Genomic DNA, 57,134 nt, shown 5'->3' with positions numbered 1-57,134 from the left:
TCCTTGTTTTGAAAACTTTCAGTCGTGATAGCGTGATAGCGAATGCTGGTTAGTTCTTTTCCTTGCTTACTGATGACGAGATTCTCGGGTTCAAAGTTAAGAAGTAATTCCTCAGGGAAACTTGAACTAGAAGTATCTCCAATTTGAACAGAAGCTTGATGAGGAGTTGAACCCGTATAGCTTAGTTTACCATCTACAATCTGAGCATTCTTAGCTAGATCCTGAACGACTTCGTCCGTCAATGGAGCATAGACATCATCGATGAACGTCTCTAAAGGATAGGTTTCCTGAGAACTGTTCTGGATAGCAATAGGCACCATGGATAAGCTAATCAAGAAAATACTGGTAAAAATCAGTTGAAACCAGTTTAGACCAAAACGATGAGAGAGGGGCTTACGAAATCCCCAAATACTATTAAAATAAGAAAACGGATATGGTAACATAAATCTCTTTCTATAGGCATTTTCTATACGAGTATTATATAGAGAAATGTTTTTTATTTCAAGCGGGGATAGTAGAATCCTTGGTAAAAGTGAATGTTTGTTATGATTCATCCATTAACTAACAAGGAAATCTCAGCAAGCTCATGTTTCTCACCAGACAATCGATGTACAAGGTCAAAAATGAAAAAGGGTGGCGAGGGTATATTACCCCTTGTCGCCACCGCTTGTAAGTCCTGAAACGAAGTTCTTTTGCAAGAAGAAGAAAAGTGTACAGATTGGAAGAGCGATGAGGATAGCACCTGCTGAGAAGTAGGCGATCTTCAAGTTCTTCGCATTGCTGACGAAGGTTTGTAGACCAACGGCAACTGTAAAGTATTCTTTTTCACGAAGCAAGAAACTAGAGAGGATATAGTCTCCGAAAGGTCCCATGAAGGCCCAGAGTGCTTGTACAGCAACCATTGGGCGAACAAGAGGGAGAACGATTTGCCAGAAGCGGCGGAAGTGTCCTGCACCATCAAGTTTTGCAGACTCATCAAGAGACATTGGCACGGTGTCAAAGTAACCTTTCATCAACCAAGCGTTCATCGGGATACCTCCACCAACGTAGAGGAAGATGAGGAACCAGCTATGGTTAAGGGCGTTCAACATAAGCGCCATAACGAAGAAGGCGGTCAATGCGGCCATGGTTGGCACCATTTGGATGATCAAGAAGAAGACCAAACTTTGTTTACGAGCCAAGAAGTTGTAACGGCTATAGGCATAACCAGCAAGTACGATAATACTTGTCTGAACAACCATAGTGATCAAAGCGATGATCAAAGTGTTGAGGTACCATGTGCCGTACAAGGTTTCTGTAAAGAGCCCTTTGAAGTTATCAAGACTGAAATTAACATTGCTGTCGAGCTTGAAGGCCACAACGTTACCGGCCTTAAAGGCTGACATAATCGTGATTAAAAGAGGATAGATAATAACGATTGAAAGTCCAATTAAGTAAAGATAAGTAAGGGTTTGAGTCAGTCTACGTTTGATTTTGATTGAGTTATTCATCTTAGACGTCCTCCATATCAAATGCGTGTAGTTTCTTGAATGCAATCATAGAAATAGAGATGACAATGATTGAAATAATCAAGGTAACGGCAGCTGCCATAGAGTATTGAGGAGCTGTACCAGTTGTCAAACGGTAGATCCATGAGATCAAGATATCGGTTGAACCAGCTCCACCACCGACACTACCAGGACCACCACCATTGAAGAGATACATGATAGAGAAGTTGTTGAAGTTGAAGGTGTATTGGCTGATCAAAGTAGGTGCCGCAACGGCCAAAATCATTGGGAAAGTAATGTTGCGGAATTTTTGCCAAGCGTTTGCACCATCGATATAAGCTGCTTCGTACAAGTCGTTTGGAATAGACTGTAGGATACCGAGAGTCAAGACATAGATATAAGGGAATCCAAGCCAACCTTGCATCATAATCAATGCAACCTTAGTCCAAGTTGGGTTTGTCTTCCAAGGGATAAGTGCTCCATCTAGGAAAGGAAGAACCTTAGCAAAGAGAGGGATAACTTGAGTATTGATAGCTCCGACACTATCGTTGAACATGTTTGAGAATGTCAAGATAGTGATGAAGGCTGGAACAGCCCAAGGGAGAAGGAAGATAACACCAAAGATACGTTTTCCTTTGATGAATGGTTGGTTAGCAATAATAGCTGTAAAGATACCGAGTACGATTTGCAAAGTAGATGCAGATAAAGCCCAGATAATCGTCCAAGAAAGGACAGAACCGAAGGCTGAACGGAAGGTACTTAAGCTCCAGATATTTGTAAAGTTAGTCAATCCAACCCAATCCAAGAGTTTGTTTGGTGGTAAATGTTGGAAATCGTAGTTAGTAAAGGCAATCATCAAGGTTACAATAACCGGGAAGATGATTGCAAATGTCATGGCAACGTAAGATGGAATGATAAGCAAGTAAGGGAATCCATTTTCATAGATACCTTTAATCATATCCTTAAGTGTCAATGGGATAGGGATGCCATTATTGATACGTTTTGCAATAGTGTGAGCGTCTTTAATATTGAGAATATAAAAGGCTAGATAAACAATTACAAAGATAGAGTGAAATGCACCACGAATCAACATGAAGAGAGAGTTGTCACGGCCAGGTTTTTCACCGAGTGTGATCAAATTGCTCAATTCAGGTGCTGCAAGTACTATAAAATAGAGGACAAAAGCCACTGTTACAGCAAGGAAAATAAAACCTTTAGCTTTTTGTTTGTTGTAGATTTGTCCCAACCCAGGAATCAATGAAAGCAAGGCTGCTTTTTTTGGTTGTTGTTCCATGAGCGCTCCTTTCATAAGATACGAGCATTGAGCTCGATGCTAATCAGCAAAATTGCTGAAAACATTGTCAATGTATCTAAAAATCAAGGGAGATGTTTAAATTATCTCCCTTGAATCAATCAATTAGTTACCAAATTTTTAGTTACCAAATTTTTGTTGGATTGTTTCTTTGATCAATGTTACAGCATCATTAGCAGCTGTTTTAGCATCTTTCTTACCGCTTACAGCGTCAAAGAGCATTGTTTTAGCTGGGTCCCAAACTGTTGACATTTGAGAGATGTTTGGCATTGGTTGAGCGTTTTGGAACTGTTTGATAACAGCTGTAGTCAACTCATCGTTTTTACCTTCAGCGTAAGCACGAGCTTCAGTGTTAGCTGGGATTTCGTTAGTTGCATCGTAGAATGCTTTTTGTTGGTCAGTTGAAACAAGGAAGTCTACGAATTTTTGAGCTCCTTCAAGGTTCTTAGTGCTTGATGGGATGATCCAAGCTTTACCACCACCAAAGGCTGCGTAGTTTTTACCGTTTGGAAGAGTTGGGATAGTTGCAACACCGTAGTTTACTTTAGCATCTTTGAATGCTTGAGCTTTCCAAGGACCATCGATGATCGCAGCTGTTTTACCTTCTTGGAATTGAGTTTGGATCAAGTTTCCAGCACCTTCAGTGTCTTGCATACCTTTAGGCCATTTATCGTACCAAGTTTTAGCGTATTCGATACCTGCGATAGCACCATCGTTAGCAAGACCGATATCTTTAGGATTTTTACCATTGTCACCAAATACGTAAGCTCCGTTACCAGCAAGAAGTCCGTATGCGTAGTAGAAGTTAGTCCAGTCAGCTAGGAAAGCAGTAGTTTTTCCATCTTCACCAGCGAAGGCATATTTGCTATCTTTAGCAAGGTTTTCTAAGTCAGCAAATGTTTTTGGAGCTTCTTTAATCAAATCTTTGTTATAGTACATAACAAGTGATTCGATAACGGCTGGAGCACCGTAAACTTTTCCACCAACAGTTACAAGAGATTTAGTAGTATCGTCTGTTTTAGCACCGTCGCTCAAAGTTACTTCTGAAAGTTGTCCGTCAGTACCAAGGCTACCTACACGGTCGTATGGAGCCATCATAACGTCAGCAGCTTTACCTGATTGGTTATCAAGTGAAAGGTTGTCAAGTCCGCCTAATTGGTCACCAGTTTTAATAGTAACTTTTACACCAGCTTCTTTTTCGTAAGCTTTTGCAGCTGATTCAGCAAAGGCTTTGTATTGATCTTCAACGTAGAAAGTGATTTCTTTCGCTTCAGATGAACCAGAATCAGCAGGCTTATCAGCAGTTTTGCTTCCGCAAGCTACCAAAAGCAAGCTAGCAAGTGTAGCAGTTCCAAGCACAGCAGCGCTCTTCATGAATTTAGATGACATAGTGTATTCCTCCTAAAGAATAACAAATTTTATAGTCTAGGGAACGCAAACGTTTTCCCTTATGACCATAGTATAGCACAAACAGAAAACGGTTGCAAGTATTTTTTTGAAAAAATTTTAAAAAGCTTGTGACTGGCTAATTCCTAAAATTGTTTGTATAATAGAAGAGAAATAGGAAATCGTGTAAATTTCAATTCAAAAATAATTGAAGGAAAACGATTGCATAAATAGAAGACGAAACAAATGGAGGCGGAAAATTAAAATATAGGGAATTTCCGATTTCGGAAATAAAAAGTAGAGAAAAAGTTTTTTTTACAAACGCTTGCATTTATTTTAGAAATGGGGTATACTTGACTTAGCGCAAACGTTTGCGCAAAAATTGAAATAATTAACAATATAAACACTTGAGGTGCTAATATGAAAAAACGTCAAAGCGGTGTGTTGATGCACATCTCATCACTTCCAGGAGCATACGGAATCGGATCATTTGGTCAAAGCGCCTATGATTTCGTTGACTTCTTGGTTCGTACAAAGCAACGTTACTGGCAAATCCTTCCTTTAGGAACAACCAGCTATGGAGATTCTCCATACCAATCATTCTCAGCCTTTGCTGGAAACACTCATTTTATCGACCTTGATATTTTGGTGGAGCAAGGTTTGTTGGAAGCAAGTGATCTTGAAGGTGTGGACTTTGGTAGCAACCCAACTGAAGTTGACTATGCTAAAATCTACTATGCACGTCGTCCACTTCTAGAGAAAGCTGTCAAACGTTTCCTTGAAGCCGGAGATGTCAAAGACTTCGAAAAATTTGCTCAAGAAAATCAATCATGGCTTGAACTATTTGCAGAGTATATGGCAATCAAGGAGCATTTTGATAATCTTGCTTGGACAGAATGGCCAGATGCAGATGCTCGTGCTCGTAAAGCTTCAACTCTTGAAAGCTACCGTGAGAAATTAGCTGACAAGCTTGTTTACCACCGCGTAACCCAATACCTTTTCTTCCAACAATGGTTGAAATTGAAAGCATATGCTAATGACAACCATATCGAAATTGTCGGAGATATGCCTATCTATGTAGCGGAAGATTCAAGCGATATGTGGGCAAATCCACATCTCTTCAAGACAGATGTCAACGGTAAGGCGACTTGCATCGCAGGATGCCCACCAGATGAATTTTCTGCAACTGGTCAGCTCTGGGGTAACCCAATCTATGACTGGGAAGCTATGGACAAAGATGGCTACAAATGGTGGATTGAACGCTTGCGTGAAAGCTTCAAAATCTACGATATCGTTCGTATCGACCACTTCCGTGGATTTGAGTCTTACTGGGAAATTCCTGCTGGTTCTGAAACAGCAGCACCTGGTAAATGGGTGAAAGGTCCTGACTACAAACTCTTTGCAGCGGTGAAAGAGGAACTTGGTGACTTGAACATCATCGCAGAAGACCTTGGATTCATGACTGACGAAGTTATTGAACTACGTGAACGCACTGGCTTCCCAGGAATGAAAGTCCTTCAATTTGCCTTCAACCCAGAGCACGAAAGTATCGACAGCCCACACTTGGCACCAGCTAACTCTGTTATGTACACAGGAACACACGATAACAACACTGTTCTTGGTTGGTACCGTAATGAAATTGACGATCCAACTCGTGAGTACATGGCACGTTATACAAACCGCAAGGAATATGAAACAGTAGTACATGCTATGCTTCGTACAGCCTTCTCATCAGTAAGCTTTATGACTATCGCTACTATGCAAGATTTGCTAGAGTTGGATGGTTCAGCTCGTATGAACTTCCCATCTACTCTTGGTGGAAACTGGTCATGGCGTATGACAGAGGATCAATTGACTCCTGCTGTCGAAGAAACTTTGCTTGACTTGACTACAATTTATCGCCGAATCAATGAAAATTTGGTAGAATTAAAGAAATAAGACATTATCAGGAGACACAAAAAATGTTACCATTAAAAGAATTTGTACAAAATCGTTACAATAAATCTATCGCAGAATGTAGCAACGAAGAGCTTTACCTTGCTCTTCTTAACTACAGCAAACTTGCAAGCAGCCAAAAACCAGTGAACACTGGTAAGAAAAAAGTTTACTATATCTCAGCTGAGTTCTTGATTGGTAAACTCTTGTCTAACAACTTGATTAACCTTGGTCTTTATGACGAAGTTAAAAAAGAACTTGCTGACGCAGGTAAAGAGTTGATCGAAATCGAAGAAGTAGAATTGGAACCATCGCTTGGTAATGGTGGTTTGGGACGTTTGGCAGCCTGCTTTATCGACTCAATCGCTACACTTGGATTGAACGGTGACGGTGTTGGTTTGAACTACCACTTTGGTCTTTTCCAACAAGTTCTTAAAAACAACCAACAAGAAACAATTCCTAACGCTTGGTTGACTGACCAAAACTGGTTGGTTCGTTCAAGCCGTAGCTACCAAGTACCATTTGCACACTTCACATTGACATCTACTCTTTACGATATCGATGTACCTGGTTACAAAACAGCTACGAAAAACCGCTTGCGTTTGTTTGACTTGGATTCAGTTGATTCATCTATCATTGAAGATGGCATTAACTTTGATAAGACAGACATCGCTCGCAACTTGACTCTTTTCCTTTACCCAGACGATAGCGACAAACAAGGTGAATTGCTCCGTATCTTCCAACAATACTTCATGGTTTCAAATGGTGCTCAATTGATCATCGATGAAGCCATCGAAAAAGGAAGCAACTTGCATGACCTTGCTGATTACGCAGTTGTACAAATCAACGATACTCACCCATCAATGGTGATTCCTGAATTGATCCGTCTTTTGACTGAACGTGGCATCGAACTTGATGAAGCAATCTCTATCGTTCGTAGCATGACTGCCTACACAAACCACACAATCCTTGCTGAAGCCCTTGAAAAATGGCCTCTTGAATTCTTGGAAGAAGTGGTTCCTCACTTGGTACCAATCATCAAAGAATTGGACCGCCGTGTTCGTGCTGAATACAAAGATCCAGCTGTTCAAATCATTGATGAAAACGATCGTGTACACATGGCCCACATGGATATCCACTATGGATACAGCGTAAACGGGGTTGCCGCTCTTCATACAGAAATTTTGAAGAACTCTGAGTTGAAAGCTTTCTACGATCTTTACCCAGAAAAATTCAACAACAAAACAAACGGTATCACCTTCCGTCGTTGGCTCATGCATGCTAACCCAAGCTTGTCTCACTACTTGGATGAGATCCTTGGACGCGAATGGCACCATGAAGCTTCTAAATTGGAAGACCTTCTTTCATACGAAGACAAGGCTGCTGTCAAAGAAAAATTGGAAAGCATCAAAGCTCACAACAAACGTAAGTTGGCTCGCCACTTGAAAGAGCACCAAGGTGTGGAAATCAATACTAACTCTATCTTTGATATCCAAATCAAACGTCTTCACGAGTACAAACGTCAACAAATGAACGCTTTGTATGTTATCCACAAATATCTTGACATCAAGGCTGGTAATATCCCTGCTCGTCCAATCACAGTATTCTTTGGAGGTAAAGCAGCTCCTGCCTACACAATCGCTCAAGACATCATCCACTTGATCCTTTGCTTGTCAGAAGTGATTGCTAACGACCCAGCAGTAGCTCCACACTTGCAAGTCGTAATGGTTGAAAACTACAACGTTACTGCAGCAAGCTTCCTTATCCCAGCATGTGACATCTCAGAACAAATCTCACTTGCTTCTAAAGAAGCTTCAGGTACTGGTAACATGAAATTCATGTTGAACGGAGCTTTGACTCTTGGTACTATGGACGGGGCTAACGTGGAAATCGCTGAGTTGGTTGGAGACGAAAACATCTACATTTTTGGTGAAGATTCAGAAACTGTTATCGACCTTTACGCAAAATCAGCTTACAAATCAAGCGAATTCTACGCTCGTAAAGCGATCAAACCATTGGTTGACTTTATCGTGAGCGACGCTGTTCTTGCAGTTGGTAAGAAAGAACGCTTGGAACGTCTTTACAATGAATTGATCAACAAAGACTGGTTCATGACTCTTCTTGACTTGGAAGACTACATCAAAGTGAAAGAGCAAATGCTTGCTGATTACGAAAACCGTGATGCATGGTTGGATAAAGTGATCGTCAACATTGCTAAAGCAGGATTCTTCTCATCTGACCGTACAATCGCTCAGTACAACGAAGATATCTGGCACTTGAACTAAGATTAAACAAAAACGCATCTATTAAAGATGCGTTTTTTCATATTTAAACTAATTTACAGTGCTTTCCCAACCAGGATCTCTGCTTCGATGGTAATCTCTGTCAGTTGGCTCCAGTCAATCTTGCTTTGGTCAACGTGAAAGAGTAGGGGCGCCATGCTGAGTAAGGCCTGTCTTTGCTCTGCTGTAATGGATTTGGTCAGGGAAGCTATCTGACTAGATTGGATGCTGAAATGTTCCTGGAAATGTTCCTTGATATCTTGGTTGGAATAGTCCTTCTTTGTCAGCTGCTCCTGTACAGTTTTGCGGATTTCTTTAAGGTGATTTTCAGTTGGTATGACCTTAATTAAGATACCGTTTTGAGATAAAACGCGGCGAAATTCACCGTAGTTAGCAGGGGAAAAGATATCAAGCAGGATATCCATGCTGGCGTCTTTTATAGGAAGACGAGCCAGGTCACCGACAAACCAATTGACTGACCAGTTGGGTTCACTCTTAGCAGCGATTTGGACGGAATCTTTAGAAATATCGAAGGCATAGAAGGTCTTGTCAGGGTGACTTTCTTGGAGTTTACGAGAGTAGAAACCTTCGCCACAACCGATGTCCAAGACAGTTTTTGCGGATGGTTTAGTCGCTAGTATGTCTGAGATGCCTTCTAAGATAGCCTGATAAAAGCCAGCTTCTAGGATTTGCTGGCGATTTTGGAAGTTTTCCTTGTCGTAGTTGGCCGATTGTTTGATTTGCGGTGCTAGATTGACATAGCCGAATTTTGCTAGGTCAAAAGAATGGCGGTTGCTACACTTGAGGCTAGTCTCTATCAAGGTTAGATTTTCTTGGCAGATAGGACAGGCAAAGGCACTAGCAGAAGCAAAGCGCTGGAGTTTGGGTTTGAGGTTTGTATTCATAGTTTTAGTCTAGCAAAAAAAGGACTGGATAGCAAATGCCTCCAGTCTGTTTTTTAATATGTAAGGACGAAGTATTTTTTCTTACCACGGCGGATAACAGTGAGTTCGTTCTCTAACTTATCTGCATCTCCTAAGACATAGTCCAGGTCTTGGATACGGTCGCCGTTGACGTAGATAGCACCGTTTTGTACGTCTTCACGGGCTTGGCGTTTTGAGTTAACCACGCCAGAAGATACGAGAAGTTCAACGATATTGTGGTTTTCGTCTGCTTGTACTTGATAGTTTGGTACGCCACGAAGTCCTTGTTTGAGTTCTTTGACAGAAAGGTTTTTGATATTTCCAGCAAAGAGTTGTTCAGTGATGTTAAGGGCTTCTTTGTAGGCTTCTTCTCCGTGGACAAGAGTCACAACTTCACGAGCGAGGACTTTTTGAGCCAAGCGTTCGTGTGGTGCTGCTTCGAATTGTTTACGGATGTCTTCAATCTCGTCCAGTGACAAGAAAGTAAAGATTTTCAAGAAGCGAACAGCGTCAGCGTCCATGACGTTCATCCAGAATTGGTACATTTCGTATGGAGAAGTCTTTTCAGGATTGAGCCAAACTGCGTTTCCTTCAGATTTACCAAATTTCTTACCAGTTGCGTCTGTAATCAGTGGGACAGTAATAACGTGACCAGTCTTGTCAGCCTTACGACGAAGCAACTCAGTACCAGCTGTCATGTTTCCCCATTGGTCAGATCCACCGATTTGAAGAGTAACATTGTGCTCTTGGTTGAGGACAAAGAAGTCATACCCTTGCATGATTTGGTAGGCAAACTCAGTGTAAGAAATCCCTGTTTCGATCCGTTTCTTCACAGACTCCTTGCTCATCATGTAGTTGACAGTGAAGTATTTTCCGATATCACGGAGGAAGTCAATGAAGCTGATGCTGCCAAACCAGTCGTAGTTGTTGACCATGACAGCTTTATTTTCCCCATTTTCAAAGTCAAGAAAGCGAGAAAGTTGTCCTTGGATAGACTTGACCCAGCCATCTACTGTGTCTTTTGTTTGGAGACTACGCTCAGCATCTTTGAAGGACGGATCTCCGATGAGACCTGTAGCACCGCCAACGAGCGCATATGGTTTGTGACCTGCTAACTGCAAACGACGACTTGTCAAGATTGCGACAAGGTGACCTAGGTGAAGGCTGTCAGCAGTTGGATCGTAGCCAGTATAATAAGAAACTTGACCTTCTTCTAGGGCTTTACGCAAAGCTTCTTCATCAGTCGTTTGAAAAATCAAACCACGCTCTTTTAGCTCATCAAAAATGTGCATGTGTCTTTTCTCCTTTTTAAAATATTATTTCTACCTATTTTACCACAAACTTGGCAAATAACCTAGTAAAATCGGGAAGAAAGTTGCTACTCGGACTTTTTTGGAAACGAGTGAAATATGGTATAATAGCACTAGCTTATACTCAATGAAAATCAAAGAGCAAACTAGGAAGCTAGCCGCAGGTTGCTCAAAACACTGTTTTGAGGTTGTGGATAGAACTGACGAAGTCAGTAACACATATACGGCAAGGCGAGACTGACGTGGTTTGAAGAGATTTTTGAAGAGTATTGTTTTCAGAGAAATAGATAAAAATAGTTAAGAAAGGGGCTGAAAGATGTCTCATATTATTGAATTGCCAGAAGTCTTGACCAATCAAATCGCGGCAGGAGAAGTAATCGAACGTCCTGCTAGTGTGGTTAAGGAGCTGATTGAAAATGCAATTGATGCTGGCTCTAGCCAGATTATCGTTGAAATCGAGGAAGCTGGGCTTAAGAAAATCCAAATCACCGATAATGGACACGGGATTGCCCACGATGAAGTCGAGTTGGCTCTCCGTCGTCATGCAACCAGTAAGATTAAGAATCAAGCGGATCTTTTTCGGATTCGGACCCTCGGCTTTCGTGGTGAAGCCCTGCCCTCTATCGCATCTGTTAGTGTTTTGACTTTGTTGACAGCGGTGGACGGTGCCAGTCACGGGACCAAGCTAGTGGCTCGTGGGGGAGAAGTTGAGGAAATTATTCCTGCGACCAGTCCTGTAGGGACTAAGGTTTGTGTGGAAGATCTCTTTTTCAATACACCGGCTCGTCTCAAGTATATGAAGAGCCAGCAGGCAGAGTTGTCTCATATCATTGATATTGTCAATCGTCTGGGGTTAGCCCATCCTGAGATTTCCTTTAGCCTGATTAGCGATGGCAAGGAAATGACACGAACAGCTGGTACGGGTCAACTGCGTCAAGCCATTGCTGGGATTTATGGTTTAGTCAGTGCCAAAAAAATGGTTGAGATTGAGAATGCTGACCTAGATTTTGAAATTTCAGGTTTTGTCTCATTGCCTGAATTGACACGGGCTAATCGTAACTATATCAGCCTTTTTATCAATGGCCGTTATATCAAAAACTTCCTGCTCAATCGTGCCATTTTAGATGGATACGGTAGCAAGCTCATGGTGGGGCGTTTTCCACTGGCTGTCATTCACATCCAGATTGACCCTTACTTAGCCGATGTCAATGTGCACCCAACCAAGCAAGAGGTGCGAATTTCCAAGGAAAGAGAACTGATGGCGCTGGTTTCAGAAGCTATTGCAAAGAGTCTCAAGGAACAGACCTTGATTCCAGATGCCTTGGAAAATCTAGCCAAATCTGCGGTTAGAAATCGTGAAAAGGTAGAGCAAACGACTTTGCCACTGAGAGAAAATACGCTCTACTATGAAAAAAATGAACCGACCAGACCGACACAAGCTGAGGTGGCAGACCATCGGGTGAACCTGACGGAAGAAAGACAGGATTTGAATCTGTTTGCTAAGGAAACCTTAGACCAGATAACCAAACCAGCCAAACTGCATTTTGCAGAGAGAAAGCCAGCTAGCTATGACCAACTGGACCATCCAGAGTTAGACCTAGCTAGTCTGGATAAGGCTTATGACAAGCTAGAGCGAGAAGAATCTTCAAGCTTCCCAGAGTTGGAATTTTTCGGTCAGATGCATGGAACCTATCTCTTTGCCCAAGGTCGAGATGGGCTCTACATCATAGACCAGCATGCGGCTCAGGAACGGGTTAAGTATGAGGAGTACCGTGAGAGTATTGGCAATGTTGACCAGAGTCAGCAGCAACTCCTAGTGCCCTATATCTTTGAATTTCCTGCGGATGATGCCCTTCGTCTCAAGGAAAGAATGTCTCTTTTAGAGGAAGTTGGTGTCTTTCTAGCAGAGTACGGGGAGAATCAATTTATCTTGCGTGAACATCCCATTTGGATGGCAGAGGAGGAAATTGAGTCTGGAATCTATGAGATGTGCGACATGCTCCTCTTGACCAAGGAAGTTTCAATCAAGAAATACCGAGCTGAACTAGCGATTATGATGTCCTGCAAGCGGTCCATCAAGGCCAACCATCGTATTGATGACCACTCGGCTAGACAACTCCTCTATCAGCTCTCTCAATGTGACAACCCCTATAACTGTCCACACGGACGTCCTGTTTTGGTACACTTTACCAAGTCGGACATGGAAAAGATGTTCCGTCGCATTCAGGAAAATCATACTAGCCTACGAGAGCTAGGAAAATACTAATACTCTTCGAAAATCTCTCTAAACTGCGTCAGCCTTACCTTGCCTAACTCAAGTTATGCCTACGGTTAGCTTCCTAGTTTAGATTTGATTTTCATTGAGTATAAATTGAAGGGAAAATTATGTACGAATATCTAAAGGGTATTATTACCAAAATTACTGCTAAATACATCGTTCTAGAAGCTAACGGTATCGGCTACATTCTGCATGTAGCTAACCCTTATGCCTACTCAGGACAAGTCAACCAAGAAGCACAAATCTATGTGCATCAAGTCATCCGTGAAGATGCTCATCTACTTTACGGTTTTCGCTCGGAAGATGAGAAGAAACTCTTTCTCAGCTTGATCTCTGTGTCGGGCATTGGTCCTGTTTCCGCTCTTGCCATCATCGCAGCTGATGACAATGCAGGCCTCGTTCAAGCTATTGAGACCAAGAACATCACCTACTTGACCAAGTTCCCTAAAATCGGTAAGAAAACAGCCCAACAGATGGTATTGGATCTAGAAGGTAAGGTGGTTGTGGCAGGGGACGACCTCCCTGCTAAGGCTGCAGCTCCATCTAGCAGCGACAACCAAGAATTGGAAGAAGCCATGGAAGCCATGTTAGCCCTGGGCTACAAGGCTACTGAGCTTAAGAAAATCAAAAAATTCTTTGAAGGAACGACTGATACAGCAGAGAAATATATTAAATCTGCTCTCAAGATGTTGGTGAAATAGGAGAAGTCTATGCCAAAACGTTGTGGCTGGGTTAAAATGAACAACCCTCTATATGTAGCCTACCACGATGAAGAGTGGGGCCAGCCCCTTCATGATGACCAGGCTCTTTTTGAGTTGCTCTGCATGGAGACCTATCAGACTGGTCTGTCTTGGGAAACGGTGCTCAATAAACGCCAAGCCTTTCGGGAAGCTTTTCATGGTTACCAAGTTCATCGTGTTGCAGAGATGAGTGACTCTGAATTGGAAGATTTAATGGACAATGTAGCGATCATCCGAAATCGAGCTAAGATTTTTGCGACACGTGCCAACGCCCAGGCCTTTCTACAAGTGCAAGCAGACTATGGTTCTTTTGATGCCTATCTTTGGTCTTTTGTCGGTGGGAAGACGATTGTGAATGATGTGCCTGATTACAGTCAGGCGCCTGCCAAAACAGGTCTATCTGAGAAATTATCCAAAGATCTCAAAAAACGAGGCTTCAAGTTCACAGGCCCAGTCGCCATCTTGTCATTTTTACAAGCTGCAGGTCTGGTTGATGACCACGAGAATGATTGTGAATGGAAAAGCGGTAAGTAGTGAGTACAGATAGCGAAAGTATTTGAGAATATAGAAAAAGCTGAGAAATTCATCTCAGCTTTCTTTGTTATAGTCAAAGCGAATGACTTGCTCCGTTGCGTCTACATACGCGTGGACTCCAAAGGGAACAATTGCTCTTGGTGTAGCATGGCCAACGTTTAGATTATAGACAATCGGGATATTGCTATCAATGGTGTCCATTAAAGCCTCCTTATAGTCGTCATAGAAGGTTTCATCCATAGGTTTTCCGACCAAGAGTCCACTGATGACTTCAAATATCCCAGTTTCTTTTAAAGCCTGCAACATTTTTTTGAAATCATCAGGTTCAGGCTTTTCTTCACTTGTTTCTAGCAATAGAATCTTTCCTTTCCAGTCGGATAAGTCAGGAAAAAGTTTGTATTTTTGGCAGAGGTCTGTGCTATCTGCGTGTAGAGAGTTGTCAAAGATATCGTAGAGGGATTCGAGGCAACCGCCGAGGATTTCCCCCTCGAACTGGGCAGTTCCTTGTAACAACTCAAAACCAGTATTTGCATGGCTGACACGAGGTGTTCCCAGAGCCTTGGGACTGAAGTCAGTTCTTTCCTCATACCAAACGTCACTAGGGCGGATTTCCGAGATTTTTCCAGTCTCAATCAATTCTTTAAAGTAGTGGAGGCTATATGGCAACATTTCTTTGTCTAACTCACAAATGTCTGCTAAAAAGGATTGACCATAAAAAGTCTTGATTCCTAGTTTATGCAACATGAGGTGGTTCATAGTTGTATCCGAGAAGCCAAGAAAAATTTTTTGTTTGATAACCTTTTGTAGTTGGTCATTTTCAAAAAGATAAGGCAATAAACGATAGGTATCGTCTCCACCGATGGCGCATAAGATCATGTCGATGCTTTCATCAGAAAATGCCTGCATCAAATCCTCCGCACGAGCTTCAGGATGTTCTTTGATAAAGTCTAAGCCTTTTAGCGAATGGGGTAAAAAGATAGGATTGAGTCCGAGGCCCTTGAGACGTTGGACACCCAAGTCCATTTCGTGTTTGACAAAGTCTTCTCCGATAATCCCACTAGATAAACTTATAATACCAATAGTAGAAGTCATATATTATCCTCCTAGAAAAAATTGATGCTATTGTATCACAAAAGATGAGGGAAAACAACAAGAATTAGAGTCAGAAGAAGGTTTTTAGATCAAGAAAGTAGTAAAAAAGCAACCAATCATGTGGTTGCTTTTATAGTAGTTAATTTCTTATAGAGCAGTAAGGAAGGTCAGTCCGCCAAGGATAACCCCAGCCGAGTTTGGAATGATTAGAATCCAGTCTTTCTTAGGCTCTTTTGTCCATCCATAAATGACCCAGATTAAGCAAGAGACTGCTGCTGATAAAGGTTGAAATGGTTGAGCTTTATTTCCTTGTAAATTGGCAAAAATTTGGGGGATGTAGGCTATAAATACAATAATCCCGATAAAGGCACCAATTGAACCAACAATTTGATTAATTCTCTGTTTAGTCATATATATTTCTCCTTATTACTTTATTATCATAACAGAAAAACAACTTGGATTCAAGGATAAAACCTCGGGATTCCAAGGGAAGACTTTACATTAGAATGTTATTAGAAAATGTGTTTACTTCTTTTGAGAATCGAAAAATGATTTGGAACTACAAAAAAAGTAGTCTGTCTACAAAACACACTACTTTTATTGTTTATCTTAATATCTAGCTGGTCCTGCACTTGCGCTCTTGATGTTGAAACGTTTCTTGAGGTAGAAACGTAGGGCAAGGAGAGCTCCTCCAATCACCAACAAAACAAGAGGTGGTAAGCTGATGTTGATGGCTTGTGGAAGGAAATTACTCAAGAAGAGGATGAAGACCCAGGCAAACATGGTTGCTAACATAACCAAAAGTGATTTCCAGAATGGTGGGCGTTGGCTACGGTCAGTATCTGGTCCGTAGTAGCGGTAAATGAAGTGGTAGAGAAGATAGAAGGCAACTCCACCAAAGGCTCCTACACTGATAAGTGTTACCAATCCGTAGGCCACAGGTTGGTTCGAGAAGAAGCTCATCAAGGCGCTAACTACTGCAAATAATCCTGTGATGAAAAGGGCTGAATCCAACATCATCAATTTTGGATCGTCGTTTTCTTTTGGATGTTCTTTTTCGTATTGCTCTTTTTCGCTGAAACTATGAGCCCAGTGAGTTGGTGCTCCGTAGATAGAACGAGCTGTCACTCCTTTTGGTTGCTCCTCAAGGATATGAGGAATGACTTCTTCAAGGATAGCCTTGATTTCGGCATCGGTTTTCCCGTCCTTGAGAAATTGCTGGGTTGCAATATGGATAAATTCTTGGTTTTTCTTTGTTAATTCTTTTAAATCAATCTGTGACATAATAACTCCTGTTTAGAACCATTTTTTATGGATGAGGTAAAGAGTGAGAGAAACACTCATAGCAAAGGCGATAAAGACGATGAGCCAGAAAGCGTGCGGTTCTCCGTTTAAAGGAATTTCATTATCCTTAAAGTTCATTCCGTAAGCTGAGAAAATCATAGTCGGGATAGACATAACGATGGTCACGAGGGCCAAGGTTTTCATGATATTGTTCTGGTTGTTTGAAATGATAGAGGCAAAGGTCTCTGTCATAGAGTGAAGGACGTTTCCATAGATATCCGCCATCTCGATGGCCTGTTGCGTTTCAATCAAGGTGTCTTCAAGTAGATCTTCATCTTCAAGGTATTTCTTGATATTGCTAGTTGCGCTGGTCAATTTCTTAATCACGCGCTCATTTGTCTTAAGTGAAGCTTTGAAGTAGACGATGGTCTTTTCCAACTCCATGAGTTCAATCAATTCTTCGTTTCGAGTAGATTTGTGAAGTTGGCTTTCAATCTGCTCACTCTTACGTTCAATTGAACGGAGGGCAGTTAGGTAAATCTCCGCATTGCGGTAGAGGATTTGGAAGATGAAGCGCGACCGCATGAAGGTATAGAAATTCCGAAGTCTACGATTGATAAAGACATCAAGAAGTGGTAGAGGCTCCAAGCAGGTAGTGATGATAGCCTCTTCTGTGATGATAATCCCCAAGGGAATAGTCACGTAGTAGGTCTGGTTATTTCTTTCCTCTGTGATTGGGACGTCTACGATGATCAAAGTGTACTCATCTTCGATGGTGATACGAGACATCTCTTCTGCATCGAGCGGTGCACGGAGGTCAGCAATATCAATATCAAAGGCCGAGGCGATTTCCATCGATTCGCTTTGAGTAGGATTGACGAGATTGATCCAAGTGCCCGGCTGGAGCGTATCAATCTCTTTAAATTCAGTTGTAGTTGAGAGAAAGACTTGCTTCATATCTCCTATCCTTTCCTAATCTAATCCGTGTTTCAGTGATTTTTGACACCGTACTATTATACTACAAATTCGGCTTTTTTGGTAATAGAATTTCACTTTTTTTGGTATAATGGAAAGCAACAATGAACTAGAAAGAAGTAATATGCAAGATAAGATTGTCATCCATGGGGCACGCGCCCATAATTTAAAAAATATAGATGTGGAAATTCCGCGTGACAAGCTAGTTGTGGTGACGGGACTATCTGGATCAGGAAAGTCTAGTTTGGCCTTTGATACCCTTTATGCAGAAGGGCAACGCCGCTACGTTGAAAGTCTGTCAGCCTATGCTCGTCAGTTCTTGGGCAATATGGAAAAGCCAGACGTGGACTCTATCGATGGTCTCAGCCCTGCCATTTCTATCGACCAGAAAACGACCAGTAAAAATCCTCGTTCGACGGTTGGGACAACGACGGAAATCAATGACTACCTACGTCTCCTCTATGCACGTGTAGGGACACCTTACTGTATCAATGGGCATGGGGCTATCAAGGCTTCGTCTGTAGAGCAGATCGTAGACAAGGTTTTGGAATTGCCAGAACGCCAGCGTCTGCAGATTTTGGCTCCTGTTATTCGTAAGAAAAAAGGGCAACATAAGACGCTGATCGAAAAGATTCAAAAGGATGGTTACGTCCGTGTCCGTGTCGATGGAGTTGTTTACGATGTGACCGAAGTTCCTGAACTTGAAAAGAATAAACAACACAATATTGACGTGGTGGTAGACCGTATCATCATCAAGGATGGTATCCGTAGTCGTCTCTTTGATTCGATTGAAGCTGCTCTCCGTATCGCTGAAGGTTATGTCGTTATTGATACTATGGATGATTCAGAGTTGCTCTTTTCAGAACACTATGCTTGTCCAGTATGTGGATTTACGGTTCCAGAGCTAGAACCCCGTCTCTTCTCCTTCAATGCACCGTTTGGCTCCTGTAGTGAGTGTGATGGTTTGGGGATCAAGCTAGAGGTTGATACGGACTTAGTCGTACCAGATGCTAGTAAGACTCTTCGTGAGGGAGCCTTAGCACCTTGGAACCCTATCTCTTCTAACTATTATCCAAATATGCTAGAGCAGGCCATGACAGCCTTTGGAGTGAATATGGATAAGCCTTTTGAGGACCTGTCAGAAGAAGATAAGAACTTGATTTTCTACGGTTCAGATGGCAAGGAATTCCATTTCCACTATGAGAATGAATTTGGTGGAGTTCGTGATATCGACATTCCATTTGAAGGAGTGCTTGGTAATATCAAGCGTCGCTACCATGAAACCAATAGCGACTACACTCGTACTCAGATGCGTCTTTATATGAATGAGCTAACCTGTGGTACTTGTCACGGTTATCGTCTTAATGACCAGGCCTTATCTGTTCGTGTAGGAGGAGAGAAGGGGCTTCATATCGGAGAAGTTTCTGACCTTTCTATTGCAGACCACTTGGAAGCCATTAACCAGTTGACCCTATCTGAAAATGAAACCATCATCGCTCGTCCGATTCTTAAGGAAATCAAGGACCGCTTGACCTTCCTTAATAACGTGGGTCTTAACTATTTAACGTTATCCCGTTCTGCAGGAACATTATCAGGTGGGGAGAGCCAACGTATTCGCTTGGCAACTCAGATTGGTTCCAACCTCTCAGGAGTTCTCTATATTCTTGATGAGCCGTCGATTGGTCTTCACCAGAGGGACAATGATCGCCTGATCGCCAGTCTGAAAAAGATGCGGGATTTAGGAAATACTCTCATCGTGGTAGAACACGATGAAGATACCATGCGAGAAGCTGATTATCTAATCGACGTTGGTCCTGGAGCGGGCGTCTTTGGTGGAGAAATTGTTGCAGCGGGAACACCTAAGCAAGTAGCGCGCAACAGCAAGTCTATCACAGGTCAGTACTTGTCAGGCAAACGTGCCATTCCAGTGCCAGAAGAGCGTCGTGTCGGTAATGGTCGTTTTATCGAAGTGACGGGAGCGCGTGAAAACAACCTACAAAATATCACTGCTCGCTTCCCTCTCGGAAAATTCATTGCGGTGACAGGAGTCTCTGGTTCAGGGAAGTCGACCCTCATTAACAGTATTCTCAAAAAAGCCATTGCTCAAAAACTAAATCGCAATTCAGACAAACCTGGGAAGTTTAAGACTATCTCAGGGATTGAGCATATCGACCGTCTGATAGACATTGACCAAAGTCCAATAGGACGAACACCGAGGTCTAATCCCGCTACTTATACAGGTGTTTTCGATGACATCCGAGACCTCTTTGCTCAGACAAATGAAGCCAAGATCCGTGGTTACAAAAAGGGTCGTTTCAGTTTCAATGTTAAGGGTGGTCGCTGTGAGGCATGCTCGGGTGACGGTATTATCAAGATTGAAATGCACTTCTTGCCAGATGTTTATGTGGCTTGTGAAGTCTGCCATGGGACTCGTTACAATAGTGAAACGCTTGAAGTTCATTACAAGGAAAAGAATATTTCGCAAGTCTTGGATATGACCGTCAACGATGCGGTGGAGTTCTTCCAACACATTCCAAAGATTCAACGTAAACTTCAGACTATCAAGGATGTGGGACTTGGTTATGTGACCTTGGGACAACCAGCTACGACACTTTCTGGTGGAGAAGCGCAGCGTATGAAGCTGGCTAGCGAACTCCACAAGCGCTCGACAGGGAAGTCTTTCTACATTTTAGATGAGCCGACAACTGGTTTGCATACTGAGGACATCGCTCGATTACTCACCGTTTTGTCTCGCTTTGTCGATGATGGAAATACAGTTCTCGTGATCGAGCACAATCTAGATGTCATCAAAACAGCAGACCATATTATCGACTTAGGACCAGAAGGTGGTGTCGGTGGCGGAACCATTATTGCAACAGGAACACCAGAAGAAGTAGCTGCTAATGAAGCCAGCTATACAGGACAGTATTTGAAAGGAAAGTTACATCATGAATAAACGTGTGCAAGCATTTTTAGATAAAATGGAAGAAAAAGAATTAGATGGAATCATTATCAACAACCTTAAAAATGTCTACTATTTGACAGGATTTTGGGGTTCAAATGGTACGGTCTTTATCAGTCGTGACCGTCAAATTTTGGTAACAGATGCTCGCTATATTATCGCTGCCAAGCAAGAAGTTACTGGTTTTGAGATTTTTGCAGAGCGTGACGAGTTGGCTACTATCGCAAAGGTTGCAAAAGACATGGGTCTTTCTCGTATCGGGTTTGAAGATGAGATTTCAGTTTCTTATTACCATCGCATGCAAACCGCTTTTGAAGGTTTGGAACTAGTTCCACAGACACAGTTTGTTGAAGCGCTTCGTATGATTAAGGATGAGACAGAGATTGCGACGATTCGTAAGGCTTGTTCAATCTCAGATCAAGCTTTCCACGATGCCCTTGAATTTATCAAGCCTGGTAAGACTGAAATTGAAATTGCCAACTTCCTTGATTTCCGTATGCGTGAATTAGGAGCGGCAGGTTTGTCTTTTGACACAATCTTAGCGAGTGGCATCAACTCTTCTAAACCCCATGCCCACCCAATGCACAAGCCGGTAGAACTAGGCGAAGCTATCACTATGGACTTTGGGTGCCTTTACGAGCATTATGTGAGTGATATGACTCGGACCATCTACCTCGGTCATGTCAGTGACGAGCAGGCAGAGATTTACAATACAGTTCTAAAAGCCAATCAAGCATTGATTGACCAAGCTAAGGATGGTTTAGGTTTCCGTGACTTTGATAAGATTCCTCGTGACATTATTGTGGAAGCAGGTTATGGACAATACTTTACACACGGTATCGGGCACGGTATCGGACTTGATATCCACGAAGAACCTTACTTTAGCCAAACTTCCAAAGAAGTTATCAAAACTGGTATGGTCTTGACTGATGAACCTGGTATTTATATCGAAGGTAAATACGGGGTTCGTATCGAAGATGATATCCTGATCACAGATACAGGTTGCGAGTTATTAACCCTTGCTCCAAAAGAATTAATCGTAATCTAAGAAAAATGAGATAAATCGTTGACTTTTACTAGTTAAAGGTTTATACTGAAAGGCGAAAACGGTAGGTGAGGCTACCATAGGGATACGGATGACTACCGCAAAGCAGTGGAGACACTACTCGTTGGTTAACAGTCCTGGTCGCGAAGGTCAAGACTAAGCTCATTACATTGCCCTATGGAGTTAAAGCTTGAACGAAAACAGATCATAAGTTTTTTAGTCCTGCCATTTTATGGCAGGATTTTCTGCTGTTTTAAAACAAAGAAAGGAGACAAACGATGCAAATTGACGATCATCCAGAACCGCACATACACAGCCAATCGCTGATTTGTGTCGTTCTGGCCTTATAAAGTGATTAGTCCCTGTGTATGAAATCATCATTCATACAGATAGGAGAAACCAATGAAAACTACAAAAGAAAGACTAGCAACAGCTATTCAAACTCCATTAAAAGATAGTCTAGCTTTTTACCATACAAGTCTAAAAGGCTTAGACCAAGAACAAGTCGAAGAAAACCGTGACCTATATGGTGAAAATACCATTACCAAGGGTCAAGAGGATTCCATCTTTAAAAAGATTTATGAGTCCATTATCAATCCTTTCACAATCATTTTGCTTGTGATTGCCTTTATTTCTCTCGTTACAAACGTCTGGCTTGCCAAACCTGGCCAAGAGGACCCTACGACCTCTATTATTATCGTTGTCTTGGTTTTGATTTCAGGAGGCATCCGTTTTGTCCAAGAGTTGCGGAGCGACAAGGCGACAACCAATCTTTCAAAAATGATTGTCAACACTGCAACTGTTATTCGCGATGGTCTTGAACAAGAGTTGCCAATCGATGAGTTGGTTGTGGGAGATCTCGTGAAATTGAGCGCTGGAGATATGATTCCAGCAGATGTCATCTTATTCGAATCCCGCGACTTTTTCGTTCAACAGTCAGGCTTGACTGGAGAAAGCGATGCAGTCGAAAAACTTGCTTTAAATAAAGCCACCGGTCAAAATGTAGATAGCCTACTAGAAGCAGAATCTTTGGCCTTCATGGGGACAAACGTTATCTCAGGAAGTGCGACAGCTATGGTTCTAGCAGTTGGTGATGACACCATGATGGGAGCCATTGAGCAAACTCTCAACACTTATGATGAACCGACTTCTTTTGAGCGTGAAATGAACAGCATTTCTTGGCTCTTGATTCGCTTGATGCTTGTCATGGTTCCGATTGTGTTTTTTGCAAATGGTTTAACCGATGGAGACTGGCTAGAGGCTGGAGTTTTTGCCTTGAGCGTCGGTGTCGGACTGACACCAGAAATGCTTCCAATGATTATCACAGCCAGCTTGGCCAAAGGTTCTATTATTATGGCCAAGGAAAAGGTGGTCATCAAAAAACTCAATGCTATCCAAGACTTAGGAGCAATCGATATCCTTTGTACGGATAAAACTGGAACTCTAACGCAAGATGAGATTGTCTTAGAATATCCCTTGGATATCCATGGTGATTTGGATATGGCGGTTTTAAGAAGGGCTTATCTAAATTCACATTTTCAAACAGGTTTGAAAAACTTGATGGACCGTGCCATCATCAGTAGAACTGAAAAAGAAGCCAAGGAACATGTTATCCTACAAAATCTAGACACTAGCTTCCAAAAAATCGACGAACTACCATTTGATTTTGAACGTAGACGCATGAGTGTCATTGTCAAAGACGATAGCAATGTTGTTAGTATGGTGACCAAAGGTGCTTTAGAAGAAATGTTGAACATTTCAACATATGTGGAATATCATGGAGAAGTCATCCCTCTTACTGAAGACATTCGTCAAGAAGTGTTAGCGGAAGTTGGACAATTAAACCGTCAAGGTTTGCGTGTGTTAGGTGTTGCTTACAAGTCAGGTCTACGTGAAGATTATGCCTATGCTGTGACTGATGAAAGTGACATGATCCTTACGGGTTATCTTGCCTTCTTGGATCCACCAAAACCATCTGCAGCACCAGCTATTCAAACTTTGCTTGAGCATGGTGTCAGAACAAAGATTTTAACTGGGGATAATGAAAAAGTAACCCAAGCCATCTGTGAAAAGGTTGGATTGGACGTTGAACATATGCTCTTAGGTGCTAACATTGATCAAATGACAGACCAAGAATTGGCAGAAGTGGTTGAAAAAGTAACAGTCTTTGCTAAATTGTCACCTGACCAAAAAGCGCGTATCATTCTACAGTTAAAGAGAAATGGTCACGGTGTTGGTTATATGGGAGATGGTATTAATGATGCCCCCTCTATGAAGGTGGCAGATGTTGGAATTTCCGTTGATACAGCAGTAGATATCGCAAAGGAAACAGCTGATGTTATTTTGCTGGACAAGGATCTTATGGTTCTTGAAACAGGTATCGTTGAAGGCCGGAAGGTCTACGCCAACATGACCAAATATATTAAAATGACAGTTAGTTCAAACTTTGGGAATATCTTCTCTCTGTTGGTTGCGAGTATCTTCTTGCCATTTTTACCAATGGCTCCTGTTCATCTCATTGTTTTAAACCTAGTCTACGATTTATCTTGTGTGGCATTGCCGTTTGATAACGTGGATCAAGATTTCCTAAAACAACCCCATACATGGGAAGCAAAATCCATTACGCGATTTATGGTTTGGATGGGGCCAATCTCATCTATCTTTGACATTTTGACCTTTATTTTCCTCTACTTTATTATTGTTCCTTTGGTGACAGGCTATCATTATGTTCATGGGTCAGAATCTGCCCTTCAGTTTATTATCTTGTTCCAAACAGGATGGTTCATCGAATCTATGTGGTCTCAAACCATGGTTATCCATATGCTTCGTACGGCAAAAGTTCCTTTTGTACAAAGCAGACCAGCTTGGCTTGTAATCTTGACAACCTTGGTTGCCGCAATTTTCGTAACTAGTCTGCCTTATGGACCGCTAGTAAATATCCTTCGTCTAGCCCCCTTAGGGCTTCCTTACTTCTTGTTCTTAATATGTATTATTTTCTTGTATATGTTTAGCGTCACAGTTATTAAGAAATTTTACATTAGGAAGTACAAAGAATGGTTATAGTTCGGTTTTTGTCAAGAAAAAAGATAGAAAACTGGGGAAAAAGTTAAATTTTTTTAAAAATAGGTCGCAAGTCGGATGTTTTTTATGGTATAATAGAATAAACTGATAGTAACATGTAGCGAAAGGGGTAGGTACATGATCAAAATATATACAGTCTCAAGTTGTACTAGCTGTAAAAAAGCTAAAACCTGGCTCAATGCCCACCAGTTAAGTTATAAAGAACAAAACCTTGGAAAAGAAGGAATTTCGCGAGAAGAATTATTAGATATTCTAACAAAAACAGACAATGGAATTGCGAGCATTGTATCATCAAAGAATCGCTACGCTAAAGCTCTTGGAGTTGATATTGAAGATTTGAGTGTCAATGAAGTGCTTAATTTAATCATGGAAACACCACGCATCCTAAAAAGTCCAATTCTTGTTGACGAGAAACGTTTACAAGTTGGCTATAAAGAAGATGACATTCGTGCCTTCTTGCCACGCTCTGTCCGCAATGTAGAAAATGCAGAAGCACGTTTACGTGCAGCACTATAAAACATAAAGGCTGGGAGTGACTCCTAGCCTTATTTGATAGATAAATAAGGAAAAATAAATATGAAGAAGATAGTTATCGGTACAGTTGCGCTCCTATTTTTGCTAGCTGGCTGTGGACAAAAAAAAGAGTCTGCGGAACCTTCTAAAGACACAACGACAGAAGCTCTTCAATCAACTCTACCTGTTTTAGAGAATGCCAATAACAATACAGTTGTAACCAAGACTCTTGTTCTACCTGTTGACGAAAATGGGGTTCAACAAACCCAGACCATTACCTATAAGGGCAAACAGTTCTTGACCTTAACGATTCAGCAAAAACGACAAGTTTCAGAAGACCTCAAGAACTTTATTGCAGAGCATGGATTAGGGGAAGCAAAAAAGGCCTTGAAAGAAGGTGAAGACAAGGATGAATCAGTCCAAGAAGCACGTAAAATTCCTGGATTTAGCCTTGAAACCAATCTTTTAAGTGAGACCGAGATTGAAACAAAAACAAGTTATGATTTTCAAGTTCTAGACGTTAAAAAGGCAAGCGAAAGCGAATATTTAAAAAATGTAGGTTTAGAAAATCTACTAAAAAACGAACCAGAAGAATATATTGAAAATAGAGTAGCAAGTGGCGCGACTGTCCAGTAAGGACGTTACAGAAAAACAACAAATTCAGAATGTGTTATTTGTAGAAAGGTTGTGAATGTGCTATAATAGTACTATTCTAAGGAAAGAGGGTGTTAGAATGGGATTTACTGAAGAAACCGTACGTTTTAAATTGGACGATTCCAATAAAAAAGAGATCAGTGAAACATTGACAGAAGTCTATGCTTCATTGAACGAGAAGGGGTATAACCCTATTAATCAAATTGTGGGCTATGTTCTCAGTGGAGACCCAGCTTACGTTCCTCGTTACAATAACGCAAGAAATCAAATCCGTAAATACGAACGCGATGAGATTGTTGAAGAATTGGTCCGCTACTACCTTAAGGGACAAGGAGTCGATCTATAACCAATGAGAATTATGGGGTTGGACGTTGGTTCCAAAACAGTAGGAGTAGCGATTAGCGATCCGTTAGGGTTTACAGCACAAGGACTCGAAATCATCCAAATCAATGAAGACCAGGGAGAGTTCGGTTTTGAACGACTCAAGGAATTGGTTGATAGCTATAAGGTGGAGCGCTTTGTTGTTGGTTTACCTAAAAATATGAACAATACCAGTGGACCGCGAGTGGAAGCGAGTCAAGCCTATGGAGAAAAACTGGAAGAACTCTTTGGTTTGCCAGTAGAATACCAGGATGAGCGCTTGACAACGGTTGCTGCGGAACGCATGTTGATTGAGCAAGCAGACGTTAGTCGTAATAAGCGTAAAAAAGTTATTGATAAATTAGCCGCTCAATTGATTTTGCAAAATTATTTAGATAGAAAATTTTAAGACAGAGGAGAAACTATGTCACACGATCACAACCACGATCACGAAGAACGTGAACTTATTACACTTGTAGATGAGCAAGGAAACGAAACTTTATTTGAAATCCTTTTGACTATTGACGGAAAAGAAGAATTTGGTAAAAACTATGTTCTTCTTGTACCAGTTAATGCAGAAGAAGATGAAAACGGAGAAGTTGAAATTCAAGCTTACTCATTCATCGAAAATGAAGATGGAACTGAAGGTGAATTGCAACCAATCCCTGAAGATTCAGACGATGAATGGAACATGATTGAAGAAGTCTTCAACAGCTTTATGGAGGAGTGATACAGTCTGGGAGACTGTATCAGCCCTGCTTCTAGAAATTAGAAAAAGCAGGAACATCCGGGGGAAGTTTTTGCCCATATTAAAATAAAATATAGCTAGCTACTAGCTAATTCAGTAAAAAGCGAAGAAATTCTTCGCTTTTTTATTAAGGATTAAGGAGATAAGCATGTTTGAAGTTGAAAAATGGCTTCATAGTCGGATTGGCTTGAATTTTAGATCAGGATTGGGACGGATGCAAAGAGCGGTGGATTTGCTGGGGAATCCTGAGCAAACCTATCCAATTATCCATGTGACAGGGACAAATGGCAAGGGGTCAACTATTGCTTTTATGAGGGAGCTTTTTGTTGCCCATGGGAAAACGGTTGGTACCTTTACTTCGCCCCACATTGTCAGCATCCATGACCGTATCTGTATTAATGGCGAACCCATTTCGGACACAGATTTCATTCGTTTAGCCGATAAAGTTAAAGCAATGGAGCAAAGACTTTTAGAAACCTACGATCAGCTCTCTTTTTTTGAATTGTTGACCTTAATTGCTCTAGTCTATTTTAAAGAGCAAGAAGTAGATTTGGTCCTATTGGAAGTTGGGATAGGTGGACTTCTTGATACTACCAATGTCGTGACAGGAGAAATTGCAATCATCACATCAATCGGTCTCGATCATCAGGAGACCTTAGGTGATAGTCTAGAGTTAATTGCCGAGCAGAAAGCAGGGATTTTTAAGTTAGGCAAGACAGCGGTTGTTGCCAATCTAGTACCAGAAGCCCAGCTCGTTTGTCAAAGGACAGCCACTGATTTGGGTGTAAGTCTCTACCAGGCTAATAAAGATTTTTCTTTCCGAAATGGGAACTTTTCTTCTTCTCTAGCTGACTTGTCCCGATTGAAACTGGGATTGGAGGGAACTTATCAGGAGGAAAATGCAGCTCTTGCCTTGCAAGCTTTTCTACTATTTATGGCACAAAGAGACGAGAAAGTAGATCAAGAAGCAGTACGTGCTGCCTTGCAAGCTACTAAATGGGCTGGAAGGCTAGAAGCTGTCACTGAGTACATCTATTTGGATGGGGCTCACAATTTACCAGCTCTAGAGCGTTTGGTTGAGTTTATCCAAGAAAAAATCCAGCAAGGGTATCAGCCTCAAATCCTATTTGGTGCCCTAAAGCGGAAAGATTATAGTGGGATGCTTACTTATTTAACAGAGCATTTACCTGATGTAGCTCTCTATGTTACGAGTTTTGATTATCAGGGTTCCTTGGAAGAACAAGACTTTGGAGATTATAGAAGTATTGCTTCATATCGAGATTTTATAGATAATTTTGAGAGTTCTGCAGGGGAGCAAGACTTGCTATTTGTGACAGGTTCTCTCTATTTTATATCAGAGGTTCGCGCTTGTCTTATGAAACAAAAGTCATTTGATTGACCCTCCTATCTTTATTTGTTATAGTAGGGGTGTGGTGGCTCAGCAGGGTTATTCTGATTTTAAGCCACTAAAAGAAAGGAGCCATTATGTCGCTAAAAAAATTCACACTTTCTCTTGCTTCTTTGGCAAGTCTTAGTCTCTTAGTTGCATGTTCACCAAAAGAGCAAGCAACTCCTTCAACTCAAGCAAGTACTAGTACGGAAGTAACGACTGCTCAGTCAGCAGAAATGACTGTTTCTAGTTCGACTGCTAGTTCAGTAACCAACATTGATGGGACCTATAAAGGGCAAGATGAGGGAGATAGCATTACTCTCATTGTTACTGGTAATACTGGAACATGGACGGAAGTAGAACCTGATGGCGATCAGGAAATTAAGAAGGTAACTTTTGAACCAGAAAGTCAGAAAGTCATCATCGGAGATGACGTCAAGATTTATGTAGCTGAGGAGAATCAAATAATCATCGATGACATGGACCGTGAGGTTTCTGATCGTATTGTTTTAAAAAAATAGATATTTTTAAGGATTTAGATCTAGTTAAAATAGATTCAAATCCTTTTTTATCGGTTTTTGGTATAAAAAACTCCATACTGTTAAGGTAGTTATTTTCTACCAAAAAGTATGGAGTGGATGGAGTTAAAGGAATCGTTCTTGTAAAAAGTGAGCAACTCCATCTTCTTCGTTGGTTAGTGGCAGCTGTTCATCAGCAAAAGAAAGTAGTGCAGGATTTGCGTTTTTCATAGCATATCCTCTACCTGCAAAGGATAGCATTTCTTGGTCGTTATGTTCATCACCAAAGGCAATCAGATTCTGTCTGTCTATATTCATGACATTGAGGAGGTATTCAAGAGCAAAGGCCTTGTGAACTCCCTTTGGAGTACATTCGAGGATGTTCAAAGGACCACCCCAAGTGTTAATATTGAGTTGATGCTTGTAAAAACGGTTCATCTCTTCTGCCAGTGCATATTTATCGTCGGCCCTAGTTTGTAATAAAATACAGTTAGGTCCCTTAGTCACTAAGTCAGACTTGAATTGATTTTCAGGGCGAAAGTTTTCAACACCAAACAATTTAGGATCTGCAATTTCCTTGTCTGGTGCTGTAATGTAAAACTTTTTACGGTATTCACCTGCGATAAAGTCTGCCTCGATATCCTCTTTTCGTTTTACGATATCCAAGAGATATTTTTTGTCCACAGTAAGGCATTTTTCATGTTGCCAAGCTCTACCAGGTAGGTGAGTGAGCGAACCGTTGAAGTTAATCATAGGAGTCTCAAGTTCAAGTTGGTCATAAAAATCTTTGGCCATACGATATGGGCGACCGGTTGCAATAATGACTTTGTGGCCTTTTTTAGAGATTTTTTTAATTGTTTCAATAGTAAAGTCAGAAAGTTTACTTTCAGAGTTGAGTAGGGTTCCGTCTAAATCAACGGCAATCATTTTTTTAGTCATAAAATCCTCCCGAATCTAGTTTCAGATAAGATGTTTTCTATTATATCAAAAAGCTAAGAGAAAAGCTGATAATAAGCAAAAACGAAAAGAATAATATCTGATAAGATTTTTATAATTCAAGAAAAACATCTTGAAAATATGAATGATTGATGATATAATAGTCATATTGTTCGTAAAATGACAAAGGAGATTAAAAATGGACAAATTATTTAAACTAAAAGAGCACGGGACAGATGTCCGTACAGAGGTTCTTGCTGGTTTAACAACTTTCTTTGCAATGAGTTATATTCTCTTTGTAAACCCTCAAATGCTTTCACAAACAGGAATGCCTGTTCAGGGTGTATTCTTAGCAACAATCATCGGTTCTGTTGTGGGAACTTTGATGATGGCCTTCTATGCTAACTTGCCATATGCTCAAGCCCCAGGTATGGGACTTAACGCCTTCTTTACCTTTACAGTCGTATTTGGGATGGGTTATACTTGGAAAGAAGCTCTTGGGATGGTCTTCATCTGTGGAGTTATTTCACTGATTATTACATTGACCAATGTTCGTAAAATGATCATTGAGTCTATTCCTACAACACTTCGTTCAGCAATTTCAGCTGGTATTGGTGTTTTCCTTGCTTATGTTGGTATCAAGAATGCTGGCCTTTTGAAATTCTCAATTGACCCCGGTACTTATACTGTAGCAGGTGAAGGAGCAGATAAGGCTCAAGCGGCTCTTACTGCAAACTCAGCAGCTGTTCCAGGTTTGGTAGATTTCAATACTCCAGCTGTATTAGTAGCTCTTGCAGGTCTTGCTATTACGATCTTCTTTGTTGTTAAAGGTATCAAAGGTGGGATCATCCTTTCTATCTTAACAACGACAGTCCTTGCTATTGCGGTTGGTCTTGTTAATTTGTCAGGAATCGATTTTGCTAGCAACAATCTTTCAGCAGCAGTTAACGATTTAGGTACCTTGTTTGGTGCTGCTCTTGGATCAGAAGGTTTAGGATCTTTGATTTCAAACACGTCTCGCTTACCAGAAACCTTGATGGCCATTCTTGCCTTCTCATTGACAGATATTTTTGATACTATTGGTACTCTTATCGGTACAGGTGAAAAAGTTGGTATCATCGCTACAAGTGGTGAAAACAATGAATCAGCTAAATTAGATAAAGCTCTTTACTCTGACTTGGTGGCGACATCAGTTGGTGCCATTGCAGGTACTTCAAACGTTACAACTTATATTGAGTCAGCAGCAGGGATCGGTGCTGGTGGACGTACTGGATTGACAGCCTTAGTTGTTGCTATCTGTTTTGCCCTATCAAGCTTCTTTAGCCCACTTCTAGCGATTGTTCCTTCAGCTGCGACAGCACCAATTTTGATTATTGTCGGAATTATGATGCTCTCTAACTTGAAAAATATCCCTTGGGACGATATGTCAGAAGCAGTTCCAGCCTTCTTCACTTCTATCTTTATGGGATTCAGCTACTCAATCACACAAGGGATTGCCGTTGGTTTCTTGACTTATACTTTGACAAAGATTGTTAAAGGTCAAATCAAAGAAGTGCATGTCATGATTTGGATTTTGGATGCTTTGTTCATCTTGAACTACATTAGCATGGCTCTTAACTAATGATTAAACCTAAAAAAAGATGGAGGGAACTCCTCTTTTTTTATTAGTGGAGATATCACAAAAGAAAACTTTTTGGTATAATAGTAGCATGCACACAAAAAATGAAGATGAACTCATTGCTCTTGGACAAGAGCTCGGCTCTCTGCTAGAGAAAAATGATGTATTGATTTTGACTGGTGAATTAGGTGCTGGAAAAACCACATTTACAAAAGGTCTAGCTAAAGGACTAGGGATTCATCAAATGATCAAAAGTCCTACTTATACCATTGTTCGAGAATATGAAGGACGCCTACCCTTATATCACTTGGATGTTTACCGCATCGAAGGAGATGCAGATTCAATCGACCTTGATGAATTTCTTTTTGGTTCAGGTGTGACGGTTATTGAGTGGGGACACCTATTAGGTGAGGCTCTTCCAGCCGACTATCTGGAATTAGAAATTCTTAAAGATGGTGAGGGCCGTGAAGTTGTCTTTCATGCTCATGGTCAACGAGCAACAGAACTCTTGCAGAGGTTGACAGATGGAGTATGATTTATTAATTCGTGAAGCAGAAGCCCAAGATGCTACAGAACTTATTGCACTTTTGGATCAGATTGGTCATGAATCTAGTTTTACCAGTCTGGATGAAAATGGAATTGCAATGAGTGAATCTGAGATGCAGCGTTTTATTAACAAGCAGGCCCAGTCGGATAATCAGATTACTTTACTAGCTTATTTGAATGAAGAACTAACAGGCTTAATCAATATAACGGCTGATCAACGTCCGCGAGTTCGGCATATTGGGGATATCTTTTTGGGTATCAAAAAAGCCTATTGGGGAAATGGTCTCGGTAGTATCTTGATGGAAGAAGCTATTGAGTGGGCCCAATCGAGCGGAAGTATTCGACGCTTACAATTGACAGTTCAAAAACGAAATCTGGCAGCTGTTCATCTATATAAAAAGCTGGGCTTTATCATAGAAGGATTACAGGAACGTGGTGCTTGTATAGAGGGAGGAGAGTTTCTTGACGTTTACCAAATGGGTCGACTGATAGACGAATAAAGGTATGGTAAAAAAAATAATTGGAATGTTTTTAGGCTTTGTTCTTGTGACAGTGCTTGGTGTGGGAGCTTATGCCTATACTATCTACCAACAAAGTACACAGACTTTAGCCAAAACTTATAAACAAATCGGAGAAGAAACCAAGGTTATCGAGGCAACTGAACCATTGACAATCCTATTGATGGGTGTAGACACGGGGAACGTTGAGCGTACAGACCCATGGGCAGGAAATAGTGATTCAATGATCTTGGTAACAGTGAATCCTAAAACCAAGAAAGTCGTTATGATGAGTTTGGAACGTGATATTCTGACACAAATCCAACAACCAGATGGTAGTGTTAGAGAAGCTAAACTCAACGCTGCCTATGCTGATGGTGGGGCAGAGCTTGCCATTTCGACCATTCAAAAAATGATGAATATCCATATCGACCGTTATGTGATGGTCAATATGCACGGTCTTCAAAGAATGGTTGATGCTGTCGGAGGTATCACAGTAAACAACACTCTAGGTTTCCCAATCTCTATCCAAGACCAGGAACCATTTAACACGATTTCTATCGGTGTTGGGGAACAAACCCTAAATGGTGACGAGGCGCTCGTATATTCACGCATGCGCTATCAGGATCCAGAGGGAGACTACGGTCGTCAGAAACGTCAGCGCGAAGTTATCCAAAAGATTGTTGAAAAAATTCTTAGTTTGAATAGTGTCAGCCACTACCAAGAAATTTTGAAGGCACTTAGTGATAACATGCAGACAAATATTGAGATTACAGCAACAACAATCCCTCAGTTGATGGGCTACCAAGATTCCTTTAAGAATATTGAGTCTCAGCAATTGCGTGGAGAGGATGCAATGATTGATGGGACATCTTACCAAATCGTGACATCTGAGCATATGTTAGAGATGCAAAATCTTTTACGTCGTTCATTGGATAAGCCAGAAGTTACCGAATTGGAGACAAATGTAGTCTTGTATGAAAATATTTATGGGCGTTTACCACAAACAACTGGTTCTGTCGCAGATCAAGAACAACAAGGCCAACAAGAACAATAAGAAATGAAAATTAAAATCGTAGGAATTTTCCTGCGATTTTTTCAAAGAAATCCGAATAGATAGGTAGGAGGAAAAAATGAAAGCGGAAATCATAGCTGTTGGAACAGAGATTCTAACAGGTCAAATTGTCAATACCAATGCTCAGTTTTTATCTGAAAAGTTGGCTGAAATCGGTGTTGATGTCTACTTCCAAACGGCTGTAGGAGATAATGAATCTCGTCTCTTATCCTTGTTGGAAATTGCTAAGAATCGTAGCAATCTGGTTATCTTAACAGGAGGATTGGGACCGACAGAGGATGATTTGACCAAACAAACCTTGGCCCATTTTCTAGGGCGTGATTTGACTTTTGATGCTCAAGCGCAGGCTAAACTAGATGACTTTTTTGCTCATCGACCGGACTATGCCCGAACTCCAAATAATGAACGCCAAGCTCAAATCGTTGAGGGTTCAATCCCGCTACCTAATGAAACAGGACTAGCAGTCGGAGGTATGATTGAGGTGGCTGGCGTGACCTATGTCGTCCTACCAGGGCCACCAAGCGAACTAAAACCCATGGTTTTAAATGAATTGCTTCCGAGATTGACAACTGGAGCTAAGTTGTACTCACGTGTGCTTCGTTTCTTTGGCATTGGCGAGAGCCAGCTAGTAACGATTCTGTCGGATTTGATTGAAGAGCAGACAGATCCAACCTTGGCCCCTTATGCAAAAACGGGAGAAGTGACTCTGCGTTTGTCTACCAAGGCTACTAGTTCAGACGAGGCTAGCAATGCCTTGGATAATATAGAAGAAAAAATCCTTGCACGTCAGACTTTTGAAGGGGTTGCTTTAAAGGATATCTGCTATGGTTATGGTGAGGAAGCGAGTCTAGCTAGTGTAGTTGTTGAGGAGTTGAAAAAGCAGCATAAAACCATAACGGCTGCGGAAAGTTTGACAGCAGGGCTTTTTCAAGCAACTTTGGCAGACTTTTCGGGAGTGTCAGCTATCTTTAAAGGTGGTTTTGTCACTTATAGTCTGGAAGAAAAGGCTAAGATGTTAGATATTCCACAAGTAGAGTTGGAAAAACATGGAGTTGTTTCAGCCTTTACGGCGGAAAAAATGGCAGATCAGGCACGGCTTAAAACTCAATCAGACTTTGGAGTTAGCTTGACAGGAGTGGCTGGTCCGGATAGTCTAGAAGGGCATCCTGCTGGTACAGTTTTTATCGGTTTGTCTCAAGTATCAGGCACAGAAGTTGTTCAGGTCAATATAGCTGGAAGAAGCCGAGCAGATGTTCGTAAAATTGCAGTCATGCATGCTTTTAACTTAGTTCGCAAAGCTTTATTAAGTGACTGACTTTTGATATAATAGAAGAAGGTTCTTAGAATCATTAAAATATAGGAGAACAAAATGGCGAAAAAACCAACAAAAAAATTAGATGAAATTGGGAAAAAATTTGGAGCTGATCGTGAAAAAGCTTTGAATGATGCTCTTAAATTGATTGAAAAAGATTTTGGTAAGGGTTCAATCATGCGCTTGGGTGAGCGTGCAGAGCAAAAAGTGCAAGTGATGAGTTCAGGCTCTTTGGCACTTGATATTGCACTCGGTTCAGGTGGTTATCCAAAGGGGCGTATCATCGAAATCTACGGTCCAGAGTCATCAGGTAAGACAACAGTTGCCCTTCATGCTGTAGCGCAAGCACAAAAAGAAGGTGGAATTGCAGCCTTTATCGATGCGGAACATGCTCTTGACCCAGCCTATGCAGCAGCTCTTGGGGTTAACATTGACGAATTGCTCTTGTCACAACCAGACTCAGGTGAGCAAGGTCTTGAAATTGCAGGGAAATTGATCGACTCAGGTGCGGTTGACCTTGTGGTTATTGACTCAGTTGCAGCTCTTGTACCTCGTGCGGAAATCGATGGAGATATCGGAGATAGCCACGTTGGTCTTCAAGCACGTATGATGAGCCAAGCTATGCGTAAACTCGGTGCTTCTATCAACAAGACAAAGACAATTGCTATCTTCATCAACCAGTTGCGTGAAAAAGTAGGGGTTATGTTTGGAAATCCAGAAACAACTCCTGGTGGACGCGCCCTTAAATTCTATGCTTCAGTCCGTTTGGATGTGCGTGGAAGTACACAAATCAAGGGAACTGGTGATCAAAAAGATACGAACGTTGGTAAAGAAACTAAGATTAAAGTTGTGAAAAACAAGGTGGCTCCACCGTTCAAAGAAGCTCTTGTTGAAATTATGTATGGTGAAGGGATTTCTAGAACTGGTGAACTCTTGAAGATTGCTAGTGATTTGGATATTATCCAAAAAGCAGGTGCTTGGTACTCATACAAGGGTGAAAAAATCGGACAAGGTTCTGAGAATGCTAAGAAATACTTGGCAGATCACCCAGAAATCTTTGATGAAATTGACCACCAAGTTCGTGTTCAATATGGTTTAATTGAAGAGGAAGAAGGTTCTAAAGCAAGTGCAGTAGCAGCTGATGCAGATTCTAACCAAGAAGTAACACTTGATTTGGGCGATGCTCTTGAAATTGAAATTGAAGAATAAAAAAAGTAGCAGTTTTACTGCTACTTTTTTTATTTCGTGTTGACTAGTGGTCACTAAAGCGTCGGTATTCGATACGAAAGTCGAAGTAGTTCTCTTCTTGCAATTTTTGAAAGATGTTCCGATAGGCCTCTTCATCAAAGTGGTCGCCACGATAGAGAATTTCGAAACTCATTCCCTCGTATTCCAAGAAGGCGTTGGCAGTTTTAAAGCCATTTTGTAAGTAAAAGTCCATGCGGGATTTTCTTTGTTCAGGATTGTCACAGTCTTCGTCTAATCGCTCCACTTCAAGAATCATGGTACGCTGGTAAAAATCAATGAGTTTTTCAATGATTTCTCTCCCGTACCCATGACTGCGGAGATGGGGCATAATGGCAAAGAAACTAATGTAGAAAGCTTTTTGATTAGAAATGGCAAAAGCGAAGCCGACAAATTCATCTTCGTTGTAAAAGGCGAAAAAGTGGGCGTCATCTCTATCCTGGTAACTTAAAAATTCCTCCAAAGAGACGCGTTCTTCTTCAGGGAAGGCCTCCTTGTTTAATTGTTCCACTTTCTCAAGGTCTGGGAATACATCTGTAATTAACTGACTTGTTAAGCTCATACATACCCTCCTTTTCTGTCACGATTATACCAGATTATTTACATATAGGCAACGCTTTCTTAAGGGAACTCCCTTGTTCCTCAACTTGAAAGCTGATATAATAGCCTTATGAATAAAAAATCAACGGTGGACTTGATTCATGGGTCCATTCTTCCTTCACTGATTAGTTTTGCATTACCGATTTTACTGTCCAATATCTTTCAGCAACTATACAATACAGCTGATATTTTGATTGTTGGGCGTTTTTTGGGCCAAAATTCCTTGGCGGCAGTCGGAGCTACGACAGCCATTTTTGATTTGATTATTGGTTTTGCTCTCGGAGTCGGAAATGGGATGGGAGTTGTTATTGCTCGACTTTATGGCGCTCGTAATTTCACAAAGATTAAAGAGGCTGTCGCAGCGACTTGGATTTTAGGTGCAATCCTGAGTGGTCTTGTGATGTTGATGGGTTTCTTCGGTCTTTATCCGCTCTTACAATATCTCGAAACACCTGCAGAAATCCTCCCCCAATCCTATGAATACATCTCTATGATTGTCAGCTGTGTGGGAGTTAGCTTTGCCTATAATCTCTTTGCAGGATTACTACGCTCGATTGGTGATAGCCTTGCAGCGCTTGCCTTTCTTATCTTTTCAGCCATTGTTAATGTCATTTTAGATTTGTATTTTATTACACAACTGCAATTGGGGGTTCAGTCTGCAGGTCTTGCAACCATCATCTCGCAAGGTTTGTCCGCTATTCTCTGTTATTTTTATATCCGAAAGAGTGTTCCAGAGCTTCTTCCAAGCTTGAAGCACTTCAAATGGAACAAGGCTCTCTATGTTGATCTCTTGGAGCAGGGACTAGCCATGGGGCTGATGGGTTCAATCGTCTCTGTCGGAAGTGTCATCTTACAATCCTCTGTTAATGGCTTTGGAGCAGTTATTATCAGTGCCCAAACGGCAGCACGTAGAATTATGGCTTTTGCTCTATTGCCAATGACGGCAATTTCGGCTTCTATGACTACTTTTATCTCTCAAAACTTTGGGGCAAAACGTCCAGATCGTATCGTCCAAGGTCTTCGTGTAGGGAGCTATTTGAGTATGGCTTGGGCAACCTTTGCTTGTGTGTTCCTATTTTTTGCAAGTCCTAGCCTAGTTTCTTTCTTAGCGAGTTCAACAGATGGTTACTTGATTGAAAATGGGACCTTGTACCTACGTATTAGTTCTGTTTTCTATCCATTTTTGAGTCTTTTATTGATTTATAGAAATAGTTTGCAGGGCCTCGGTCAAAAACTCTTACCCCTCATATCTAGTTTTATCGAGTTTATCGGGAAAATTGTTTTTGTCGCTTGGATTATTCCTTGGGCAGGTTATACAGGTGTGATTCTATGTGAACCACTACTTTGGCTTGTTATGACTGCACAGCTTTATATCTCACTCTCTCAGCACCCTTGGATAAAAGAAGGCAAGAAAATCTTGGCAGTCGGTGGAAAATCCTAGCTTCATTTATAAAAGAAAAATCCATTTCCTCTAGTGAAAATCAGCTAGACTTGTGTTATAATAAGAAAGATTAAAATGTGAAAAAAGGAGATTCCTAATGGGACGTAAATGGGCCAATATCGTAGCCAAGAAAACGGCTAAAGATGGTGCTAACTCTAAAGTATATGCAAAATTTGGTGTAGAAATCTATGTAGCAGCTAAAAAAGGGGAACCAGATCCAGAACTCAACACTGCTTTGAAATTCGTTATCGACCGTGCTAAACAAGCGCAAGTGCCAAAACACGTTATTGATAAGGCTATCGATAAAGCAAAAGGAAACACAGACGAAACATTTACAGAAGGTCGTTACGAAGGTTTCGGACCAAATGGTTCAATGCTCATCGTGGATACCCTGACTTCAAACGTCAACCGTACAGCTGCCAATGTACGTGCTGCCTTTGGTAAAAATGGTGGAAACATGGGAGCTTCAGGTTCAGTATCTTACCTCTTTGACAACAAGGGTGTCATCGTATTTGCTGGTGACGACGCTGATGCTATCTTTGAACTCTTGCTTGAAGCAGATATCGATGTAGACGATGTAGAAGCAGAAGAAGGAACAATCACTGTTTATACAGCTCCAACTGACCTTCACAAAGCTATTGTGGCTTTGCGTGAATCTGGTATCGAAGAATTCCAAGTAACAGAACTTGAGATGATTCCTCAATCAGAAGTTGAGTTGTCAGGTGAAGATTTGGAAACATTTGAAAAACTTTACAGCGTTCTTGAAGACGATGAAGACGTACAAAAAATCTACACAAACGTAGATGGATTCTAATAGAAAAGCGAACAGGCTTAATAGCTGTTCGTTTTTTTGTTATGTTAAACTTTCACTCCATCATCAGTTTGCTCTTTTCTATCCAAGCCTAGGGAAAATTTACGGATAAGAAGAAACTGGCCGTTTTCCTGCTTTGCGAAAGTGAGTACGACTGTCTTGGTGTTTGAACCGAGGGATAGATAGGTGATTTTCTTAATGTCGTAGTCACCTGAGGTTGACTCAATTTCAGAATCTGGTAGTCCATGCTTGCTGATGATATCTTTGTAGTTGGAGCCGCCTTTTCCTCTGTTTGCAGTGTCTCCCTCTATCAAAGCATCAAACTGTTCCTGAGTCCAAGAGAAGGTATCAGTATCTTCGATATCCTCTTCATCATGATCCTCGTCTGGCCTATAATCTGGTAATTTTCCAAATTCCTCATCTTCTGTTAAAGAGGTCAGACTTCTGTATGGGTGTCGAAAGTTTTTAGCCAAGTCAGTAAAGACACCAGAAGGTAATACTTGCGTCATTAAGACAAGAAAAATGGATAGAATACCTAGGCTTGTTCCGATGATAGCCAATATTTTACGATTTTTGAGATTAAGGCCAATACCAAAAACTCCTAGGGCTATAGCAATAATGGCAAAGAAAAAGGCTAGAATGCTAATGATTGGTAGCCAGGAACCAAGAAGGGCCAAGGCTCCAAAGATAATGGCAAAGATTCCTAAAATTTTCTCTTCTTTATGTTTCATTTGTGAGTTTCTCATTTCTAGTCAGGCTAAGATTTTCTCCGTGTGAGATAGTGTTTATTATAGATAAAATGAGAACTAATGTCAATTCTAAATAAAATAGTTCTCGTAGAAACTTTTTTTCTTGACATCTTATTTGAAAATGATAAAATAGTTCTCATGGAAACTTAATTGTTCTCTAGAGAACTATTTTTTATTTAGAAGAGAGAAAGCATGGATAAACCGATGTTGGTCTTTAAACGTTTTGGTCACCAGTTGCATCTGATGGTACAAAAGGAAGCCAAGCGTTGTGGTATTGAATTTATGGGGGGACCGCAAGGGCAGGTCATTCGTTTTTTAGAACGTCGTGAGCATGAACAAGAATTAACACTCATCAAGGATATTGAACAAGAACTCAATGTCACTAAGTCAGTTGCTAGTAATTTGGTCAAGCGTATGGTGCAAAATGGTTTGGTGGAATTGGAGGCGAGCCCAAGTGATAAACGGGCAAAATTTGTTCATTTGACCGAAAAATCACGCTCTCAAATGAAGCAAGTTAAGTCTTTCTTTGATCGGATTGACCGTAGTTTACTTGATGGTATTTCTGAAGAGAATCTCGCTATTTTTGAAGAAGTCATGGGCCAACTACAAGCAAATGTAGAAAAAATAGGAGGTAAGAATGAAGAAACTCGCTAAGCGTATCACAGGAAAAGAGTGGGGCATGATTCTAATAACTGTTCTCTTTACCTGTTGCTCGGTCTATCTAGAGTTAGAAGTACCGACTTACGTTTCAAAAATAACAGAATTACTCGGAACGCCAGGTACGGAGTTGGGAGACCTTTGGTCGCCAGCAACTAAGATGATAGGTTTGTCATTCTTAGCCTTCCTATCATCTGTAACAGTTGGATTTTTTGCCGCTCGAGTTGCATCATCCTATACGGCTCATCTACGAAGCGATATTTTTAATCGTGTTTTGGATTACTCCCAGACAGAAATTAAACGTTTCTCAATCCCCAGTCTATTGACTCGGACGACTAATGATATCACGCAGATTCAGATGCTCTTTACCATGGGACTCCAGGTAGTCACTCGCGGACCAATCATGGCATTCTGGGCCATTGGTAAAATCCTTGGCAAGTCTGAATACTGGATTTGGGCAGTAGTGGTGGCAGTCATTGTCAATGTTCTGATGACAACTGTCTTGATGACTTTGGCCTTTCCGAAACAATCTGTCATTCAAAAATTGACAGATAAACTGAACAGTATTACTCGTGAAAGTTTGACAGGGATTCGGGTTGTTCGTGCATACAATGCTGAGGAATATCAAGATAAGAAATTCGAAGAAGCCAATGATGAAGTCACACAACTCAATCTCTTTGTCAGTCGCTTAATGGCCATTATGAATCCTATTATGATGGCGATTTCTAGCGGCTTGGTCCTCGCCATTTACTGGATTGGTGCTTATCTTATCAACGACGCTAGCTTGACAGAGCGTCTACCCCTCTTTAGCGATATGGTGGTCTTCATGTCCTATGCTATGCAAGTGGTAATGGGCTTCTTACTCATGGGTGCTCTCTTTATCGTCTTACCTCGTACCTTGGTTTCTGCAGGTCGTATCAATCAAGTCTTGGACCTCAATTCCACTATTGAAAATCCTAGTCACCCACAGACAGCAAACTCTTCTGTAAAAGGTCAAGTGGAATACCGTGACGTAACCTTCCGCTACTCTAAAAACTCAGAAGCAGTAGTGGAACATGTCAGCTTCAAGGCAGAAGCAGGGCAAACCATTGCCTTTATCGGTTCAACTGGTTCTGGTAAATCCACGCTTGTGAACCTCTTACCCCGTTTTTATGATGTGTCAGAGGGAGAAATTCTAGTAGACGGCGTCAATGTTCAGAATTATGACTTAGAAGATTTGCGTAATAAAGTTGGCTATATCCCTCAAAAAGCTGTGCTCTTTTCTGGAGATGTTAAGGGCAATCTCGACTTTGGTAAGAGTCAAGAAACGCCACTAAGTGAGACGGCCATGTGGCAAGCTCTGGAATTGGCCCAGTCTAAAAACTTTATCGAGGATAAGGAAGCAGGTCTTGACTCAGAAGTGGCTCAAGGTGGGACCAATTTCTCAGGTGGACAGAGACAACGTTTGGCCATTGCACGCGCCTTGGCTCGTAAACCAGAGATTCTCATTTTTGATGATTCATTCTCAGCCTTGGACTATAAGACCGATCGTATCTTACGTCAAGTATTAGCTGAAAAAACACAATCCATGACCAAGTTAATCGTTGCCCAACGCATTTCAACCATTATGGATGCAGACCTAATCTTAGTCTTGGATCAAGGTAAAGTCGTGGGACAAGGCACCCACAAGGAACTTCTCGCAAGCAATGAAGTTTACCAAGAAATTGCCTATTCACAACTATCGAAGGAGGAATTGGAACATGGAAAATAAGAAAATGTCCTTATGGAAACAGTGTAGACCTTTTCTAGCAGGTCTCCAACTTCCCCTACTAATCGCAGTTGTGGCGGCTATATGTTCAAGTATTATCACGGTTTATGGACCAACTAAAATCAAAGAAATTACCAATTTGATTTCAGATGGGTTAATGGCAGAGATTGACCTAGAGGCTGTCTCAAGTATTGCTAGCTTTTTGGTTATCCTCTATGTGCTTGGGATTATCCTGAACTATACGCAAGCCTACATTTTTTCAACTAGTATCCAACATTTCTCAAAACGTTTGCGGACAGCTATTGCTGAGAAAATCAATCGCTTGCCACTTGCTTATTTTGACCGTCATTCTCAAGGGGACACTCTTTCTCGTGTAACCAATGACGTCGATACGGCGGCTCAGTCACTCAATCAAAGTCTAGGGACAGTTATCTCAGCTAGCTTCTTGCTGATTGCAGTTTTGATTACCATGTTTGGTATGAACTGGATTTTGGCACTGGTAACCGTTGTTTCAACCCTTGTTGGATTTACGGCGGTTTCCGTAATTATGGCCAAGTCGCAGGGCTACTTTAAAGCTCAACAAAATAACCTAGCAGCTGTAAATGGCTATGTGGAAGAAATGTACTCTGGCCACAATGTGGTGACCAGCTATAATGCTGTGGAGCCAACAAAAGAAACATTTGCTAGTCTAAACCAAGATTTACATGATAGCATCTGGAAATCTCAGTTTATCTCTGGAATTATGATGCCTGCTATGTTCTTTGTTGGAAATTTTAGTTATGTTTTGGTCATTATCGTCGGTGCTGCCTTGGCTCTTGAAGGTCATATCAGTATCGGGATTATCGTAGCCTTCATGGTCTACGTACGTACCTTCTCGCAACCCTTATCACAGATTGCCCAAGGAATTACCAGCTTACAACAAGCTAGTGCAGCTATGACTCGTGTCTTCGAATTTCTAGGTGAAGAGGAAATGGAAGATGAATCTCATAAGGAAAGACAATTGACCAACATGAAGGGTGAAGTGGTCTTTGACAGAGTTTCATTTGGCTACACACCGGAGCGAACGATCATTCATGACTTTTCTGCGACAGCTCATGCAGGTCAAAAGGTCGCGATTGTCGGACCAACTGGTGCTGGGAAGACGACCATTGTTAACCTCTTGATGAAATTCTATGAGATTGATAAGGGAAGTATTCGCATTGATGGTGTGGATACCAAGGCTATGAAGCGCTCAGAAGTGCACGATGCCTTTTCAATGGTCTTGCAGGATACCTGGCTCTTTGAAGGAACCATTCGTGACAATCTCATCTACAATCAAACAGGTATCAGTGATGAAGAAGTGATTGAAGCTGCCAAAGCAGTAGAAATCCACCACTTCATCACAACCCTACCTGATGGATATGATACTGTTTTGGATGATACAGTGACCTTGTCAGTCGGACAGAAACAACTCTTGACCATTGCTCGTGCTCTGCTCAAGGATGCTCCGCTCTTGATTCTGGACGAAGCAACATCCTCAGTCGATACTCGTACGGAGGAGTTGATTCAAAAGGCTATGGACCGTTTGATGGAGGGACGCACATCCTTTGTCATCGCCCACCGCTTGTCAACGATCCGCAATGCTGACTTGATTCTGGTCATGAAAGAAGGAAACATCATCGAGCAAGGCAATCATGAAGAGCTTATGGCTCAGGGTGGTTTCTATGCAGACCTCTACAATAGTCAATTTACAGAAGACCAAGCAGAAGAATAAATCAAAAGAAGGCTTGACGGCCTTCTTTTTCTGCACTATACTAGAGTAGGAGATGCTAGCGGACTCGTTCTGTCAGGCTTCTTGTGTAAAATCTAGAAACAACGAGAAAACAGATGAAAAACTATCAAGAGTGGTACGATAAAAGAAAAGCAAGTCTTCTTCGACACCCACAATTATTGCAATTGATGCGAGTCTTTAATCGAATGATGACAGTTCTGATGCCTTTAGCTTACTTGACCTTGTTGGGAACAAACTATATAAGCAAGGGCTTGGGGCAAGACCTATATGCTTATATTTTGGTGCCGGCTTTTGGCTTTGTCTTATTGACGCTAGTTCGTAAGTGGATCAATCAACCACGTCCTTATGAAACTTGGGAAATTGTCCCGCTACTAGACAAGGACAGCTCTGGGAACTCAATGCCCAGCCGTCATGTCTTTTCAGCGACCATCATTTCCATGGCTTGCATGCATGCTAGTCTACCTATGGGGATGATTTTATTGGTTTTATCAGCTTTTCTCGGCCTTGTGCGGGTCTTGGGGGGAGTACATTATCCCAAGGATGTTTTAGTTGGCTACGTCTGTGGTCTCCTTTTGGGAATTCTTTTCTTTATTTTCTAAAAAGTAAAGCAAGTGGGCTTGGCCTCGTAACCACTTACGGGTCAAAACTGACCACTTGCTTTTTTGCCCTTGTAAAGTCTTCTGGCCTTTGGTATAGTAGATGCAGAAAGGAGATAGGATGAAGTTACGAATCGAGATTGATAGTGAATTAACTGAGACAGAGATTGTCATCAAGGCTGCAGCCCTGACAGATGAGATAGCTGACTTGCAACGACTCTTGCAAGAAACCAAGGCTCCTAGGTTGATCTTTTACAAGGGGACGGGTGAGTATTACTTAGACTTGGCAGAAATCCTCTTCTTTGAGACGGAAGGTAGCAAGATTTACGCCCATACCCAGAAAGAGGCCTACGAGGTGAGACTCAAGCTCTATGAACTAGAGTCCATCCTGCCCCGCTATTTCAGTCGGGTATCCAAGTCGACTATTGCCAATATCCGGCAGGTCTACTCGGTTGACAAGTCCTTCTCAGGGACGGGGACTATTTCCTTTTATCAAACCCACAAGGAGGTTCACGTGTCACGACACTACCAATCCCTCCTAAAAGAAAATCTAAGAAACATGAGGTAAGAACATGAAAAAGAAAGCATTTGGTATTGTGTTGCTAGTATTGGCAGCTTTAGTATTGTTACAGGGGAATTTTGGTATTCCTTCACTTGAAGGGGAAATTTGGCCCTTGATCGGTATTGGATTTTTTGCCTATCAATCAGTTGAGGCAATTCTTCGTCGTCATTTCACTTCAGCCTCTTTTACAGCCCTAGTGGCCCTCATGATTGCTAATCATTTTTATGACATTTTACCGATTCCCAATCAATCATTGTTCTGGGCAAGTGTTCTCATCGTGCTTGGAATAAGTATGCTGACTCATACTAACAGAACTTGGAATGGGAAAAAATGGTGGCATGATGGTGAAAAGACCATTCTGACAGACAAGGAAGTCGCTTTTGGGGCGGGTACATTTTACAAGCAAGACCAAGACTTGGTAGAAGACCAGTTTGAAGTCGGATTTGGGAATGCCAAAATCTATTATGATAATGCAGAGATGTTAGGAGATAGCGCAACCTTGAAGATAGAAGTCGGATTTGGGAATGCAGTTATCTATGTGCCCCAACACTGGAGAGTTGACCTGAAGGTGGAAACTTTTTGTGGTGCGGCCAAGGCAGATGCTCCTGTAGCCCCAACCAGCAAAACCTTGATTATCCGTGGAGACGTAGCTTTCGGGAAACTTGGTGTCGTCTACGTCAAATAAAAAAAGTCTTCCAATTCCCTTGCCAAAAATAAGAAAGTGTGATAACATAGTACGGTATGTGGTGCTAGCACATCCGCTATATTAGATCTAATAGGAGGAAAACACAATGGCTAAAGTATGTTACTTTACAGGTCGTAAGACTGTATCAGGAAACAACCGTTCACACGCGATGAACCAAACTAAACGTGCCGTAAAACCAAACCTTCAAAAAGTTACTGTTCTTATCGATGGTAAACCTAAAAAAGTTTGGGCTTCAGCTCGTGCTTTGAAATCAGGAAAAGTAGAACGCGTTTAATAAACATGAAAAGACCTACAGGGTCTTTTTTGTTTTGCTCGACAGCTGAAATCATTTGAAAAATCAAGCAAATATCCGATGATACATCATTCTGCTTTTACAGTTGGGCTGAAATATGATAAAATAGAGTATCAACTATTTGAGGTAAAAAAAATGACTGTAAAAATTAATACAAAAGATGGTCAAGTCGAACTGACAGATGATGTGATCGCTACTGTCGTAGGTGGCGCAGCAACTGAAATTTTTGGTGTAGTCGGTATGGCTAGTAAAAATGCCCTCAAAGATAATTTCCAAGCCCTTCTTGGTAAGGAAAATTATTCAAAAGGTGTAGTCGTTAAAGCAGCTGAAGACGGTAGTATTGCAGTTGATGTATATACTGTATTGAGCTACGGTACAAAAATCAGTGAAGTTTCAAAAAACATCCAAGAACGTGTTCGCTTTAGCCTAGAGAACCAACTTGGAATCACTGCTCAAACTGTGAATGTCTACATTCAAAATATCAAAGTTGTAGGAGAATAATCGTGTCAAATATTACTACAAGCTTATTTCAAGAAATGGTACAGGCTGCTTCAACTCGTTTGAACAAGCAAGCCGAATATGTCAATTCATTGAACGTCTTCCCAGTTCCAGACGGAGATACAGGAACAAACATGGGAATGACAATCGAAAATGGTGCTAAAGAAGTCGCAGACAAACCAGCTTCAACTGTTGGTGAGGCTGCAAGTATCTTGGCTAAAGGTCTTTTGATGGGTGCGCGTGGAAACTCAGGAGTTATCACTTCTCAGCTTTTCCGTGGATTCTCACAAGCCATCAAGACAAAAGAAGAGTTAACAGGGAAAGACCTAGCCCTTGCCTTCCAATCAGGTGTTGAGGTTGCCTACAAGGCTGTTATGAAGCCAGTTGAAGGAACTATCTTGACTGTATCACGTGGAGCTGCCATCGGTGCTAAGAAAAAAGCAGAGCAGACAGATGACGCAGTTGAAGTGATGCGTGCAGCCTTGGAAGGAGCTAAAGCAGCCCTTGCTAAAACCCCAGAAATGCTTCCAGTATTGAAGGAAGTTGGAGTTGTGGACTCAGGTGGTCAAGGTTTGGTCTTCATTTACGAAGGATTCCTTTCAGCTCTTACTGGTGAATACAGTGCGTCTGAAGACTTTGTGGCGACTCCAGCGAATATGGGTGAGATGATCAATGCAGAACACCACAAATCTGTAGCTGGACATGTAGCAACTGAAGACATTACCTTTGGTTACTGTACTGAAATCATGGTTGCCCTCAAACAAGGTCCGACTTATGCTAAAGAGTTTGACTACGAAGAATTCCGTAACTACTTGAACGACCTTGGAGATTCTCTACTTGTTGTCAATGACGACGAAATCGTTAAAGTTCACGTCCATACAGAAGATCCAGGACTTGTCTTGCAAGAAGGTCTTAAATATGGTAGCTTGGTCAAGGTTAAAGTGGATAACATGCGTAACCAACACGAAGCGCAAGTAGAAAAAGAAGCAGCTCAAGTTAGCAAGCCAGCTGAAGAAAAAGAATATGCCCTTATCGCAGTAGTAGCTGGACAAGGCTTGGCAGACATCTTCCGTGCCCAAGGTGTGGATTATGTCATCGAAGGTGGACAAACTATGAACCCTTCGACAGAAGACTTCGTCAAGGCTGTTGAGAAAGTCAATGCTCGCAACATCATCTTCTTGCCAAATAACAAAAACATCTTCATGGCAGCTCAATCTGCAGCTGAAGTATTGGAACAACCAGCTGTTGTGGTAGAAGCTCGTACAATTCCTCAAGGATTGACTAGTCTTCTTGCCTTTGACCCAAGCAAATCAATCGAAGAAAACCAAGAACGCATGACTGCAGCTCTTGGCGATGTTATCAGTGGTAGTGTAACAACAGCCGTTCGTGATACAACTATCGATGGTTTGGAAATCCATGAAAATGACAATCTTGGTATGGTTGATGGTAAGATCCTCGTATCAAACCCTGATATGCACCAAACCTTGACTGAAACATTGAAACATATGTTGGACGAAGATAGTGAAATCGTAACTTTCTATGTCGGAGAAGACGGAAGTGAAGAATTGGCTAACCAAATTGCTCAAGAAATCGCAGAAGAATTCGAAGATGTCGAAGTAGAAATCCACCAAGGTCAACAACCGGTTTACCCATATCTTTTCAGTGTGGAATAAAGATTAAATAAAAAGAAAGAGGTCAGGACAAACGTTCCTGGTCTCTTTTTTTGTTTGCAATGAGTTTTTGAACTGGTAGCTGATCGGGGCTAGACAATCGATCCAATCTAGTAATTTTTATTCCATCATTTTTTTGTGACATTTGTCATATTTCCTAATGACAGAAGCTTCTAGTGATTCTACCTTCAAAGAATTATACTAGATGTATCAAATGGAGGAAGAAAAAATGAAACATAAAGTAATTATCGCAATGAGTTTAGTAGCAGCAGGAGTCATGACTTATCTCATGTTCTCAGGATTGGATGAAGGCTTCTATCATTTTCCTTGGGAGTTATTTGCAGGATTTGGCATGATGTCTTGGTTGATCCGAGAAGGTTTGAAATTGGTTTCAGATGTGAAAAAGGAGTTTGAAAAATGAAACATAAAGTAATTATCGCAATGAGTTTAGTAGCAGCAGGAGTCATGACTTATCTCATGTTTTCAGGATTGGATGAAGGCTTCTACCATTTTCCTTGGGAGCTATTTGCAGGATTTGGCATGATGTCTTGGTTGATCCGAGAAGGTTTAAAATTGGTCTCAGATGTGAAAAAGGAGTTTGAAAAATGAAAAAAGCGATTCTCTATCTTTTTATTGCACTATCACTAGTGGTATGGTTGGTCGAAATGTTTACAGGTTGGTTTGACCAAGCCTTCCTTCACCAAGTCATTCGTGGTGCCTGGGGACTAGGATTTATGATTTTTATCGCCTTTCCGATGGGGAAGGAGTGGCTGAAAGGAGAATATCATGAACATGATTAAGGTAGAAAGCCTAAATAAAAACATCAAGGGCAAGGCTATTTTGAAGGATATTTCCTTTGAGGTAGCAGAGGGCGAATGCGTCGCCTTGATTGGTCCAAATGGCGCCGGTAAGACAACACTCTTGGACTGTTTGCTTGGAGATAAACTGGTCACCAGCGGTCAAGTATCCATCCAAGGCTTGCCAGTGACGAGTTCTCAGTTAGACTATATTAGAGGCTACCTCCCTCAAGAAAATGTCATCGTTCAGAAATTAAAGGTCAAAGAGTTGATTGCTTTCTTTCAAAGTATTTATCCAAATCCCTTGAACAACCAGGAGATCGATCAACTATTGCAGTTTGACAAGCAGCAAAAAGAACAATTGGCAGAAAAATTGTCAGGTGGGCAAAAGCGTCTCTTTTCATTTGTCTTGACCTTGATAGGCCGACCAAAGCTTGTCTTTTTAGATGAGCCAACTGCGGCCATGGATACCTCAACTCGTCAACGTTTTTGGGAAATTGTCCAAGACTTAAAAGCGCAGGGAGTCACCATTCTCTATTCGTCTCATTATATTGAGGAAGTAGAGCATACAGCAGACCGGATTTTGGTCTTAAATAAGGGAGAATTGATTCGTGATACGACACCACTAGCTATGCGCAGTGAAGAGATTGAAAAGCACTTTATCCTACCTCTGGCTTATAAGGAAGTCGTTGAGCAGTCAAACTTGATTGAAAACTGGTCACAAAAACAAGATGCCCTGCAAGTAGTCACACGCGAAGCGGATGCTTTTTGGCAACTGTTAGTCCAGGCAGGCTGTAGGATACAAGAAATTGAAGTCAATAACCGTAGCTTGCTAGATACAATCTTTGAAGAAACACAAAAGGGAGATGACTAAGATGAAACGATGGATCGCACTAAACAAGATAGAATTTCTATTGACCAAACGACAATTAGTCTATTATCTATTATCCGTAGGGATGCCGACGGCCTTCTATTTATTCTTTTCAGGCATGTACCAGGATACACCAGATGGGCCAGCTAATTTTATGCGCGACTACCTTATCTCTATGACGGCCTTTTCTATGATGTCGACAGCTATGTTTTCATTCCCAGCTGTTTTACATACCGATAAAATCAACAACTGGCAGAAAACATTACGCCATACTCCAGTAAATATGGTAGAATATTATCTATCAAAGATAACAAGTATGATGGTTGATTATTTGGTTTCAATCCTGGTTGTTTTCTCAGTTGGGCACTTGGTCAGAGGTGTGGATATGCCTTTAGGAAGCTGGATTGGGGCTGCGCTCTTGCTGATTGCGGGAAGTATAGCCTTTGTAGCGCTTGGTTTGATCCTGACACTCTTACCGTCTAGTCAGCTGATGTCTGTCGTGGGCAATCTTCTCTATCTAGGCTTGGCTGTTTTAGGCGGACTCTGGATGCCCATCACTTTATTTCCAGACTGGATGCAAGCAATCGGGAAGTGTCTACCAACCTATCAGTTGATGGAATTGCTCAAGACCTTCTTAAACGAGGGAGGCATCAATTTATCATCCACAGTTTATCTACTTGTTTTTTCAGCAGTTTTATTTGGTTTGACTATTTACCTTCAAGGTCATAAGGAGAATGCTTAATGCTTGAAAGACTGAAAAGCATACACTATATGTTTTGGGCCAGTTTGATTTTTATGGTTTTCCCTATCCTCTCTGCAGTAGTTGGGGAAATTCCTAGCTGGCATTTACTAGTTGATATTCTATTTGTGGTGGCTTACTTAGGCGTTTTGACAACCAAGAGCCAGCGATTATCCTGGCTCTTTTGGATTATCATGCTAGCCTATGTAGCTGGGAATACCGTCTTTATTTATGGCAACTATGTCTGGTTCTTCTTTTTCCTTGCCAATCTCTTGATTTATCATTTTAGAGTGCGTAGCTTACGTTCTCTTCATGTCTGGACTTTTCTCCTTGCTCAAGTTCTTGTTGTTGGCCAACTCATGATGTTTCAGTCAGTCGAAACTGAGGTTGTAGCCTTTGAGCTTGGGATTCTTACTTTTGTCGATTTGATGACATTGGGTTTGGTTCGGATTCGCATTGTGGAGGATTTGAAAGAAGCTCAGGCCAAGCAAAATGCCCAGATAAATTTATTGCTTGCTGAAAATGAACGCAGTCGTATCGGTCAGGATTTGCATGATAGTCTGGGGCATACCTTTGCTATGCTGAGTGTCAAGACAGATCTGGCCCTGCAGTTATTTCAGATGGAGGCTTATCCACAGGTGGAGAAGGAATTAAAAGAAATTCACCAGATCAGCAAGGACTCCATGAATGAAGTGCGTACCATCGTGGAAAATCTGAAATCACGGACCCTGGCTTCAGAGCTTGAGACTGTCAAGAAAATGCTGGAGATTGCTGGGATTGAGGTTGAGGTTGACAATCAATTGGACAAGGCTAGCCTGACCCAAGATGTGGAGTCGACGGCTGCTATGATTTTGTTAGAACTGGCGACCAATATCATCAAACATGCCAGCGCTAATAAAGCCTATCTAAAAATGGAACGTACAGATCAGGAATTGCTCCTGACAGTCAGAGATGATGGGAAAGGATTTGCAACTGTAAAAGGGAATGAACTCCATACAGTCCGTGACCGTGCAGCAGCCTTCTCAGGTCAAGTAGAGCTGGTCAGTTTGAAAGATCCCACAGAGGTGCGCGTGCATCTGCCTTATAAGGAGAGAAAGTAGATGAAAGTATTAGTCGCAGAAGATCAAAGTATGCTTAGAGACGCCATGTGCCAGCTCTTAAGTTTTCAGCCAGATGTAGAGACTGTCTTGCAGGCGAAAAATGGAGCCGAGGCTATTGAGATTTTGGGGAAAGAAGCAGTAGATATTGCCATCCTTGACGTCGAAATGCCAGTCAAGACGGGACTCGAAGCTCTCGAGTGGATCAAACAAGAAGTACCTGAAACCAAGGTAGTTATCGTTACGACCTTTAAACGCCCAGGTTATTTTGAACGAGCGGTCAAAGCAGGAGTAGACGCCTATGTCTTGAAAGAGCGGAGCATCGCCGAGCTCATGCAAACCCTGCATACGGTGTTAGAGGGGCGCAAGGAATATTCTCCAGAGCTGATGGAAGTCATGATGACTCACCCCAATCCCTTGACCGAGCAGGAAGTCGCTGTTCTACATGGAGTGGCTCAGGGACTCTCCAACCAAGAAATTGCGGACAAGCTCTACCTCTCAAACGGCACCGTTCGTAATTACATGACCAATATCCTCTCCAAACTAGGCGCCAGCAACCGAACCGAAGCAGCCAAAACTGCCGAAGAAGAAGGCTGGTTGTGAGGGGAGAAGAAAGAAAAAAACTCTTAGAAATGAATCTAAGAGATTTTTTGTGTTATGTGACTCGCACCTAACGGAGCGAGACGGAGTGAAAGTCACATAAAGAAAAAGGCTGGGAAAGCCAACCTTTTCTATTTATTCAGCTAAGAGCACTTCTTTGATGGTTTGTTTTTGGAGTTTTCTGTTGGATAGATAAAAGAGGCTTTCATAAATCAAAGCAAAACCTATCAAGGTCCAAAAGCACACATTCCCATCAAAGTGATGCTCAATCTTTTCAGGAACCGTATCTTTGATTATACCAATCAAGATTTCCATGATGCCATATTGATAAGCTGTCCCAAGAACAAATCCTAAATAAGCCCAAAAACGATAAGGGGCGAGAATATGACCTTGGCATTCACGATCGGTGTAGCCAAAAGCCTTCATAAGAGCCAAGGTTTCGCGACTTTCAGAGACCACAATCCCCAATGACAAAAAGAGTATCGAGAAAGAAAGGACCAAGCCAATCATGATCATCATGGTTTGGATGATATCATCTGTGTAATCCCTGAGGCCAAAGGACAATTGAACCATGGCAGCAAAACACATAGAGCCAAAGACTACAAAAAACAGTATAGATTTTCTCCCCCAAATCAGTGATGAGGACAGCTCTTTTAGGAAGGCCTTCTCTTTCTTAGGAGCCCTCTTTCTCCTTTGAGCCTTGATTGGTGTTGGAGATTTTTTCAATAAGCGAAGTGCCGGCGTTTGTAATTGTCTTCTAGCATAGCCAATCGCGAGAAGCATAAAAAATACCGTTGGCAGGATCACCAAAGCAAGCAAGAGCTGCCAATGAAAATGAATGGTGATTTCTGGCAGGATCCCCTTCTCATTACGAAAGTCATAAAAATGCTCCATCATAAGAAAAGAAGCTAAATAGCCAAGAAGCGCTCCGGCACCAAAACTGAGCCCAAATACCCAAAATCGTTTAGCCAACTGGCCATTGCTGTAGCCCAAGGCCTTTAAAATTCCTAATTGTTCCTTGTGGTCATCGACAAATTGTTTGATATAAAAACACATGAGAAGGACCGACGTCAAGGACAAGACGACCCCACTGACCATGGCCACCATCCAAGAAAGCGAAACCTGGGCATCATAGTAGGTCTGAATCATGGGATTGGTTTTCGAAATCTCTAATTGCTCGATGTCCAAGTAAAAATTTAAGAAGAGATTGGCCACAAAGACCGCACAAGCCCCAATGATGCTGACGACAACTAATTTTCGAATATCTTTTACTGAAAACATGGCTTACCATCCAATCTCATAAGCAGTCTGAGGCTGATCATTGGTCACAACTTCGGTAATCTTGCCACTATTGACTCGAATGATGGTTCTGGCCATATCCGCAATATTTTGGTTGTGCGTCACCATGATGAGGGTAAAGCCGAGCTTTTCCTTCAGTTTCCAGATATAGTCGAGAATCTTGCGCCCTGTTTCTTCATCGAGGGCTCCCGTCGGTTCATCTAAGAAAAGAATCTCTGGCTTTTTGGCCAAGGCCCGGGCAATAGAGACTCTCTGCTGTTCCCCACCCGACAATTCACTCGGATACTTGTCTAGCTTATCGCCAAGCCCCAAATTCTCGATGATCTGCAAAAAATCATGATTGTTTGCCAGGTCAGCTCCCATCTTTACATTCTGTCTGACCGTCAGATTAGGCAATAAATAATACTGCTGAAAAATAAAGGCAATCTTCTCACGTCTAAAGGCTGTCAATTGAGCATCCGTGAGTTGCGATAAATCCTGGCCTTGAATGAGAATATGTCCCTCGTCTACCTTTTCTAAACCTGACAGAACGTTTAAGAGAGTTGATTTGCCCGATCCAGAAGGGCCTAGGATAACCACATCATCCTGGTCTTGAATCTGCAAATCAATCCCTTTTAAAACCTTGGTTTGGCCGTAACTTTTGTGAACATTTTCTAGTTGAATCATTTTTTTCCTACCATTTCTTTGATGAGCGATTGACAAACCTCTGTCAGTAATCCAATTACTTCTTCCATGCTGAATTGATAAATACCAGAAGCAACCATAGAGGCCATCCCGTGTGAGTAGATAAATAGATGCTGGTACAATCGACTAGCCTCCTCTACAGTCAAAGGAAAGTCTGCGACAATCGAATCCAGAACCAATTGGTAACTATGATCCTTCATGGGAAGAAAATCTTGAAAGCGACGAATGGGATCTTTACTAGGATTTTGGAAAAGCAATTGAAAGAGTTGAGGCTCTTTTGAGGCGAAAAGGATATAAGCAACCCCGACAGATCGAAAAGGCTTCTCATCTTCTAAGGCCTTGCGAATATACTCCACCACGACCATTTCCGCAGCACCAATAACCTCTGCTTGTAACTCAGACATATTAGCAAATTGCCCAAAAATGACTCTCGGTGTGGCTCCCAGTTTCTCCGCTAATGCTCTAGCTGTCAAACTAGCCATTCCCTCTTCTCTCACCAATTGTAAAGCTGTCCCAATCATAGCCTCTTTACTAAATTTAACCTTGGGTGGCATAAGACTCCTTTCGTGCAACATCTGTTGCGCAACACTTGTTGCATAAAAGGATACCATAAAAAAGAAAGACTTGTCAAGAAAAAACTGTAAAACAAAAAAACAGCGGACTTTTTATTTCTTTGCTACCCAGACGATGGCATCGATTGGTGGGTTTTCGGTATCGATCCAGATGAATTCGATCTCGATTTCACCATTTTTAAACTTGGTCAATCGATTACCATTGATTTCTAGTTCGTTGAGTCGTTGATTTGTCAATACTTCTCGTTCCTTCAATTGGAAAAGTTAAAGGGAACTAATACAAATCTTCAAGACCTCTGTATTCTATAACTTCATTCTTTATGATACTCTTTTTAAATTCAAAATGATTCAATGGATTATCGATTAATACTAACTTTGGAATGTCATCTAGATTGGTAACCAAGGATAAAATAAAATCCGATTGAAACTCCTTGTTTTTTTCAAATTCTTTGGCAGTCAAACGCACACGCCCCTTAGATTTTTGCCACCAACCTTTTCGATTATGTCAAAATAAGGATCAAATAAATCCATTCTATTCTTTACAACCCCAGTTGTTTCAGCAATTCCCCAAAAAAACACGGCATTACACCGTGTTTCTGTGTTTATTTCACCAATTTCTTCATCTCATCAATACGTGCTACAGTCGCATCGTATTTCGCTTGGTAGTCGGCTTGTTTGTCGCGTTCTTTTTGGACGACTTCTGGTTTGGCATTGGCTACAAAGCGTTCGTTAGAGAGCTTCTTACCGACCATGTCCAGTTCTTTTTGCCATTTAGCCAGTTCCTTGTCGAGGCGAGCTAGTTCTTCTTCGACATTGAGGAGGTCTGCGAGTGGCAGGTAGATTTCTGCTCCTGTGATGACGCTTGACATCGCGAGTTCAGGTGCAGGGATGGTTGATGCGATTTCCAAGTGCTCTGGATTTGTGAAGCGTTTGATGTAGTTGACATTGCTATTAAAGAAGGCTTCCAAGTCGCTATCGCTTGTCTTAACAAGGATGGTGATTGGTTTGCTTGGTGCAACATTTACTTCCACACGCGCATTACGAACAGCACGGATCAAGTCTTTGAGGCTTTCTACACCAGTGTGAGCTGCAAGGTCTTCAAAGGCTGGCTTGACAGTTGGGTATTCCGCTGTAACGATAGAGCCTTCTGAGATTTGTCCAAAGATTTCCTCTGTCACAAATGGCATGATTGGGTGAAGGAGACGAAGGATCTTGTCCAAAGTATAAAGGAGAACAGAACGTGTGATGACTTTCTCTTCTTCATTATCGCTATAAAGGACTTCCTTAGTCAACTCAACGTACCAGTCCGCAAACTCATCCCAGATGAAGTTGTAGAGGATGTGGCCAGCAACACCAAACTCAAACTTGTCAAAGTTTTCAGTGACTTTTCCGATGGTTTCATTGAGGTTGTGGAGAATCCAGCGGTCTGTGACATTTCCAGCTTCCTTGTTGACAACTTTTTCGACATTGGCAGTTGCTTGCTCAAGGGTCAAGCCTTCATTGTTCATGAGGATGTAGCGAGAGATGTTCCAGATTTTGTTAATGAAGTTCCATGAAGCATCCATTTTCTCGTAAGAGAAGCGCACGTCTTGGCCTGGAGCAGAACCGTTTGAAAGGAACCAACGAAGGGCATCGGCACCGTATTTCTCGATAACATCCATTGGGTCAATCCCGTTACCGAGAGATTTAGACATCTTGCGTCCTTGCTCGTCACGAATGAGACCGTGGATCAGAACGTTTTGGAATGGCTGACGGCCAGTGAATTCCAATGATTGGAAGATCATGCGAGACACCCAGAAGAAGATGATGTCGTAACCTGTTACCAAGGTTGAAGTTGGGAAGTAACGTTTGAAGTCTTCTGAGTCAACATCAGGCCAGCCCATAGTTGAGAATGGCCAAAGGGCAGAACTGAACCACGTATCCAAGACGTCTTCGTCCTGAGTCCATCCGTCACCTTCTGGGGCTTCTTCACCGACGTACATTTCACCCTCAGCATTGTACCAAGCAGGGATTTGGTGACCCCACCAGAGCTGACGAGAGATGACCCAGTCGTGAACATTTTCCATCCATTGAAGGAAGGTATCGTTGAAACGAGGTGGGTAGAATTCTACCTTGTCTTCTGTGTCTTGGTTAGCAATGGCATTTTTCGCCAATTGGTCCATCTTCACGAACCATTGTGTAGACAAGCGTGGCTCAACCACGACACCTGTACGCTCTGAGTGACCAACGCTGTGGACACGTTTTTCAATTTTAACGAGGGCACCGATTTCTTCCAACTTAGCAACAACTGCCTTACGAGCTTCAAAACGGTCCATACCTGCAAATTCGAAGGCCAAG

The 57,134-nt window shown here is 41.6% G+C and carries 57 protein-coding genes, 1 pseudogene and 1 riboswitch (2 of these 59 only partly in view); of the genes and pseudogenes, 39 read left to right on the top strand and 19 right to left on the bottom strand.

Features of this window, described 5'->3' with window-relative positions; genetic code table 11:
* The 4 genes from QM857_RS04810 to QM857_RS04795 all read right to left on the bottom strand — a co-directional run.
* Positions 1-443, bottom strand: the 5' portion of a protein-coding gene (locus tag QM857_RS04810; RefSeq protein WP_414275236.1) for a DUF1189 domain-containing protein. Its footprint begins 358 nt before the window's first position; 443 of the gene's 801 nt are visible here — the first part of the coding sequence; its start codon is at positions 441-443; its stop codon lies off the left edge, out of view.
* A 204-nt stretch (positions 444-647) separates the two neighbouring features.
* Positions 648-1,490 carry a sugar ABC transporter permease gene (locus tag QM857_RS04805; RefSeq protein ID WP_254724668.1) on the bottom strand — a complete coding sequence of 281 codons (843 nt, stop codon included), beginning with the start codon at positions 1,488-1,490 and terminating at the stop codon, positions 648-650.
* 1 nt (position 1,491) lies between these two features.
* A complete protein-coding gene (locus QM857_RS04800; RefSeq protein ID WP_414275235.1) occupies positions 1,492-2,781 on the bottom strand; it encodes an ABC transporter permease subunit in 1,290 nt (429 codons plus the stop codon).
* A 138-nt stretch (positions 2,782-2,919) separates the two neighbouring features.
* On the bottom strand, positions 2,920-4,188 hold the full coding sequence (locus QM857_RS04795) for an extracellular solute-binding protein (protein WP_414275234.1): 1,269 nt from the start codon (positions 4,186-4,188) through the stop codon (positions 2,920-2,922).
* Positions 4,189-4,605: 417 nt separating this feature from the next.
* Here QM857_RS04795 and malQ point away from each other — a divergent pair, with 417 nt between their 5' ends.
* The gene (gene malQ / locus QM857_RS04790; RefSeq protein ID WP_414275233.1) at positions 4,606-6,123 is read left to right on the top strand and encodes a 4-alpha-glucanotransferase; all 1,518 of its coding nucleotides are present in this window, start codon (positions 4,606-4,608) and stop codon (positions 6,121-6,123) included.
* Positions 6,124-6,146: 23 nt separating this feature from the next.
* Complete coding sequence (gene glgP, locus QM857_RS04785; RefSeq protein WP_414275232.1) at positions 6,147-8,405, top strand: glycogen/starch/alpha-glucan family phosphorylase; 2,259 nt, start codon at positions 6,147-6,149, stop codon at positions 8,403-8,405.
* A gap of 53 nt (positions 8,406-8,458) precedes the next feature.
* Here the strand turns inward: glgP and QM857_RS04780 are convergent, their stop codons facing one another.
* The gene (locus tag QM857_RS04780) at positions 8,459-9,307 is read right to left on the bottom strand and encodes a putative RNA methyltransferase (RefSeq protein WP_414275231.1); all 849 of its coding nucleotides are present in this window, start codon (positions 9,305-9,307) and stop codon (positions 8,459-8,461) included.
* Positions 9,308-9,360: 53 nt separating this feature from the next.
* Positions 9,361-10,617 (bottom strand): tyrosine--tRNA ligase, encoded by a 1,257-nt coding sequence (gene tyrS / locus QM857_RS04775; RefSeq protein WP_315640316.1) that lies wholly within the window; start codon positions 10,615-10,617, stop codon positions 9,361-9,363.
* Positions 10,618-10,951: 334 nt separating this feature from the next.
* Here tyrS and mutL point away from each other — a divergent pair, with 334 nt between their 5' ends.
* The 3 genes from mutL (at position 10,952) to QM857_RS04760 (ending at position 14,187) form a co-directional block, all read left to right on the top strand.
* Complete coding sequence (gene mutL / locus QM857_RS04770; RefSeq protein ID WP_414275230.1) at positions 10,952-12,901, top strand: DNA mismatch repair endonuclease MutL; 1,950 nt, start codon at positions 10,952-10,954, stop codon at positions 12,899-12,901.
* 119 nt (positions 12,902-13,020) lie between these two features.
* Positions 13,021-13,614, top strand: a complete 594-nt coding sequence (ruvA, locus tag QM857_RS04765) for a Holliday junction branch migration protein RuvA (RefSeq protein ID WP_414275229.1) — start codon at positions 13,021-13,023, stop codon at positions 13,612-13,614.
* Positions 13,615-13,623: 9 nt separating this feature from the next.
* Positions 13,624-14,187, top strand: a complete 564-nt coding sequence (locus QM857_RS04760; protein ID WP_247926090.1) for a DNA-3-methyladenine glycosylase I — start codon at positions 13,624-13,626, stop codon at positions 14,185-14,187.
* A gap of 54 nt (positions 14,188-14,241) precedes the next feature.
* On the opposite strand, the gene QM857_RS04755 is transcribed toward QM857_RS04760, so the two are convergent.
* From QM857_RS04755 to QM857_RS04740, 4 genes are all read right to left on the bottom strand, one after another.
* Complete coding sequence (locus QM857_RS04755; protein ID WP_414275228.1) at positions 14,242-15,279, bottom strand: S66 family peptidase; 1,038 nt, start codon at positions 15,277-15,279, stop codon at positions 14,242-14,244.
* Positions 15,280-15,426: 147 nt separating this feature from the next.
* Positions 15,427-15,690: a SemiSWEET family transporter gene (locus tag QM857_RS04750; protein WP_004250486.1), complete on the bottom strand. Its 264-nt coding sequence runs from the start codon at positions 15,688-15,690 to the stop codon at positions 15,427-15,429.
* 198 nt (positions 15,691-15,888) lie between these two features.
* Complete coding sequence (locus QM857_RS04745; RefSeq protein ID WP_006146142.1) at positions 15,889-16,563, bottom strand: DUF1129 domain-containing protein; 675 nt, start codon at positions 16,561-16,563, stop codon at positions 15,889-15,891.
* Positions 16,564-16,575: 12 nt separating this feature from the next.
* Positions 16,576-17,520: a magnesium transporter CorA family protein gene (locus QM857_RS04740; protein ID WP_000815631.1), complete on the bottom strand. Its 945-nt coding sequence runs from the start codon at positions 17,518-17,520 to the stop codon at positions 16,576-16,578.
* Between the two features lie 142 nt (positions 17,521-17,662).
* Between QM857_RS04740 and uvrA the strand changes: the two genes are divergently transcribed.
* The 10 genes from uvrA (at position 17,663) to QM857_RS04690 (ending at position 28,812) form a co-directional block, all read left to right on the top strand.
* Complete coding sequence (uvrA, locus tag QM857_RS04735; protein ID WP_414275227.1) at positions 17,663-20,494, top strand: excinuclease ABC subunit UvrA; 2,832 nt, start codon at positions 17,663-17,665, stop codon at positions 20,492-20,494.
* Positions 20,487-21,548, top strand: coding sequence for a M24 family metallopeptidase (locus QM857_RS04730; RefSeq protein ID WP_414275226.1), 1,062 nt, complete (start codon positions 20,487-20,489; stop codon positions 21,546-21,548). Before uvrA ends, QM857_RS04730 begins: the two co-directional genes overlap by 8 nt.
* Before the next feature lie 53 nt (positions 21,549-21,601).
* Positions 21,602-21,755, top strand: a riboswitch (M-box (ykoK) riboswitch).
* A 192-nt stretch (positions 21,756-21,947) separates the two neighbouring features.
* A complete protein-coding gene (mgtA, locus tag QM857_RS04725; RefSeq protein WP_414275225.1) occupies positions 21,948-24,608 on the top strand; it encodes a magnesium-translocating P-type ATPase in 2,661 nt (886 codons plus the stop codon).
* Between the two features lie 135 nt (positions 24,609-24,743).
* Positions 24,744-25,142, top strand: coding sequence for a transcriptional regulator Spx (gene spx, locus QM857_RS04720; RefSeq protein WP_000591164.1), 399 nt, complete (start codon positions 24,744-24,746; stop codon positions 25,140-25,142).
* A 60-nt stretch (positions 25,143-25,202) separates the two neighbouring features.
* The gene (locus QM857_RS04715) at positions 25,203-25,775 is read left to right on the top strand and encodes an SP0191 family lipoprotein (protein WP_195183428.1); all 573 of its coding nucleotides are present in this window, start codon (positions 25,203-25,205) and stop codon (positions 25,773-25,775) included.
* 97 nt (positions 25,776-25,872) lie between these two features.
* Entirely contained in the window at positions 25,873-26,139 is a 267-nt protein-coding gene (locus QM857_RS04710) for an IreB family regulatory phosphoprotein (protein WP_004250500.1), read from the top strand.
* A 3-nt stretch (positions 26,140-26,142) separates the two neighbouring features.
* The gene (ruvX, locus tag QM857_RS04705; protein WP_195183427.1) at positions 26,143-26,562 is read left to right on the top strand and encodes a Holliday junction resolvase RuvX; all 420 of its coding nucleotides are present in this window, start codon (positions 26,143-26,145) and stop codon (positions 26,560-26,562) included.
* A gap of 15 nt (positions 26,563-26,577) precedes the next feature.
* A complete protein-coding gene (locus QM857_RS04700; RefSeq protein WP_004250503.1) occupies positions 26,578-26,883 on the top strand; it encodes a DUF1292 domain-containing protein in 306 nt (101 codons plus the stop codon).
* 166 nt (positions 26,884-27,049) lie between these two features.
* A complete protein-coding gene (locus tag QM857_RS04695) occupies positions 27,050-28,300 on the top strand; it encodes a bifunctional folylpolyglutamate synthase/dihydrofolate synthase (RefSeq protein WP_414275224.1) in 1,251 nt (416 codons plus the stop codon).
* Between the two features lie 86 nt (positions 28,301-28,386).
* Positions 28,387-28,812 carry an SP_0198 family lipoprotein gene (locus QM857_RS04690; RefSeq protein ID WP_414275223.1) on the top strand — a complete coding sequence of 142 codons (426 nt, stop codon included), beginning with the start codon at positions 28,387-28,389 and terminating at the stop codon, positions 28,810-28,812.
* A 123-nt stretch (positions 28,813-28,935) separates the two neighbouring features.
* Here QM857_RS04690 and QM857_RS04685 read toward each other — a convergent pair whose 3' ends face one another.
* The gene (locus QM857_RS04685) at positions 28,936-29,748 is read right to left on the bottom strand and encodes a Cof-type HAD-IIB family hydrolase (protein WP_414275222.1); all 813 of its coding nucleotides are present in this window, start codon (positions 29,746-29,748) and stop codon (positions 28,936-28,938) included.
* 196 nt (positions 29,749-29,944) lie between these two features.
* Here QM857_RS04685 and QM857_RS04680 point away from each other — a divergent pair, with 196 nt between their 5' ends.
* The 6 genes from QM857_RS04680 to recA all read left to right on the top strand — a co-directional run bounded on the left by QM857_RS04680 (position 29,945) and on the right by recA (position 36,002).
* Positions 29,945-31,366 (top strand): NCS2 family permease, encoded by a 1,422-nt coding sequence (locus QM857_RS04680; protein WP_195183424.1) that lies wholly within the window; start codon positions 29,945-29,947, stop codon positions 31,364-31,366.
* An 88-nt stretch (positions 31,367-31,454) separates the two neighbouring features.
* A complete protein-coding gene (tsaE, locus tag QM857_RS04675) occupies positions 31,455-31,898 on the top strand; it encodes a tRNA (adenosine(37)-N6)-threonylcarbamoyltransferase complex ATPase subunit type 1 TsaE (protein WP_414256431.1) in 444 nt (147 codons plus the stop codon).
* Positions 31,888-32,409, top strand: coding sequence for an N-acetyltransferase family protein (locus QM857_RS04670; protein WP_414275221.1), 522 nt, complete (start codon positions 31,888-31,890; stop codon positions 32,407-32,409). The genes tsaE and QM857_RS04670 overlap by 11 nt, the downstream gene beginning before the upstream one ends.
* Before the next feature lie 4 nt (positions 32,410-32,413).
* The gene (gene brpA / locus QM857_RS04665; RefSeq protein WP_414275220.1) at positions 32,414-33,463 is read left to right on the top strand and encodes a biofilm formation/cell division transcriptional regulator BrpA; all 1,050 of its coding nucleotides are present in this window, start codon (positions 32,414-32,416) and stop codon (positions 33,461-33,463) included.
* Between the two features lie 76 nt (positions 33,464-33,539).
* Positions 33,540-34,796 carry a competence/damage-inducible protein A gene (locus QM857_RS04660; protein ID WP_414275219.1) on the top strand — a complete coding sequence of 419 codons (1,257 nt, stop codon included), beginning with the start codon at positions 33,540-33,542 and terminating at the stop codon, positions 34,794-34,796.
* Positions 34,797-34,850: 54 nt separating this feature from the next.
* Entirely contained in the window at positions 34,851-36,002 is a 1,152-nt protein-coding gene (gene recA / locus QM857_RS04655) for a recombinase RecA (RefSeq protein ID WP_414275218.1), read from the top strand.
* A 43-nt stretch (positions 36,003-36,045) separates the two neighbouring features.
* Here recA and QM857_RS04650 read toward each other — a convergent pair whose 3' ends face one another.
* Complete coding sequence (locus QM857_RS04650; RefSeq protein WP_414275217.1) at positions 36,046-36,600, bottom strand: GNAT family N-acetyltransferase; 555 nt, start codon at positions 36,598-36,600, stop codon at positions 36,046-36,048.
* Positions 36,601-36,708: 108 nt separating this feature from the next.
* Between QM857_RS04650 and QM857_RS04645 the strand changes: the two genes are divergently transcribed.
* The gene (locus QM857_RS04645) at positions 36,709-38,079 is read left to right on the top strand and encodes an MATE family efflux transporter (protein WP_414275216.1); all 1,371 of its coding nucleotides are present in this window, start codon (positions 36,709-36,711) and stop codon (positions 38,077-38,079) included.
* Between the two features lie 97 nt (positions 38,080-38,176).
* On the top strand, positions 38,177-38,893 hold the full coding sequence (locus tag QM857_RS04640; RefSeq protein ID WP_414275215.1) for a YebC/PmpR family DNA-binding transcriptional regulator: 717 nt from the start codon (positions 38,177-38,179) through the stop codon (positions 38,891-38,893).
* A 44-nt stretch (positions 38,894-38,937) separates the two neighbouring features.
* Here QM857_RS04640 and QM857_RS04635 read toward each other — a convergent pair whose 3' ends face one another.
* Complete coding sequence (locus QM857_RS04635) at positions 38,938-39,621, bottom strand: hypothetical protein (protein WP_414275214.1); 684 nt, start codon at positions 39,619-39,621, stop codon at positions 38,938-38,940.
* 210 nt (positions 39,622-39,831) lie between these two features.
* Here QM857_RS04635 and QM857_RS04630 point away from each other — a divergent pair, with 210 nt between their 5' ends.
* The 16 genes from QM857_RS04630 to QM857_RS04555 all read left to right on the top strand — a co-directional run bounded on the left by QM857_RS04630 (position 39,832) and on the right by QM857_RS04555 (position 52,245).
* Positions 39,832-40,293 carry a MarR family winged helix-turn-helix transcriptional regulator gene (locus QM857_RS04630; RefSeq protein ID WP_414275213.1) on the top strand — a complete coding sequence of 154 codons (462 nt, stop codon included), beginning with the start codon at positions 39,832-39,834 and terminating at the stop codon, positions 40,291-40,293.
* Positions 40,277-42,046 carry an ABC transporter ATP-binding protein gene (locus QM857_RS04625; protein ID WP_414275212.1) on the top strand — a complete coding sequence of 590 codons (1,770 nt, stop codon included), beginning with the start codon at positions 40,277-40,279 and terminating at the stop codon, positions 42,044-42,046. The genes QM857_RS04630 and QM857_RS04625 overlap by 17 nt, the downstream gene beginning before the upstream one ends.
* A complete protein-coding gene (locus QM857_RS04620; RefSeq protein WP_414275211.1) occupies positions 42,036-43,796 on the top strand; it encodes an ABC transporter ATP-binding protein in 1,761 nt (586 codons plus the stop codon). Before QM857_RS04625 ends, QM857_RS04620 begins: the two co-directional genes overlap by 11 nt.
* Positions 43,797-43,909: 113 nt before the next feature.
* Positions 43,910-44,413 carry a phosphatase PAP2 family protein gene (locus QM857_RS04615; RefSeq protein WP_414275210.1) on the top strand — a complete coding sequence of 168 codons (504 nt, stop codon included), beginning with the start codon at positions 43,910-43,912 and terminating at the stop codon, positions 44,411-44,413.
* A gap of 118 nt (positions 44,414-44,531) precedes the next feature.
* Positions 44,532-44,978: a LytTR family DNA-binding domain-containing protein gene (locus tag QM857_RS04610; protein ID WP_004250544.1), complete on the top strand. Its 447-nt coding sequence runs from the start codon at positions 44,532-44,534 to the stop codon at positions 44,976-44,978.
* A gap of 4 nt (positions 44,979-44,982) precedes the next feature.
* Positions 44,983-45,657, top strand: coding sequence for a LiaF transmembrane domain-containing protein (locus QM857_RS04605; protein ID WP_414275209.1), 675 nt, complete (start codon positions 44,983-44,985; stop codon positions 45,655-45,657).
* Positions 45,658-45,763: 106 nt separating this feature from the next.
* Positions 45,764-45,952 (top strand): 50S ribosomal protein L28, encoded by a 189-nt coding sequence (gene rpmB, locus QM857_RS04600; protein ID WP_001140948.1) that lies wholly within the window; start codon positions 45,764-45,766, stop codon positions 45,950-45,952.
* 153 nt (positions 45,953-46,105) lie between these two features.
* A complete protein-coding gene (locus QM857_RS04595; RefSeq protein WP_000216443.1) occupies positions 46,106-46,471 on the top strand; it encodes an Asp23/Gls24 family envelope stress response protein in 366 nt (121 codons plus the stop codon).
* Positions 46,472-46,473: 2 nt separating this feature from the next.
* Positions 46,474-48,141 carry a DAK2 domain-containing protein gene (locus QM857_RS04590; RefSeq protein ID WP_414275208.1) on the top strand — a complete coding sequence of 556 codons (1,668 nt, stop codon included), beginning with the start codon at positions 46,474-46,476 and terminating at the stop codon, positions 48,139-48,141.
* Positions 48,142-48,352: 211 nt separating this feature from the next.
* Positions 48,353-48,559: a hypothetical protein gene (locus tag QM857_RS04585; RefSeq protein WP_025171227.1), complete on the top strand. Its 207-nt coding sequence runs from the start codon at positions 48,353-48,355 to the stop codon at positions 48,557-48,559.
* Positions 48,556-48,747 (top strand): hypothetical protein, encoded by a 192-nt coding sequence (locus QM857_RS04580; RefSeq protein ID WP_004250552.1) that lies wholly within the window; start codon positions 48,556-48,558, stop codon positions 48,745-48,747. The genes QM857_RS04585 and QM857_RS04580 overlap by 4 nt, the downstream gene beginning before the upstream one ends.
* Entirely contained in the window at positions 48,744-48,938 is a 195-nt protein-coding gene (locus QM857_RS04575; RefSeq protein WP_000709296.1) for a hypothetical protein, read from the top strand. The genes QM857_RS04580 and QM857_RS04575 overlap by 4 nt, the downstream gene beginning before the upstream one ends.
* Positions 48,925-49,809 carry an ABC transporter ATP-binding protein gene (locus QM857_RS04570; protein ID WP_414275207.1) on the top strand — a complete coding sequence of 295 codons (885 nt, stop codon included), beginning with the start codon at positions 48,925-48,927 and terminating at the stop codon, positions 49,807-49,809. Before QM857_RS04575 ends, QM857_RS04570 begins: the two co-directional genes overlap by 14 nt.
* 1 nt (position 49,810) lies before the next feature.
* Positions 49,811-50,548, top strand: coding sequence for an ABC transporter permease (locus QM857_RS04565; RefSeq protein ID WP_006151291.1), 738 nt, complete (start codon positions 49,811-49,813; stop codon positions 50,546-50,548).
* Entirely contained in the window at positions 50,548-51,645 is a 1,098-nt protein-coding gene (locus QM857_RS04560) for a sensor histidine kinase (RefSeq protein WP_006151302.1), read from the top strand. Before QM857_RS04565 ends, QM857_RS04560 begins: the two co-directional genes overlap by 1 nt.
* Positions 51,646-52,245, top strand: coding sequence for a response regulator transcription factor (locus QM857_RS04555; protein WP_006151288.1), 600 nt, complete (start codon positions 51,646-51,648; stop codon positions 52,243-52,245).
* Positions 52,246-52,377: 132 nt separating this feature from the next.
* On the opposite strand, the gene QM857_RS04550 is transcribed toward QM857_RS04555, so the two are convergent.
* The 6 genes and pseudogenes from QM857_RS04550 to QM857_RS04525 all read right to left on the bottom strand — a co-directional run.
* Complete coding sequence (locus tag QM857_RS04550) at positions 52,378-53,523, bottom strand: FtsX-like permease family protein (protein ID WP_414275206.1); 1,146 nt, start codon at positions 53,521-53,523, stop codon at positions 52,378-52,380.
* A 3-nt stretch (positions 53,524-53,526) separates the two neighbouring features.
* Positions 53,527-54,207: an ABC transporter ATP-binding protein gene (locus QM857_RS04545; RefSeq protein ID WP_410532203.1), complete on the bottom strand. Its 681-nt coding sequence runs from the start codon at positions 54,205-54,207 to the stop codon at positions 53,527-53,529.
* A complete protein-coding gene (locus tag QM857_RS04540) occupies positions 54,204-54,779 on the bottom strand; it encodes a TetR/AcrR family transcriptional regulator (RefSeq protein ID WP_414275205.1) in 576 nt (191 codons plus the stop codon). Before QM857_RS04540 ends, QM857_RS04545 begins: the two co-directional genes overlap by 4 nt.
* A gap of 111 nt (positions 54,780-54,890) precedes the next feature.
* The gene (locus tag QM857_RS04535) at positions 54,891-55,034 is read right to left on the bottom strand and encodes a hypothetical protein (protein ID WP_414275204.1); all 144 of its coding nucleotides are present in this window, start codon (positions 55,032-55,034) and stop codon (positions 54,891-54,893) included.
* 37 nt (positions 55,035-55,071) lie between these two features.
* Positions 55,072-55,364: pseudogene (locus QM857_RS04530) on the bottom strand (hypothetical protein); the annotation flags it as partial.
* A gap of 35 nt (positions 55,365-55,399) precedes the next feature.
* Positions 55,400-57,134, bottom strand: partial view of a valine--tRNA ligase gene (locus tag QM857_RS04525; RefSeq protein WP_414275203.1) — the 3' portion only. It continues 917 nt past the right edge of the window; the window shows 1,735 of its 2,652 coding nt (coding positions 918-2,652); the start codon falls outside the window, past its right edge; its stop codon occupies positions 55,400-55,402.

This window comes from Streptococcus infantis (assembly GCF_047463315.1).
Classification (GTDB): Bacteria; Bacillota; Bacilli; order Lactobacillales; family Streptococcaceae; genus Streptococcus; species Streptococcus infantis_AB.
Note: the sequence above shows the minus strand (reverse complement) of the source record. Positions and strands in the feature narration are given on the sequence as shown.

What these genes read in the sequence shown, in the direction of transcription:
- QM857_RS04710 (WP_004250500.1), top strand. Translation starts at nt 25,873, where the DNA reads ATGGGATTTACTGAAGAAACCGTACGTTTTAAATTGGACGATTCCAAT.
- QM857_RS04805 (WP_254724668.1), bottom strand. Translation starts at nt 1,490, where the DNA reads ATGAATAACTCAATCAAAATCAAACGTAGACTGACTCAAACCCTTACT.
- QM857_RS04620 (WP_414275211.1), top strand. Translation starts at nt 42,036, where the DNA reads ATGGAAAATAAGAAAATGTCCTTATGGAAACAGTGTAGACCTTTTCTA.
- QM857_RS04630 (WP_414275213.1), top strand. Translation starts at nt 39,832, where the DNA reads ATGGATAAACCGATGTTGGTCTTTAAACGTTTTGGTCACCAGTTGCAT.
- brpA (WP_414275220.1), top strand. Translation starts at nt 32,414, where the DNA reads ATGGTAAAAAAAATAATTGGAATGTTTTTAGGCTTTGTTCTTGTGACA.
- QM857_RS04715 (WP_195183428.1), top strand. Translation starts at nt 25,203, where the DNA reads ATGAAGAAGATAGTTATCGGTACAGTTGCGCTCCTATTTTTGCTAGCT.
- QM857_RS04585 (WP_025171227.1), top strand. Translation starts at nt 48,353, where the DNA reads ATGGAGGAAGAAAAAATGAAACATAAAGTAATTATCGCAATGAGTTTA.
- QM857_RS04640 (WP_414275215.1), top strand. Translation starts at nt 38,177, where the DNA reads ATGGGACGTAAATGGGCCAATATCGTAGCCAAGAAAACGGCTAAAGAT.
- QM857_RS04760 (WP_247926090.1), top strand. Translation starts at nt 13,624, where the DNA reads ATGCCAAAACGTTGTGGCTGGGTTAAAATGAACAACCCTCTATATGTA.
- QM857_RS04750 (WP_004250486.1), bottom strand. Translation starts at nt 15,690, where the DNA reads ATGACTAAACAGAGAATTAATCAAATTGTTGGTTCAATTGGTGCCTTT.
- recA (WP_414275218.1), top strand. Translation starts at nt 34,851, where the DNA reads ATGGCGAAAAAACCAACAAAAAAATTAGATGAAATTGGGAAAAAATTT.
- QM857_RS04685 (WP_414275222.1), bottom strand. Translation starts at nt 29,748, where the DNA reads ATGACTAAAAAAATGATTGCCGTTGATTTAGACGGAACCCTACTCAAC.
- mgtA (WP_414275225.1), top strand. Translation starts at nt 21,948, where the DNA reads ATGAAAACTACAAAAGAAAGACTAGCAACAGCTATTCAAACTCCATTA.
- spx (WP_000591164.1), top strand. Translation starts at nt 24,744, where the DNA reads ATGATCAAAATATATACAGTCTCAAGTTGTACTAGCTGTAAAAAAGCT.
- tyrS (WP_315640316.1), bottom strand. Translation starts at nt 10,617, where the DNA reads ATGCACATTTTTGATGAGCTAAAAGAGCGTGGTTTGATTTTTCAAACG.
- QM857_RS04545 (WP_410532203.1), bottom strand. Translation starts at nt 54,207, where the DNA reads ATGATTCAACTAGAAAATGTTCACAAAAGTTACGGCCAAACCAAGGTT.
- QM857_RS04625 (WP_414275212.1), top strand. Translation starts at nt 40,277, where the DNA reads ATGAAGAAACTCGCTAAGCGTATCACAGGAAAAGAGTGGGGCATGATT.
- QM857_RS04680 (WP_195183424.1), top strand. Translation starts at nt 29,945, where the DNA reads ATGGACAAATTATTTAAACTAAAAGAGCACGGGACAGATGTCCGTACA.
- QM857_RS04730 (WP_414275226.1), top strand. Translation starts at nt 20,487, where the DNA reads ATGAATAAACGTGTGCAAGCATTTTTAGATAAAATGGAAGAAAAAGAA.
- QM857_RS04740 (WP_000815631.1), bottom strand. Translation starts at nt 17,520, where the DNA reads ATGAAGCAAGTCTTTCTCTCAACTACAACTGAATTTAAAGAGATTGAT.
- QM857_RS04635 (WP_414275214.1), bottom strand. Translation starts at nt 39,621, where the DNA reads ATGAAACATAAAGAAGAGAAAATTTTAGGAATCTTTGCCATTATCTTT.
- QM857_RS04560 (WP_006151302.1), top strand. Translation starts at nt 50,548, where the DNA reads ATGCTTGAAAGACTGAAAAGCATACACTATATGTTTTGGGCCAGTTTG.
- QM857_RS04605 (WP_414275209.1), top strand. Translation starts at nt 44,983, where the DNA reads ATGAAAAAGAAAGCATTTGGTATTGTGTTGCTAGTATTGGCAGCTTTA.
- QM857_RS04650 (WP_414275217.1), bottom strand. Translation starts at nt 36,600, where the DNA reads ATGAGCTTAACAAGTCAGTTAATTACAGATGTATTCCCAGACCTTGAG.
- QM857_RS04780 (WP_414275231.1), bottom strand. Translation starts at nt 9,307, where the DNA reads ATGAATACAAACCTCAAACCCAAACTCCAGCGCTTTGCTTCTGCTAGT.
- malQ (WP_414275233.1), top strand. Translation starts at nt 4,606, where the DNA reads ATGAAAAAACGTCAAAGCGGTGTGTTGATGCACATCTCATCACTTCCA.
- ruvX (WP_195183427.1), top strand. Translation starts at nt 26,143, where the DNA reads ATGAGAATTATGGGGTTGGACGTTGGTTCCAAAACAGTAGGAGTAGCG.
- QM857_RS04575 (WP_000709296.1), top strand. Translation starts at nt 48,744, where the DNA reads ATGAAAAAAGCGATTCTCTATCTTTTTATTGCACTATCACTAGTGGTA.
- QM857_RS04555 (WP_006151288.1), top strand. Translation starts at nt 51,646, where the DNA reads ATGAAAGTATTAGTCGCAGAAGATCAAAGTATGCTTAGAGACGCCATG.
- QM857_RS04695 (WP_414275224.1), top strand. Translation starts at nt 27,050, where the DNA reads ATGTTTGAAGTTGAAAAATGGCTTCATAGTCGGATTGGCTTGAATTTT.
- QM857_RS04550 (WP_414275206.1), bottom strand. Translation starts at nt 53,523, where the DNA reads ATGTTTTCAGTAAAAGATATTCGAAAATTAGTTGTCGTCAGCATCATT.
- ruvA (WP_414275229.1), top strand. Translation starts at nt 13,021, where the DNA reads ATGTACGAATATCTAAAGGGTATTATTACCAAAATTACTGCTAAATAC.
- mutL (WP_414275230.1), top strand. Translation starts at nt 10,952, where the DNA reads ATGTCTCATATTATTGAATTGCCAGAAGTCTTGACCAATCAAATCGCG.
- uvrA (WP_414275227.1), top strand. Translation starts at nt 17,663, where the DNA reads ATGCAAGATAAGATTGTCATCCATGGGGCACGCGCCCATAATTTAAAA.
- QM857_RS04670 (WP_414275221.1), top strand. Translation starts at nt 31,888, where the DNA reads ATGGAGTATGATTTATTAATTCGTGAAGCAGAAGCCCAAGATGCTACA.
- QM857_RS04615 (WP_414275210.1), top strand. Translation starts at nt 43,910, where the DNA reads ATGAAAAACTATCAAGAGTGGTACGATAAAAGAAAAGCAAGTCTTCTT.
- QM857_RS04745 (WP_006146142.1), bottom strand. Translation starts at nt 16,563, where the DNA reads ATGTCACAGATTGATTTAAAAGAATTAACAAAGAAAAACCAAGAATTT.
- QM857_RS04660 (WP_414275219.1), top strand. Translation starts at nt 33,540, where the DNA reads ATGAAAGCGGAAATCATAGCTGTTGGAACAGAGATTCTAACAGGTCAA.
- QM857_RS04610 (WP_004250544.1), top strand. Translation starts at nt 44,532, where the DNA reads ATGAAGTTACGAATCGAGATTGATAGTGAATTAACTGAGACAGAGATT.
- QM857_RS04645 (WP_414275216.1), top strand. Translation starts at nt 36,709, where the DNA reads ATGAATAAAAAATCAACGGTGGACTTGATTCATGGGTCCATTCTTCCT.
- QM857_RS04755 (WP_414275228.1), bottom strand. Translation starts at nt 15,279, where the DNA reads ATGACTTCTACTATTGGTATTATAAGTTTATCTAGTGGGATTATCGGA.
- QM857_RS04540 (WP_414275205.1), bottom strand. Translation starts at nt 54,779, where the DNA reads ATGCCACCCAAGGTTAAATTTAGTAAAGAGGCTATGATTGGGACAGCT.
- rpmB (WP_001140948.1), top strand. Translation starts at nt 45,764, where the DNA reads ATGGCTAAAGTATGTTACTTTACAGGTCGTAAGACTGTATCAGGAAAC.
- QM857_RS04700 (WP_004250503.1), top strand. Translation starts at nt 26,578, where the DNA reads ATGTCACACGATCACAACCACGATCACGAAGAACGTGAACTTATTACA.
- QM857_RS04595 (WP_000216443.1), top strand. Translation starts at nt 46,106, where the DNA reads ATGACTGTAAAAATTAATACAAAAGATGGTCAAGTCGAACTGACAGAT.
- QM857_RS04580 (WP_004250552.1), top strand. Translation starts at nt 48,556, where the DNA reads ATGAAACATAAAGTAATTATCGCAATGAGTTTAGTAGCAGCAGGAGTC.
- QM857_RS04565 (WP_006151291.1), top strand. Translation starts at nt 49,811, where the DNA reads ATGAAACGATGGATCGCACTAAACAAGATAGAATTTCTATTGACCAAA.
- QM857_RS04570 (WP_414275207.1), top strand. Translation starts at nt 48,925, where the DNA reads ATGAACATGATTAAGGTAGAAAGCCTAAATAAAAACATCAAGGGCAAG.
- glgP (WP_414275232.1), top strand. Translation starts at nt 6,147, where the DNA reads ATGTTACCATTAAAAGAATTTGTACAAAATCGTTACAATAAATCTATC.
- QM857_RS04795 (WP_414275234.1), bottom strand. Translation starts at nt 4,188, where the DNA reads ATGTCATCTAAATTCATGAAGAGCGCTGCTGTGCTTGGAACTGCTACA.
- tsaE (WP_414256431.1), top strand. Translation starts at nt 31,455, where the DNA reads ATGCACACAAAAAATGAAGATGAACTCATTGCTCTTGGACAAGAGCTC.
- QM857_RS04690 (WP_414275223.1), top strand. Translation starts at nt 28,387, where the DNA reads ATGTCGCTAAAAAAATTCACACTTTCTCTTGCTTCTTTGGCAAGTCTT.
- QM857_RS04800 (WP_414275235.1), bottom strand. Translation starts at nt 2,781, where the DNA reads ATGGAACAACAACCAAAAAAAGCAGCCTTGCTTTCATTGATTCCTGGG.